We start from the raw sequence: 42364 nt of genomic DNA, 5'->3' as shown, positions 1-42364 counted from the left end.
AAGGTCTGCGCTTCGCCATCCGTGAAGGCGGCCGTACCGTCGGCGCCGGCGTCGTGGCAAAGATTCTCGACTAAGCAGTAATACTGGCGAGCGCGGCACCAACCGGCCGCGTTCGTCTGCCAGAGGGGTTGGCGGAATCGTCGACCCCGAAGTTGTTTTTAGGGGTATAGCTCAACTGGCAGAGCGTCGGTCTCCAAAACCGAAGGTTGGGGGTTCGATTCCCTCTGCCCCTGCCAAATCAATCAGCCGCGTCGCGAGAATGAATCGTGACGCGGCTTAGTCTCGTTTGCGAAACATGGCCAATCCCAATGTCGAAACCGTAGGCGCCTCGAGCGGCAAATGGCTGCTCGTCGTCGCGGCGCTCCTGGTGGTTGCGGGAGTGATCGGCTTCTACGTACTCGCGCAGCAGCCGTCGTACGTGCGTGGCGCGGCGCTGTTCGCCGGCCTCGCACTGGGCGTCGTCGTGGCGCTCGTGTCCGCTCCCGGCAAGGATTTCGTGGGGTTCGCCAAGGAATCGTATCGGGAAGTCAAAAAGGTCGTCTGGCCGACGCGCAAGGAAGCCGGTCAGATGACCGGGCTCGTGTTTGCCTTTGTAGTGATCATGGCGTTGTTCCTGTGGTCGGCCGACAAGCTCATCGAGTGGGTGATTTTCTCCCTCGTGCTGGGCTGGAAATAAGAGGTAGCACATGACGGATAACGCTCAGCAGGAAACCACGGCAGCCGAATCGCCTTCGTCGAAGAAGCGCTGGTATGTGGTGCACGCCTACTCCGGCATGGAAAAGAGCGTGCAGCGCGCGCTGCAGGAGCGCATCGAGCGCGCCGAGATGCAGGACAAGTTCGGTCGCATTCTGGTGCCCTCCGAGGAAGTAGTGGAAATCAAGGGTGGTCACAAGTCCGTGACCGAGCGCCGTTTCTTCCCGGGCTACGTGCTCGTGGAAATGGAAATGACCGACGAGACGTGGCACCTGGTGAAGAACACCAGCAAGGTCACCGGCTTCGTGGGTGGCGCGCGCAACCGCCCGAGTCCGATTTCGCAGCGCGAAGTCGACAAGATCATGACCCAGATGCAGGAAGGGGTCGAGAAGCCGCGTCCCAAGACGCTGTTCGAAGTGGGCGAAATGGTGCGTGTCAAGGACGGCCCGTTCACCGACTTCAACGGCAACGTCGAGGAAGTGAACTACGAGAAGTCGCGCCTGCGGGTCTCGGTCACGATCTTCGGTCGCGCAACGCCGGTCGAGCTCGAGTTCGGCCAGGTCGAGAAGGTTTAAGGAATTGACCGTCGCGGCGCGCGAGTGCCGGGGCGGACAGAGAGGGCAGGCCGAAAGGCCTGCCCGAAGAGGAGCGTGAGGTTGTGCCGACAGGCATGGCGATAGCGCGTTACGACTCAACAGGATCCGTTTTTCCAAGGAATCCGGATCTGGATTGGAGTAGAAATGGCCAAGAAGATTATTGGCTTTATCAAGCTGCAAATTCCGGCTGGTAAGGCAAATCCCTCCCCGCCCGTTGGTCCCGCACTGGGTCAGCGTGGTCTGAACATCATGGAGTTCTGCAAGGCGTTCAACGCCCAGACCCAAGGCATGGAGCCTGGTCTGCCGGTGCCGGTGGTGATTACCGCCTTCGCCGACAAGAGCTTCACCTTCGTGATGAAGTCGCCGCCCGCGACCGTGCTGATCAAGAAGGCAGCCGGCATCACCAAGGGTTCGCCGAAGCCCCATACCGACAAGGTTGGCAAGATCACCCGCGCCCAGGCTGAAGACATCGCCAAGGCCAAGAACGCTGACCTGACCGCCGCCGATCTGGACGCCGCCGTGCGTACTATCGCCGGTTCGGCTCGCTCGATGGGCATCACCGTGGAGGGTCTGTAAATGGCTAAGGTTTCCAAGCGCGTCGCCGCCAACAAGGCGAAGATCGAGCGTACCAAGTTCTACCCGATCGACGAGGCCCTGGGCCTGGTGAAGAGCTGCGCTTCGGCGAAGTTCGACGAGTCGATCGACGTGGCCGTGCAACTGGGCATCGACGCCAAGAAGTCGGACCAGGTCGTGCGTGGCTCCGTGGTGCTGCCTGCCGGCACCGGCAAGTCGGTGCGTGTGGCCGTGTTCGCCCAGGGCGAAAAGGCCGAGGCCGCCAAGGCTGCTGGCGCTGACATCGTCGGCATGGAAGACCTGGCCGAGCAAGTGAAGGCCGGTAACCTGAATTTCGACGTCGTGATCGCTTCGCCGGACACGATGCGTATCGTCGGTACGCTGGGCCAGATTCTCGGCCCGCGCGGCCTGATGCCGAACCCGAAGGTTGGCACCGTGACGCCCGACGTAGCCCAGGCTGTGAAGAACGCCAAGGCTGGTCAGGTGCAATTCCGTGTCGACAAGGCCGGTATCATCCACGCCACCATCGGCCGTCGTTCGTTCGAAGACACCGCGCTGAAGAGCAACCTGTCCGCGCTGCTGGACGCGCTGGTCAAGGCCAAGCCGGCCACCAGCAAGGGTGTGTACCTGCGCAAGATCGCCGTGTCGTCCACCATGGGCGTTGGCGTTCGCGTCGAACAGACCTCGCTGTCGGCCTAAGCCAGACGGCACTCACCTGACCGGTTCCCGATAACGCCGGCCAGGGCAGGAATAAAGGATCCCGGCATCGCCGGGGTCGGTTTCGGCGCCGAAGGGCGACGGAGCAAGGCTTTGGGCAGTGGTGCCCGCCAACGCGCAGCGGCAACGTAGCGCGACGGCAGGTACCGCTGGTTATCAAAGACCGCTGGTGTTCATGCCGCAGCAATCAGGCAGCGTGGACTTAATCGGTCGGCACATACGGGCATCGCCCGATGGCAGCCGCCCCGCCAGCGCAGATGGCGCACCCGAAGGGATTGATGAATCCGGGCCTGTCCCGGGTGATTCGGGCCAATCGGACGCCGTTCGTTTGGACTGATGCGATTGCAGAGGAGATTTCCCGCGCACCGCATCGTTTTGGAGCTTAACCGTGCCACTCAATATTGAAGATAAGAAGGCCGTCGTTGCTGAGGTTTCGGCGCAAGTCGCCAAGGCCCAGACCATCGTCGTGGCCGAATATCGCGGCATTGCGGTTGGCGATCTGACCAAGCTGCGTGCCAACGCTCGTCAGCAAGGCGTGTACCTGCGTGTTCTGAAGAACACGCTGGCTCGCCGTGCCGTCGAAGGTACGCCGTTTGCTGGCCTCGCAGAGCAAATGACCGGTCCGCTGATCTACGGGATTTCCGAAGATGCAGTGGCCTCGGCCAAGGTTCTGAACGACTTTGCCAAGACCAACGACAAGCTGGTCCTGCGCGCCGGGTCGTACGACGGCAAGGTGCTCGATGCTGCTGCCGTCAAGGCGCTGGCTTCGATCCCGGGCCGCGAAGAACTGATTGCTCAGCTGCTTGGCGTCATGCAGGCACCGGTGTCGGGCTTCGCCCGTCTGCTGGCCGCCCTGGCAGCCAAGAAGAGCGAAGGTGCTCCCGCGGAAGCGGAAGCCCCTGCTGCTTAAGCCGACGCAGGCCTCGCAAAGACAGATCGCATTACCGATACCGAATCACATCTAGTAGGAGTATTCCAAATGGCAATCACTAAAGACGACATCCTCGAAGCCGTAGGCTCGATGTCCGTGATGGAACTGAACGACCTGGTCAAGGCGTTCGAAGAGAAGTTTGGCGTGTCCGCCGCTGCTATGGCCGTGGCTGCTGCCCCGGGCGCTGGCGGTGCCGCCGCTGCTGAAGAGCAGACCGAATTCAACGTGATCCTGGCCGAAGTTGGCGCCAACAAGGTCGGCGTGATTAAGGCTGTTCGCGAAATCACCGGCCTGGGCCTGAAGGAAGCCAAGGATCTGGTTGACGGCGCTCCGAAGGCTGTCAAGGAAGGCGTGGACAAGGCTGCTGCTGCCGACGCCAAGAAGAAGCTGGAAGACGCAGGCGCAAAGGTCGACGTCAAGTAAGTGGTACCGCGCGTGCCCTCGTGGCACGCGGATGGGGCTGGCAAAGGGAAATCCCGGCGCCAGCCTTTTTGCGCTTCTGTGGGTGTGTTTGATTGGGCACCCGGCGGACCGAAGTATCGGTCAGGGCGCAAATAAAGTGATGTGTAGGCTGCTTGATGCGCGAAATCATTCGCTGCTTCAGCAGAAGCCAAACATCAGTGGCACACTAAGTGGTTGCTGATGTTTGTCTTCTGAACCGACTGCAGAAGACAAGTTTGGTCGGGTGTCCCCCGGGCGAGTACAGGCATTGCGCCGTGCAATGACCACACCGCCCGCAGCGTGCGGACACCGTCAGCCAGAGGTTGGTAGCGGCCAACCGCCAAATCCCCTCCCAGTCGCTGAACACCTCAGGTGCCGGCCAGGTCCAGCCTGCCCTGCGATGATTCGGAGATCCCATGGCGTACAGCTTCACCGAAAAGAAGCGCATTCGCAAATCCTTTGCGAAGCGCGCGACGGTTCATCAGGTTCCATTCCTGCTTGCCACCCAGATTGAATCCTACACCCAGTTCTTGCAAGCGGAAACGCCGACCGCGCGTCGCAAAACCGAGGGTCTGCAGGCCGCTTTCAGCGCGATTTTCCCAATCTCCTCCCATAACGGGCTCGCCCGTATGGAGTTTGTCTCGTATCACCTGTCCAACCCGCCGTTCGACGTCAAGGAGTGCCAGCAGCGTGGCCTGACGTTCCACTCGGCGCTGCGTGCCAAGGTTCGCCTGATCATCAACGATCGCGAGAACCCGGGCAAGGTCAAGGAAGTGAAGGAGCAGGAAGTCTACATGGGCGAAATTCCGCTCATGACGTCGACCGGTTCTTTCGTGATTAACGGCACCGAGCGTGTCATCGTTAGCCAGCTGCACCGTTCGCCGGGCGTGTTCTTCGAGCACGACAAGGGCAAGACGCACAGCTCGGGCAAGCTGCTGTTCTCGGCACGGATCATTCCGTACCGTGGCTCGTGGCTGGACTTCGAATTCGATCCGAAGGACATCCTGTATTTCCGTGTGGACCGCCGCCGCAAGATGCCGGTGACGATCCTGCTGAAGTCGATCGGCCTGACGCCGGAGCAAATCCTGGCGCACTTCTTTGTGTTCGACAACTTCACGCTGCAGGCGGAAGGCGCGCAGCTCGAATTCGTGCCCGAGCGTCTGCGTGGCGAGGTGGCGCGTTTCGACATCGCCGACAAGAACGGCCGCGTGGTCGTGGAGAAGGACAAGCGGATCAACGCCAAGCACATCCGTGACCTGGACTCCGCCGGCACCAAGCTGATCAGCGTGCCGGAAGACTACCTGCTCGGCCGCGTGCTGGCCAAGAACATCATCGACCCGGACACGGGCGAGGTGATTGCCAACGCCAACGACGAGCTGACCGAGACGCTGCTGGAAAACCTGCGCGAAGCGGGCGTCAAGCAGATCCAGACGCTGTACACGAACGACCTGGACCAGGGCCCGTACATGTCGCAGACGCTGCGCGTGGACGAGACCGCCGACCAGACCGCCGCGCGTATCGCGATCTACCGCATGATGCGCCCGGGCGAGCCGCCCACCGAGGAAGCCGTGGAAGCGCTGTTCCAGCGCCTGTTCTACAGCGAAGAGTCGTACGATCTGTCGCGCGTTGGCCGCATGAAGGTCAACAGCCGTCTGTCGCGCCCGAGCGGCGAGGGCAGCATGGTGCTGCAGGACGAGGACATCCTCGAGACGATCAAGATCCTGGTGAACCTGCGTAACGGCAAGGGCGAGGTCGATGACATCGATCACCTGGGCAATCGTCGCGTGCGTTGCGTGGGCGAACTGGCCGAGAACCAGTTCCGCGCTGGTCTGTCGCGCGTGGAGCGTGCCGTCAAGGAACGTCTGGGCCAGGCCGAGACCGAGAACCTGATGCCGCACGACCTGATCAACTCGAAGCCGATTTCGTCGGCGATTCGCGAGTTCTTCGGTTCGTCGCAGCTGTCGCAGTTCATGGACCAGACCAACCCGCTCTCGGAAATCACCCACAAGCGCCGTGTCTCCGCACTGGGCCCGGGTGGTCTGACGCGCGAGCGCGCCGGCTTTGAAGTTCGTGACGTGCACCCGACCCACTATGGCCGCGTGTGCCCGATCGAAACGCCGGAAGGCCCGAACATCGGCCTGATCAACTCGCTGGCACTGTACGCCCGCCTGAACGAATACGGCTTCCTGGAAACGCCGTACCGCAAGGTGGTGGACAGCAAGCTGACCGACCAGGTGGACTACCTGTCCGCCATCGAGGAAGGCAAGTACGTGGTGGCCCAGGCCAACGCGACCGTGGATGCCGATGGCAACCTGATCGATGAACTGGTATCGGCCCGCGAAGGCTCCGAGCGCGAAACGCGCATGGTGACCCCGGACCGCGTGCAGTACATCGACGTGGCGCCGTCGCAGATCGTGTCGGCCGCTGCCTCGCTGGTGCCGTTCCTGGAACACGATGACGCGAACCGTGCACTGATGGGCGCGAACATGCAGCGTCAGGCCGTGCCTTGCCTGCGTCCGGACAAGCCGCTCGTGGGTACCGGCATTGAACGTACCGTGGCCGTTGACTCGGGTACCGCCGTGCAGGCCATGCGTGGCGGCGTGGTGGACTACGTCGACGCGATGCGTATCGTGATCCGCGTGAACGACGAAGAAGCCGTTGCTGGCGAAGTCGGCGTGGACATCTACAACCTGATCAAGTACACGCGTTCCAACCAGAACACCAACATCAACCAGCGTCCGATGGTGAAGGTTGGCGATATCGTCGCGCGTAACGACGTGATCGCTGACGGCGCCTCGACCGACCTGGGCGAGTTGGCACTAGGCCAGAACATGCTGGTGGCGTTCATGCCGTGGAACGGCTACAACTTCGAAGATTCGATCCTGATCTCCGAACGCGTGGTGGCCGAAGACCGCTACACCTCGATCCATATCGAGGAACTGTCGGTCGTGGCCCGTGACACCAAGCTGGGACCGGAAGAAATCACACGCGACATCTCGAACCTCGCCGAAGCGCAACTCGCGCGTCTGGACGAGTCCGGCATCACCTACATCGGTGCCGAAGTCGAGGCTGGCGACGTGCTGGTGGGCAAGGTCACGCCGAAGGGCGAGACCCAGCTGACCCCGGAAGAGAAGCTGCTGCGCGCCATCTTCGGCGAGAAGGCTTCGGACGTGAAGGACACCTCGCTGCGCGTGCCGTCGGGCATGAGCGGCATCGTGATCGACGTCCAGGTCTTCACCCGCGAAGGCGTGACGCGCGACAAGCGTGCCCAGTCGATCATCGACGACGAACTGAAGCGCTACCGCCTGGACCTGAACGACCAGCTGCGTATCGTGGAAGGCGATGCATTCCAGCGTCTGGAGCGCCTGCTGCTCGACAAGACCGTCAACGGCGGTCCGAAGAAGCTGGCGAAGGGTGCGAAGCTGACGCGCGAGTACCTGGCCGACCTGGACAAATACCACTGGTTCGACATCCGTCCGGCCGACGAGGAAGTTGCCGCCCAGCTCGAGGCAGTGAAGGAAGCCATCGAGCAGAAGCGTCACGAGTTCGACCTGGCCTTCGAAGAGAAGCGCAAGAAGCTCACGCAGGGCGACGAACTGCCGCCGGGCGTGATCAAGATGGTCAAGGTGTACCTGGCCGTGAAGCGTCGCCTGCAGCCTGGCGACAAGATGGCCGGCCGTCACGGTAACAAGGGTGTGGTGTCGAAGATCGTGCCGATCGAAGACATGCCGTACATGGCGGACGGTACCCCGGCCGACATCGTGCTGAACCCGCTGGGCGTGCCGTCGCGGATGAACGTGGGCCAGATTCTGGAAACCCACCTGGGCTGGGCCGCGCGCGGTCTGGGCCAGCGCATCGGCGACATGCTCAAGGCGCAGACCAAGGCACAGGAGCTGCGCAAGCTGCTGGCCCAGGTCTACAACGAGAGCGGCAAGCCGGAAGACCTGGACAGCCTGACCGACGCCGAAGTGCTGGAACTGGCCACGAACCTGAAGAAGGGCGTGCCGTTCGCAACGCCGGTGTTCGATGGTGCGCATGAGGATGAAATCCGCCGCATGCTGGACCTGGCCTACCCGGACGAGATCGCCAAGGAGAAGGGCCTGACCCCGTCGAAGCAGCAGGTCACGCTGTACGACGGCCGCACCGGCGAAGCGTTCGAGCGTCCGGTCACGCTGGGTGTGATGCACATGCTGAAGCTGCACCACTTGGTCGATGACAAGATGCATGCGCGCTCGACGGGTCCGTACTCGCTCGTGACGCAGCAGCCGCTGGGCGGTAAGGCCCAGTTCGGTGGCCAGCGTTTCGGTGAGATGGAAGTGTGGGCACTGGAAGCCTACGGCGCGTCGTACGTGCTGCAGGAAATGCTGACGGTCAAGTCCGATGACGTGAACGGCCGTACCAAGGTGTACGAAAACATCGTCAAGGGCGAGCACTCGATCGACGCCGGCATGCCGGAATCGTTCAACGTGCTGGTGAAGGAAATCCGCTCGCTGGGTATCGACATCGACCTCGATCGTTACTGATCGGCGCGATGACGGCGTCCCGCTGCGGCGGGCGCCGGCCCGGTCGACCCGGAAGAGCAGGTTTCCCACAGGATGAATGCCGTGGCCCCGAACAGACTTCGGTGCCGCGGCGAAACAAGGAGTTGCAATGAAAGCATTGCTCGATCTCTTTAAGCAGGTTCAGCAGGAAGAGCAGTTCGACGCGATCAAGATCGGCCTCGCCTCGCCCGAGAAGATCCGTTCGTGGTCGTACGGTGAAGTGAAGAAGCCGGAAACGATCAACTACCGGACGTTCAAGCCGGAACGCGATGGCCTGTTCTGCGCCAAGATCTTTGGCCCGATCAAGGACTACGAGTGCCTGTGCGGCAAGTACAAGCGCCTGAAGCATCGTGGCGTGATCTGCGAGAAGTGCGGCGTGGAAGTCACGCTGGCCAAGGTGCGCCGCGAGCGCATGGGCCACATCGAACTGGCTGCGCCGACCGCGCACATCTGGTTCCTGAAGTCGCTGCCGTCGCGTCTGGGCATGGTCCTGGACATGACCCTGCGCGACATCGAACGCGTGCTGTACTTCGAGGCATTCGTGGTGCTGGAACCGGGCATGACCCCGCTCAAGAAGAGCCAGATCATGTCCGAGGACGACTACATCGCGAAGTGCGACGAGTACGGCGAGGGTGAATTCGTCGCCATGATGGGCGCCGAGGGCATCCGTGAATTGCTGCGCGGCATCGACATCGAGAAGCAGATCGAACAGATCCGCGCCGAGCTGCAGGCCACCGGTTCCGAAGCCAAGATCAAGAAGTTCGCCAAGCGCCTGAAGGTGCTCGAGGCGTTCCAGCGTTCGGGCATCAAGCCCGAGTGGATGATCCTGGAAGTGCTGCCGGTGCTGCCGCCGGAACTGCGTCCGCTGGTACCGCTGGATGGCGGCCGTTTCGCCACCTCGGACCTGAACGACCTGTATCGTCGCGTCATCAACCGTAACAACCGCCTGAAGCGCCTGCTGGAGCTGAAGGCGCCCGAGATCATCGTGCGCAACGAAAAGCGCATGCTGCAGGAAGCGGTGGATTCGCTGCTGGACAACGGCCGTCGCGGCAAGGCGATGACCGGCGCCAACAAGCGTCCGCTGAAGTCCCTGGCCGAGATGATCAAGGGCAAGGGCGGCCGTTTCCGTCAGAACCTGCTGGGCAAGCGCGTGGACTACTCGGGCCGTTCGGTCATCGTGGTGGGCCCGACGCTGAAGCTGCACCAGTGCGGCCTGCCCAAGCTGATGGCGCTCGAGCTGTTCAAGCCGTTCATCTTCCACAAGCTGGAAACGATGGGCATCGCCACCACGATCAAGGCGGCGAAGAAGGAAGTGGAAAGCCAGACGCCGGTGGTGTGGGACATCCTCGAAGAGGTGATCCGCGAGCACCCGGTGATGCTGAACCGTGCGCCGACGCTGCACCGCCTGGGTATCCAGGCGTTCGAGCCGGTGCTGATCGAAGGCAAGGCCATCCAGCTGCACCCGCTGGTCTGCGCGGCATTCAACGCCGACTTCGACGGTGACCAGATGGCTGTTCACGTGCCGCTGTCGCTGGAAGCGCAGATGGAAGCCCGCACGCTGATGCTGGCCTCCAACAACGTGCTGTTCCCGGCCAACGGCGATCCGTCGATCGTCCCGTCGCAAGACGTGGTGCTGGGTCTGTACTACACGACCCGCGACAAGATCAACGGCAAGGGTGAAGGCATGACGTTCGCTGACATCAGCGAAGTCATCCGCGCCTACGAGAACAAGGAAGTCGAACTCGCTTCGCGCGTGAATGTGCGGATCACCGAGTACGTGCTCGTCGACAAGGACGCCGTGGGCGATGCCCGCTTCGCGCCCAAGATCACGCTGCAGGCCACCACGGTCGGCCGCGCGATCCTGTCCGAGATCCTGCCGAAGGGCCTGCCGTTCTCGGTGCTGAACAAGCCGCTGAAGAAGAAGGAAATCTCGCGCCTGATCAACACCGCGTTCCGCAAGTGCGGTCTGCGCGAGACCGTGATCTTCGCCGACAAGCTGCTGCAGTCGGGCTTCCGCCTGGCCACGCGCGCCGGTATCTCGATCGCCATCGACGACATGCTGGTGCCGCCGCAGAAGGAGAAGATCATCTCCGACGCAGCTGCCAAGGTGAAGGAATACGACAAGCAGTACATGTCGGGTCTGGTGACGGACCAGGAGCGTTACAACAACGTCGTGGACATCTGGGGCGCCGCCGGCGACCAGGTGGGCAAGGCGATGATGGAGCAGCTCCAGCACGAAGACGTGGTCGACCGCGAAGGCAACACGGTCAAGCAGGAATCGTTCAACTCCATCTACATGATGGCCGACTCGGGCGCGCGGGGTTCCGCAGCGCAGATCCGCCAGCTGGCGGGCATGCGTGGCCTGATGGCCAAGCCGGATGGCTCGATCATTGAAACGCCGATTACGGCGAACTTCCGTGAAGGCCTGAACGTTCTGCAGTACTTCATCTCGACCCACGGTGCGCGTAAGGGCCTGGCCGATACGGCACTGAAGACCGCGAACTCGGGTTACCTGACCCGTCGTCTGGTCGACGTGACGCAGGATCTGGTCGTGGTGGAAGACGATTGCGGCACCACCAACGGCGTGGCCATGAAGGCCCTGGTCGAAGGCGGTGAAGTGATCGAAGCACTGCGCGACCGTATCCTCGGCCGCGTGACCGTGGCTGACGTGGTGAACCCGGAAACGCAGGAAACGGCGATCGAGACCGGCACGCTGCTGGACGAAGACCTGGTCGACCTGATCGACAACCTCGGCGTGGACGAAGTCAAGGTCCGCACCCCGCTGTCGTGCGACACGCGTTACGGCCTGTGCGGCAAGTGCTACGGCCGCGACCTGGGCCGCGGCGTGCTGGTGAACTCCGGCGAAGCGGTGGGCGTGATTGCCGCGCAGTCGATCGGTGAGCCGGGTACGCAGCTGACCATGCGGACGTTCCACATCGGTGGTGCGGCATCGCGTGCGGCAGTGGCCTCGAGCGTGGAAGCCAAGGCGACCGGTACGGTCCGCTTCACGGCGACCATGCGCTACGTGACGAACGCCAAGGGCGAACTGATCGTGATCTCGCGTTCGGGCGAGACGCTGATCACGGACGACCACGGCCGCGAGCGCGAGCGCCACAAGATCCCGTACGGCGCCACGCTGCTGGTGCAGGACGGCCAGGCCATCAAGGCTGGCACGCAGCTGGCCACGTGGGACGCGCTGACGCGCCCGATCGTGTCGGAATACACCGGCATGACGAAGTTCGAGAACGTCGAAGAGGGCGTGACCGTCGCCAAGCAGATGGACGAAGTCACCGGCCTGTCGACCCTCGTGGTGATCGATGCCAAGCGCCGTACGGCTGCCACCAAGGGCCTGCGCCCGCAGGTGAAGCTGCTCGACGCGAACGGCCAGGAAGTCAAGATTCCGGGCACGGACCACTCCGTGACCATCGGCTTCCAGGTTGGCGCGCTGATTACCGTGAAGGACGGCCAGCAGGTGCACGTGGGTGAAGTGCTCGCACGTATCCCGACCGAATCGCAGAAGACCCGCGACATTACCGGTGGTCTGCCGCGTGTGGCCGAGCTGTTCGAAGCGCGTTCGCCGAAGGACGCCGCCGTGCTGGCGGAAGTCACCGGTACCACGTCGTTCGGCAAGGACACCAAGGGCAAGCAGCGCCTGGTTATCACGGACCTGGACGGCAACGCCCACGAGTTCCTGATCGCCAAGGAAAAGCAGGTGCTGGTGCACGATGGCCAGGTGGTGAACAAGGGCGAAATGATCGTGGAAGGTCCGGCGGACCCGCACGACATCCTGCGCCTGAAGGGCATCGAGGAACTGGCGCACTACATCGTGGACGAAGTGCAGGACGTGTACCGTCTGCAGGGCGTGAAGATCAACGACAAGCACATCGAAGTGATTGTTCGTCAGATGCTGCGCCGCGTGCAGATCCAGGACGTGGGCGACACCCGCTTCATCCCGGGTGAGCAGGTGGAGCGCTCGGAGCTGCTGGACGAGAACGACCGCATGATTGCCGACGGCAAGCGTCCGGCCACGCACGAGAACCTGCTGCTGGGTATCACGAAGGCGTCGCTGTCCACGGACAGCTTCATCTCGGCGGCATCGTTCCAGGAAACGACGCGCGTGCTGACCGAGGCCGCGATCATGGGCAAGACCGACGACCTGCGTGGTCTGAAGGAAAACGTGATCGTGGGTCGTCTGATCCCCGCCGGTACCGGCCTGGCCTACCACCGTGCCCGCAAGGCACGCGAGGCGGCCGAGCGCGAACGCGCCCAGGCGATCTCGGACGAAGAGCAATCGCTCTTCATCGAGCCGCCCGTGGTGCAGGCGACCGAGGGCGACAGCGACGCGGTCTGATCACGATCGTTGCTGTACTGGAAGTGAAAAACCCGGCTTTCGAGCCGGGTTTTTTTTCGTCTGCGCGATCCGCAGCCATTGGCTGCTCACGACAGGGCCAGCACGGCGGCCTCCATGCCTTGGGGCAGATGCAGGGGCAGTACGGACAACGCGGGAGCGACGCGCCGGCACAGATTCGTCAATACCTCCCCGGGTCCTGATTCCACGATGTGCGTGACGCCGTCGGCCTCGAGGTGCCGAACCATTGCCGTCCAGCGCACCGGGGCAGTCAGTTGCGCCACCAGCGCCGGCTTGATCGACGCCTCCGTGGCGACTTCAAGGCTATTGCCGTGCAGCACGCGCAACGAAGGGGCCGCGATGCGGATGTCGTCCAGACACCGGGCGAGCGCTGCCGCCGCCGGCTGCATCAGCGAGCTATGGAACGGGCCACTGACTGGCAACACGAACACCATCTTTGCGCCGGCCTCCCGGGCGGCCACCTTGAGACGCTCGATGGCCGGCACATGACCGGCCACCACCACTTGCCCGGGCGCGTTGAAATTCACCGGCTCAAGTACGCCATCTCCGGCGCAGGCGGAACAGAGTCGTTCCACTGTCGGGTCATCGAGACCGATGACCGCTGCCATGCCCCCAATCCCGGGCGCCACCGCCGCCATCATCGCCAGCGCCCGTTGGCGCGCGATGTGCAGGGCATCCGGCAGCGCCAGGGCACCGGCGGCAACCAGCGCCGAAATCTCCCCAACACTGTGTCCGATCGCCCATGGCACGGCTACTGGAGACTGGGCCTGCCAGGTGCGATAGATCGCGATCGACGCCGCCACCACCAATGGCTGCGTGTTGACCGTGCGGGCGAGTTCCGCTGGATCGGCATGCTGGCTAAGGTGCCAGAGGTCCAGATCAAGCACATCCGAGGCTTCGTCGATCGTCTCGACGAACACACGCTCACCCCGCCACGCGGAAAGCATGCCGACGGATTGTGACCCCTGACCAGGAAACACGCAGGCGGGAACGATGCGAATCATTGCCGACGCCCCCTTAGCGCGCCGTCTCGACAGCATCGGTCGCTGCGAGCCAGCACCAGGCGGCCGCGCAGTGAAGGAGCCCGATAGCCAGAGATGCGAACGAGGATTGGATGTCGAACGTGGACAGGGGTTGCCGGAGCGCCCATCCCACTACGATGAGGCCGCCCCGCAGCGTATAGATTGCTGCAATACCGATCACCGCGATGCGCATCTGGGGGAGCGTCGGCAGCAACCCGGCAGCCGCCGCATAGTAGGCGGCAAAGACGAAGAACACCCCGGTGATGCCCGCTGTCAGCAATCCCGGCACCCAGGAGCCGCGCTCCGCCATGCCTGCGAGGGCCTCGCCGGCGCCGAAGGCACGGTACGCCTGCGGCCCTTTGGCGATGATGTAGATATGCAGGAAGGCGACAAGCGCGCTGCAAGCTGCGGCGGAAGTGGCGAGAATAGGCGTGATCATCATGGCCTCGGATAGGGTTGGGATCAAAAGCGTAGGGCTAAAAGTTGTGGGTCAGATTGACCTGCAACATGCTGTCGCGACACAGCGCCTCAAAAACGCTGTCGCCGTCGCAACTCGCCTTACGGGCTACCAGACGCAGCCGTGCGGATTTGCCGAACCGACGGCTGAACTCGAGTTTGTGCATCAGGATGCGGGTCGCACGGTCGTGCAGCACGCCGTATTGCAGTTCCGCATCACCGGACTCGTTGAGGCGAATACGCACGCCGGCGAAGGGGCCGTGTGTGAACGGCGTGAACGGCGCGCTGGCGTCGCGGTGGTCGCGCAGGTATTCGAACAGCAGTGAAAGGTCGCCGTCGGGCCTGGCGAATGTGTATTCCGCACCGACGATATAGGCACCGAAAGGCGCACCCTGCCCCCAACGAAAGATCGCCTCGCCCTTCCACAGCATGCTGCCAGCGGGCAACACACCGGTCAGCCCCAACTGTCGGATGCGCTGGTAGGCCGTCGTCAAGTCGGGGGCGATGGTGGGCTCGCGTGACAAGCCATCGAAGTAGTAGGCACCGACGTCGGCATCCGCGATGGTCCCCGACCAGCGTACGGCGATATCGTTGGTCTGCTGCCAGGGCGCCAGGCCGTGGGAGGGGGCCTCCGGTGCCAGCGGCCCCATGCGTTGCCGGCTTCGTAGGCCCAGTTGGGGGCGTGGCCGGAACCACGGCATCCAGTACACGGCGAGACGTCCGTACGCCGCGCTGAAGCGCGTGTAAGACAGCATCGGCTGGCCGAGCTTGGCCTCCAGATCGATGTCCGCGCGGGTATCGATCTGGTTGATGATGTTGACCGGATGGCGTGACTCCATCACGCTCCAGTCCAATGTCTCCATCCCGGCTTGCCAGAGGTTGTCGCCGCGCTCGGCACGGACGGTGGCTTCGCGAAAATCGAAGTAACGCATGTCCGGATCGGAAACGTCCAGGCGGACGTAAGGGGTCAGCCGGCCGGTGACGCCCGGGTACATGGGGTGTGTGACAACCCAGCCGAGATTGAGGACCAAGGCCGCGGCATGTTGGTGCTGTGCCTGAAATGCGGGGGGGCGATTGAACAGCCAGACTTCCGGACCGATACTCCCGCTTGTCTCGACGACTGGCATCGCGTGGCCAGTGCCCGCATGCCAGACGAGACACAGGGTAGCGAGCCAACGGACGCATCCCCGTTTAGCGAACATACTCCAGCCGCTGCGGCTCGAAATCCCGCTTGTCGACGCCGCCATCCCGGAACTTGTAGCCAGACATATTGATGCGGGTCGACTTGCCGGTCTGATGGTTCACCATGTTCATCCACCCTGGCTTCAGCAACTGCTGTCCGTAGGCGGCAAAGTCGCCGCTCTCGAGCGTCTTCTGCAAGGCCCCGCGACGGTCGTACAGTTCCGCCTTCAATGTCACGTACCGCTCGCGGTCGATCCACAGCACCTGCTTCGTATAGCCGGAGCCCTCGTAGCGGGGCGTGCGCTCGACCTTGAGGCACGGGGTCCCGCCGGTGTCTTCGTCGCCCAGATAGCGGTGGCTGAACTTGCGCGGCAACTGCGAGGTCAGGTCTTCGAATGAGAACTCGCTGCCCATGAACGAGCCCGACTTGCTGTCCGAGGCGATGCGCCGCGTGCGCTTCAGGGCCGGCAGGTATAGCCACTGATCGTCGGGTTTGTCGGCATGCGCAAAACTCAGGAAGGCCGTGTGCCGGATGTCGGCCGGAGACTCGAACAGCATCAGGTGCTTGTCACCGTCGCCGTCCGTCTCGAGCACGGCGCCACGCATCTTGCGCACGCTTTGCTGGCCATGCCGGTCACGCAGGATCATTTCCATATCCATGCGATAGCTGCTGAACCCGCGTTCGCGCGCGTACATCTCCGCGACGATGGCTTCGCCGCGGGTGGCGTCTTCCGCCGCCGCAGCCACGGGCGATACCGCGATCAGACAGAACACAAGCGCCACAAGGCGCATCCGGAGCTTCATCATGTCAAATGCCTTTCAACGGTTGGGAGTGGGGGGCGGAAGCCGGCTTCGGGGTGTCCCGGTCGATGGCAAATAGCAATGGCGGCAGCAGCACAAGGTCCACGATGGCGGCAATCGCGATCGTCAACACGGACATGATTCCCATGTCGGCGTTCAGGTCGAAGTGCGAGAAGATCAGCACGCCGAAGCCGGCCACCAGTACCGAGGTGGTGAACAGCACCGCCATGCCGGAAATGCTGTACGCGTTCTCCACCGCGGCCCGGGGCGACAGACCCAGCACCGTGCGGGCCCGGTGGTACTTGAAGACGCTGTGAATCGTGTCGTCGACGATGATCCCGTAGGTCAGCACCCCCACCACCGCCACCGACAGGCCGACTTGCCCGACGAACGCTCCCCAAAGCCCGAAAGCCATCAAGGACGGCAGGACGTTCGGAAGCAGGCTGGCGAAGCCCAGTCGGACACTGCGCAACACCAGCCCGATGACGACGGAAACGAGCAGGATCTGCAGCACATACCCCTGCAGCGTACCGGCGACATTCATCTCGCCGATATGCGAGAACATGATGGACGGCCCAGCGCCAGACGCCTGCATGCCGGCCGGCAGGTTTGCGCGCATCCACGCCTGCACGCGCTGGTCGAAGGCCACCAATGCCGTGGACGTGATGTCGCGCAGGACCACGGTCAGCTTGCTGGCCGAGCGGTCGATCCGAATCTGATCGTTCAGATCCAGCCCCGGTGGCAGGGACAGCTCGTACACGAGTAATACCTGGGCCGCCGCCATGTCATCATCAGGCACGCGATATGCGGTCGGCGCATCGCCATGCAGCGTGCGGTGAACGCGCTTGACCACGTCGGCGAGCGAACTGACCTGGAAGACTTCGGGCTGCGCGCGTAGCCAGTCGGCAAACCTGTCCAGATCCCGCAGGTACGCGGCCGAACCTACCGTACCCCCGGCACCTGACGGCACCGCGTAGTACACGGTATGGACGCCGGACAGATGCGACTGGATGAAGTCCGTATCGCGGCGGAACTCGACGGCCGGACTGAAATAGTCGACGAAATTGTCCTCGAGTTGATTGCGCGTGACGAACCAGGCGGCAGCGAGGTTGAGCAGCGCCACCCCGATGAACACCGGCTTTCGCCACGCCACCAGGGCGCCCGCCATGCGGCCGATGGCATGCCCCTGCCGCAGCATCCGCTGCTGCCCGGAGATCGGCAGCACGGCCAGGCACGCCGGGAGGAACGACGCTGACAACAGCAGCACCACGATGGCACCAATGCCCAGCATCACGCCGAAGTTGGCGACCGGTGGAACGTCCGACAGGCACATGCTGAAGAAGCCGAGCGCGTCCGTGCCACAGGCCACCAGCATGATGGGGGCGTTTGCTGCCACGGCATCCCGTACGGCCTCATGCCGTGACGCGCCGGCCCCCATCCGCCGGATCGTGTAGACGATTACGTGCAAGCAGTTCGCGACGGCGATGGTGGTGAGGATGGTCGGCGTGGAGACGGAGATGGCCGTGAGCTTGACGCCAAACCAGCCGACCATGCCGAGCGCGGCGAAGATCGCCAACGTCATCGTCAGCAACGCAGCCGCCACGCCGCACGCACTGCGCAACGCCACGAACATGACGACGAGAATCAGCGCGTACATCAGTGGCGTCAGCGTGGCCAGGTCGGCCTTCGCTTCCTCGTCGAAGGCGTTGTCGAGCAATATGCCGCCCGTGGCCATAACGCGGATATCGGGGTCCAGCGCGCGCGCCTGGTCCATCAGGGCGCGCAGTGCATGCACGGCCTCCGGCAAGGTTGTCTCCGTTGGCGCGGGGAGCGTGAAGCTGATACTGATTCCCGCCACGGACCCATCGGGCGAGACCAACCGCTTTACCAATAGCGGCTCGCTGAGTGCGATGGCGCGGATGGCTGCGATCGCTTCGGGTGTCTGGCCCGTCCCCGGCTGGTATAGGGGGCGCACCCGGAGGTCATCGTCGTGGGCTTCGGCATGCTGATGGTTCGTGAGACTGTCCACGCGTCGCACATGGGGCAGCCGCCATGCCAGTTCGGTGAAGCGCGCCATTGCGTCCAGCGCGCGAGGCGTAAACACCGTCCCGTCTCGGGGGACAAAGGCCACCAGCGCCTGGTTGTCGTCTGCATAAGCGTCTTGCAGTGCCTGATTGGCGAGCAGTTGCGGATCGTCCGAACGGAAGAAATCGCGATAGTCACTGCTGAAGGCGATGCGCTCGAGTCCCGCACTGGCCGCCACGCAAAGTAGCACCGTCGCGACGATCACCATCCATCGCCGCCTGACCAGCCATGCCGCATAGCGTATGGCCAAGGCGTGATGGGACGCGTCCGGGTCGCGCAGGCGGGGTTCAGTCGACGAAGAAGCCATCGCGTTTCATCTCGGTGAGTGATTGGCGGAACGCCTCGCAGACCTGTTCCAGATCGGCGGGCATGTGGGCGTCGCTCAGGGCGAGGAAGTGCAGCTCCGGCATATAGACGCCATGCGTGCGCATGTAATAGGCCAGTGCGATGCTGGCCTTGTAGTCGCTGCCGCCCTGGATCTCGCGATAGAAGCGCGTTTCCCGATGCGAAAAGCTCACCGTGAAGATCGAGCGCATGGATTTGATGCGGGCCGGCACTTGCAGGGCGCGGGCGATGCTTGTCAGCTGCTCAAGCAGCCATTCACTCTTCGCATGCAGCGTCTGATAGACCTCGGGATGGTCGTGGAGATATGTCAGCATCGCGGCGCCAGACGCGGCGCTCAATGAGTTGCCGCTCATGGTGCCGCCCAGGAAGACCCGCGTCTCGTAGTCGCGGAAGGGGTCGGCAGTACTGCGGGCGATCTCCATCAGCTTCCGGCTCCCCACCACGGCGCCGCACGGCATGCCGCCGCCAATGATCTTGCCCAGTACCGTCAGGTCCGGTGTGACGTTCGCCAGGGTTTGGGCGCCGCCGTAGCAGACGCGGAAGCCGCTCACGACCTCATCGAACACCAGCGGGATGTCGAGCTCGGAGCAGGCCGCACGCAATTGCTGGAGGAATTCGGTGTCGAGCCTCCCCACGGAAAACGGCAGGGGTTCGAGAATGACGCAGTCGATTTCCTCGGCACGCTCGCGCAGCACGCGCAGGCTTTCTGGATGGCCGTACTGGAGGACAACGGTGTTGTTCACCGTTTCGTCCGGGGTGCCGGGACAGCCTGCCACCGGCTCGGGCCGCTCTACCGGCCCGCGTTGCTGAAACCACGAGCTGACCATGGCCTGGTCGGAGAAGCCGTGGTACTGGCCCTCGCATTTCGCCACCTTTCCCCGTTGCCGGTAGGCGCGGCAAATGCGCAGCGCCTGGATGACGGCCTCCGTTCCCGAATTCGAGAGGCAGGCGTAACCGCTACCCGGGAACGCATCCACCAGCAGCCGGGTAAGTTCAACCTCCGACGGGTTGCCGACAGCGTTCAGGCAACCGTCCGCCACGGCCGCCTGCTGTGCGGCGACAATTGCCGGATGCGCGTAGCCGAGGATGTGCGGCCCGTAGCCACCGGTCAGATCGATATAGCGATTGCCGTCGACGTCTTCGATCTGGCATCCCTGGGCCCGGCGCGCGAACATCGGATAGGTGCAGGGAAAGAAGTAGCGGTTCATGTGGATGGACGCGATCATGAATCGCTGCGCGTCGTCACGCATCGCCAGTGTCTTTGGCGTTGCCCGGTGGAAGTGGCCGTCGAAGCGCTGGCGCACATCGTCATTCATGTAGGGCGAGTATTTGTCCGAGAACCGTCGGGAATTGGCCCAGACGTCGATGTCCGGATCGATCTGCTTGCCGAAGCCCTCGCAGGTGGTCAACGTCAATTCGACCTTGGTGAAGTTCGGGGTGTAGTTGGCACCGTGGCGGCGCAGTGCCTGGCTGATGTCCCAGAAGAACTCGTCGGTCTTCCACTGATCCGCGATCTCGTAGAAGTGCCGCAGGATCACCGCCTTGACGTCCTCGAAGAGCTGGCGATGGTCACGCACAGCCTCCTTGTCTACGACGAAGTGACTCAGGAAGCGGGTGGTGGCGAGGTCCCATTCATGCCGGATCGACGCGAAGAAGAACGACGCCAATCCCCATTTCTCTGCCTCCGTCACGTAGACCGTGATGCCGAAGTCGAGAAAGATGATCTTGCCGTCCGCCGTGAAACGCACGTTGCCGGGATGGGGGTCGCCATGGGCGACGCCATGCATGTAGAGCATGGTGTAGATCGCATCCTGGAAGCGGCGCGCCAGTTGCGCCCGGGGGATGCCCACTCGTTCGAAGTCCCGGCCCGGAATGCCCTCCATATATTCCATGGTCAGCACGCTCCGGCGGGTCAGTTCGGTGTGCACCCGCGGGATGATGACAAAGGGGTGATTGGCGAAATTCCGCGCGAGCGCCGTCATGTTGCGCGCCTCCACCTCCATGTCGACCTGTGGCAGCAGTAACTCGCGCAACTCGGCCACACGTACCGGCATGTTGAAATGGCGCAACGAGGGCACCATGGCATGTGCCAGCGCCGCGAGCCGGGCAATCGATCGCAGGCTCTTGCGCAGGCGGCGCGAGACGCCAGGCTTGACCAGCTTCACCGCCGCGCGCTCGCCACCCTCGAGCCGCACTTCATGGACTTGCGCAATGGACGCGCTGGCAAGCGGAACATAGTTGAAGGATTCGAAGACGGATTCATACCCGCTGCCGAACGCCTCGGCGAGGAGCTTTCGAACGGCCGGCTCGTCAGCTGCCGGGACATCGTCCTGCAGTCGTTGCAGCGCGGCGATGGTGTCAGGCCCGAACAGGTCGGAGCGGGTCGAGAGGATCTGCCCGATCTTGATGTACAGCGGGCCCGAGGCGATGCAGAAGCGGGCGATGCACTCGCCAAGCAGGCTGGCCCGGTCGGCGGGAGGGCGGCGTGCGGCGCGAAGCCGGTACGAGGCGGCGAACCAGGCCATCGAAGGCAGCAGGGTCATGGCGTAGAGCATGGTCGGGCTCCGATCTAGTAGATGAACGTCGAGGATGCGAATGACATGCCGGCGCTGCCGATCCAGAATCCGATCCGGTCGCCGCGTGCCAGCGACCCATCGCCCGCGTGCAGGGCAATGGCGGCGGGAATGGAGCACGCGCCCACGTTGCCGTAGTCCGGAAAAATGTGGCGGATGCAGTGCCCGAACCCGGCCTCGTCCGCCCAGCCCTGGAATGCGGGGACAGAGCCGCCGGTATGCGGAAAAAGCAGGCGGATGCTGTCGCGATAGGGCGCAAGCAGTTTCAGCGAGTCCGTCATGTGCTGGCTATAGCCGAAGACCAGCGAGCTGAAGGAGGTGAAGGCACCAAGGCCATTGAGGCCGATGCGCTCGCTGGGCCGGGCGCGCCCGAGGTGGCCCGGCAGCGGAATGGTGCAGAGATCGACGCCCCGCTTCGTCGACAGGTAGTGAAAGACCCAGGGTTGTTCTGTATCGGCGCGCAGCAGCGTGGCGGTTGCCCCGTCCCCCCCGCAGTAAGCGGAGAAACAGTGCGCGATGTCGCGCAGGGAACCCAGCGTGAAGTTGCTGGGATACGAGACGCCGCCAGGTACGTAGTACGACTCGGCATTGACGATTAGTGCGGTGCGGTAACGTCCGGACAGGAAATGGCTCTGCGCCACGTCGCACGCGCGCGTCCACGCCATGCAGGCGTCGACGATGTCGAAGCAGTCCACGCTGTCCATGCCCAGCGCGTCCGCAACGAAGTACGCATCGCCGGGCTCGATGAAGCCCCGGGTGTTGCCCGCGTAGATCAGCAGATCCACGTCATCCGGGCCGCAGCCGGCCTGCGCCATCGCCTGTTCGGCGGCGCGGACCATGTGGTCCAGCGGCCGCTCGCCCTCGTCGAACCAGTAGCGCGTCTTCACCTGCGTCTCATTGAGCTTCCAGCGGATGTAGGTAAGCGCGTGCTCGACGTTGCCGTCGAATCCGGGTGTGCTGTGACGGCGGATCTCATCCAGCACGGCCTCGTTGTCCATCCTGCGGGATGCCGGAAGAAAGGAAATGCCATCGATGCGCATGGTTGGGGCCTCCTGGTGAACGCGGTCGGGAAAAGGGGGTCATGCCGGCGCGTGACGTGGGTCGATCATCGCGACCAGACTGCCGACGCGAATCACCGGCGTGGGGCCAATACGGACCTCACCACCGAACACCACCGCATTGGGCAGTAGCCGGTCTATCCGGGCGTCCAGCGTCAGCACGGAGTCGAAGGGCACGTCGTGGATCAGTTCGATGCCGGTCATGGCGCCGAGTACCACCTCCCTCGGTGCCCCGCCGGCCTGGCCAAGGAAGAAGAGCGCGATGCCGGCTTGCCCGAGGGATTCGATAGCCAACCCCGCCGGGTACACGGCCGGTGCCTGTGCGGCGAACAGCGGTGATTGGCGGGTAGCGAGTTTGCACGCGCAGATCTGGGCGCCGGCGGTGTAGCTCTGGACCGCATCGACCAACAGGAAGGGGTAGCGATGCGGCAGCAGTGCCGCGACCTGGCGGTGTGTCAGGACCGGTGGCGCCTGAGACGGCGCCACGGCAGGATGTTCGATGGCGGCACACGGCGCGCCACAGGCGAAGCTGGCCCGCGCACAAGGCTTGCCGCGAACACTCGCCGTGGCTGCCAGGGAGAGTCCGTCCGGCCCGGACGTCCGGACAGTTGCCTCGAGGTTGACGACGTCACCGGGCAGGAGCGCGTCGAGGTACTGCACCCGCGCCACCGTCCGGACGCGCATGGGGTGCCCCGCCGTGCGCGTGGCGAGGCGTTCCGCCAGGGCGAGCAACTGGTCCAGCAGCAGGACGCCGGGATAGATCGGGGCACCGGGATAGTGCCCCAGCGCGAAAAGGTCCGTGCCGCTGACCAGCAGCGCTTCGCCCAGTGTGGCGGAAGGGGAGGAGGGTGGCATCGTCACCAGTACCAGACGTTGTTGAAGTGATGAATGAGGGTCGGCATGTCCGCCTCGTCGACGGACTCGACGCCATCGATGAGGTCCGCAGGAGAAAGACGCAGGCGGTGCAGGTCGGGTCGCCATGCGTACACCGGGACGTTGGCGGCGACCAACGCGGCGACGCCGGACTCGTGGTGGGAAAGTCCGTCTATCGTCAGGCCGCCCAACGTCAGCAACGGCGCCGGCTGGTCGCGTCGCGCGAACAACACGGTATCGGCCTTGAGCAGGAGGGCATGGTCGGCCCCCATCTGCCGCATGACCCGGCTCAGCCAGACGATGTGCCCGTACTGCTCCTCCAGACTGCCGCGATAGGCTTGCTCGACAATGGCGAGTGAACTGCGGGAGCGGCGCCTGCCCCGGCCGGCGGTTGCCGTCATGACTTGACTCCGAGGACCATCGCGCTGTCTGCAGCGCTGAGGTAGTGCTGGAAGCTGAAGGGAATCTTCACCATCGCCTCGGGGATCTGCTGGGTGTTGCCGCGCTCTTCCATGCAATAGCGGCATACCAGCCACTCGAGCTGGTCGCCGTAGCGACGCTTCAGCGCCTGGACCAATGTGGCGGTTGTCGTGCCCGCCGGTGCGTCCGGCGCGAAGAGGTCCGGTGGGCGGCACAGCGAGATCTGCGACAGCCCGGTTGCGTGGCCGCAGTTCCACACAGTGACGTGACGGCCCTGCCGCAAGGCCGCATCCACCATCCGGAACAGGGAGGTCACGGTCTCGGACCGGAACGGTGTGCCCATCATGCCGAAGAAGACGGAGCCCGGCGCGGCGTCCGGGGGGAGAGATGCGGTCATGTCAGGAGTGCCAGATGGTCTTGGTCGACGGCTCGCAGATAGCGCGCACGAGGGTGTCTGCATCGATGACGGTGGCAACGCCATGGCTGACCGTCGCCGCCACGCCGCGCAGGGCCAGCGAGACATCGTCCACTGTGATGCGCAATTGCCCGCCATGCCGGCGTCCGAGTGTGCGGATCGTGTCCGGGTCCTGCTGCAGCCAGGTCGCGCCGTCCTGCATCAGGTGCAACTGCACCGAATCGCCGGCTTTCAGCAGCGCCTCGGCCAGGCGGATGCACTCGGTGCCGCCGGGGTTTGCGGGGGAGTGCGTCTCGATGAGCAGGACGGTAACGGTAGGGGTTGCTTCCATGACGAATGCTCCTAGCCGCAGCCGCCGGCATGGTCGAGGATTGCCGGCGGCGGGCTGTCGTCGCTGCTCAACGGGTCGGACAGATCGATGGCAGGCATGCCTGTGGCGGCGGCCATGAAGTCCCGGAGGCGATCGACGCCCCAGAACTTCTCCCTGCCGACGGTGAAGAACGGCACGCCGAACACGCCCGTGTGGATGCAGTCCTGCAGCCGGGTCAGTCCGACCTCCCGGACGGCTGCATCCGTGTGGGCCGACGAGAGCGCGTTGGGGTCCAGCCCCAGCGCACTGCCCAGTCGTGCGATGACGTCGGGATCGCAGATGTCCGCGCCTTCCTGCCAGCGCGCCAGCGTGACCCGCTCGAGGAAGGCCAGCCCCTGCCCATGCATGTCGGCGACGATCCATGCGAGGTGCGGCACCTCCCAGCGCGGCGCGCGATCCAGTGGCCACACTGGCCGGAGCCCGCGCCGCGCCGCAAGGCGCCGCACATCGGCGAGGATGTAGAGATGCTTCTCGCGCGACATCGGGTGATACAGGAACGTGCTGCCGACCATGCTCAGTTGCGCCTGGTAGTCCGCGTCCGGCTCCCAGAAAGGCACCAGTTGGACGGCGGCGAGAAGATCGGGCCGTGTCTGCCTGAGATCGTGCAAGGCCAGCCACGAGTAGGGGCTGCGCAGCGAGAAATAGAAGACGGGATGTGCTGCCTGCATGCCGCCTCCTTCAGTCCGCGCGCTGCCTGCCGCGCAGGGCGGCCGAGACCTCGGCGTCGAAGGTCACGAGCGACCAGTCACGGCGGTTCTCGACCACCGCGTAGCCGTGGGTGATCAGGCCAGTCGCCGTATGAACCAGTCCGCCATGCCGTTCGACATAGCAGTCCATGCGCGACCGATAGGTGGTGTCCTTGAAAATATCCTCGACGGTGAAGACGGTGTGGATGGTCTCCTCCATCATCGCTTCGTCGAGGATCTGGAGGCTCGCCTGCGGTACGACGGGAATCCACTTCTTGTTCTCCAGCAATGTGCGGATGGAGATTCCACGCTCGGCGACAAAGAGATCCAGCACCTCCTCCATCAGTCTCAGGTAGCCCGAATGCTGGAGGCGATCGTTGAAGTGGCAGTAGAAATAGGGCACCCGCCATTGCCAGACGAAGCGGTTGCCTTCATCGGCAGCCAGCGCGCGACGCACGTCCAGCGGCGGGTTACCGGCCTGGCGCGCCGTGTCCAGGCCGGCATCGGGAATGGAGCGCTGCGGCCCTCGCCGGATCCGGGTACAGGTGTATGGCGCGAGGCGCGGCTCCCCGCTGGCTGGCTGTGGGGTTACGACGCTGTCGTCCAGGCGGAACAGCACGTCCACGTAACCGGTGACGGCCTTCAATGGTTTGCCGTCGCGCGGCACCGTCAGTGTCACGGCGACGCGCAGCACCCCGTCCGGTGCCTTCGGCGACGGCACGACCTCGATATCTACCGTATCGTCAATGTGAAGCGCATGGAGGATCCGTACGCTCGAATCGACGATCTCGAGACAGAGACCTTTCTGCTCATAGAGTTCGCGCGGTCCGAAGCCGTGCGCGCGGAAATGATCGACAACGGCTTCCTCGATGCAATACATGACGTGCTTGAAGCCGATCCAGGTGCAGATGTTGCAGCCTTCGAAGCGGGGCCGGACCCTGGTGTGGGTGCGGTCGAAGCCAGTCGTGTCGGAGTGATGCAAGGTCATGGCGTGGATTCCGTGGAGTGGAAGGAAGGGGTGGCGCCAGCACAAGCCTGGCGAGGCGTGGCCGGCATTGGATCGCCGCGCACCTGCAGGAACTGCGCGATGGCGCCGACAGCGTCGTGCCGGAGATCGTTCAGCAGAAAATGGCCGGCATCGCGAAAGACACGGAGCCGGCCTGCCGGCAGGGTGTCGACCATCGCGCGGACGTCGGGCAATCGCGCAAACTGGTCATCGCCGCCGGCCAACACGAGAAGTGGCTGGCGCACCTCGTGCAGGGGAAGGAAGGGCATCCCGGCGTACAGGCGCCAGAATTCGGTCCAGACGTAGCAACCGAAGTGCTCGCAGGCAGTGCGTGTCATGCGCTGCAGGACGTCCGGCGCCAGCGGGCGCGCGGTGCGGGCGCGGATGCTCTGTTGGACAAAATCCGGGAATGCGTTGACGTGCTGCTGGAACAGGGACCAGGTCACCTCCCGGTGTAACGCCTTGTAGAACGGCGAGACCAGCGCGGCGGGTGCGGTGGCCCCGGGTGTGGCCGGGTGCTGGGCAAGCAGCGTCAGCACGGTGTTGGCGCCGAAAGAGTGGGCAATCCAGACGTCCGGGCACAGTTGAAAGCGCTCAAGCGCAGCGGATAGCCACCGCTCGGGTGGCAGCACCCGGCCCCAGAGGCCAGACTGCAACCCGTTCCAGGGCAGGTCCAGCACGACGCACCGATGCGTGGCGGCCAGGCGCGGCAGCAGCGGTTCCCAGACGCTGCCTGCTTCCATCATCCCGTGGACCAGCACGGCCAGCGGGGCGCCGACGGGCCCGCACACCCGCGCCTGAAGCGTGTAGCCGCCCAGTGATGCCAGCAGCGTCGTCATTGCCCGACGCCGCCCGCTTCAACGACGATGGCTCCGGCGCGGCGGTCCCCCCAGCTGCCACCGCCGAGGACGACCGCCCCGCAAGCCGACTCCGGCTCCGCGGCGCGTGCCTGTTCGCAATGATGGATCAGCGCATACAGCGTGCTGGCCCCATAGGCCGGGCCGGACAGTATGCCGAGATCGCGCTGCGCGCCCTCGCGCTGATGGAGTGCGGTGACCGCGTGGGCGGCAAAGCTGTCGCCGGCGACGTAACAAGGCTTGCTCGCATGATCGGTCAGCAGGGCGTCTAGGGCGGGCGAACGTGCCGCATCGGCATGGCAATAGGCGTAGCCGGCCAGGGCACCATGGTGGCGTGCGCCACGGGCGTTGGCATCATCGGTCCGCTCGAGCACCAAGGCACCTGCGCCTTCCAGCAAGGCGGGCAGCCCGCCGCCTTCGGCAAGCCGGCGGCCGGCCAGCAGGCTGCGCGCCGCCGGGCCATCCACTTCCACCGCGACAACCAGCATGCGCCGGGCGCGGCCGTTGCGGATGGCATTGGCGGCCAGCACGATGGCATCGAGCGACGACGAAGCCCCGGTACAGACGGTGAGGTTGAGCGCACGCAGTCCGAAGCGAATGGCGATAGCGGCCGAGACGACATTGCTGGAGGCGTTGGGTAGATCCATTGCGCTGGTGGCATTGACGTGCTGGCGATGGATGGTCTCCGCTGCCTGGCAGACCGTATCCAGATTGCACGTGTTGGTAGCGACCACCACACCGAACCCGTCATCGTGCAAGGACACGGTGTCCGCCTTCACGAAGCCGGCGTCGGCCAGCGCCTTGGATGCTGCGCAGAGGGCCAGCAACGTGGAGCGCTCCTTGTAGCGAAGCCCCTTCTTGCCCAGCAGTCGCTCGGGCGTGAAATGCGGCGCGGCGGGACCGGCCAGCAACCCCTCCGCGAGGCTGTCGTGGGTGGAGAAGGCCGGGATCTCCCAGCCATGACCCGAGATGAGGATGGCCTGCGTGCGGGGATTCATGATTCGCACTCCAGGATGGCCACGGCATTGACGCCGCCGAAGCCGAACGCATTCACCTGGGCCAGCCGCGCATTGACCGGGGTGGCCTCGTTGACGATATTCATCGCGCGCGCCTCCGGCATCAGGTGCTCGAGCCCGACGGTGGGCGGCAGCATGCCGCACTCGATGGCTTCGATCGCCGTGACCACGCCAACCAGCCCCGACGCCCCCGAGGTATGCCCAGTCATCGATTTCATCGCACAGATGCGTGGATGCGAGACGTGTTGCCGCATCACGCGTTGCATGGCCTCGGCCTCGGCTTTGTCGTTGAGCGGCGTACCGGTGCCGTGGGCCATGATGATGTCGATGTCCTCCGGCGCCAGGCCGGCGCGTTGGTAGGCATCCTCGATGGCACGGGCGATGCCCGCCGGATCTGGGGCCGTCTCGTGCGCCGCATCGCAACTCGTGCCGACGGCCCGCAACGTTGCCAGCACCGGCGCGCCGCGCGCGTTGGCGCTCGCGCGGGATTCCAGCACGACGGCGGCGGCGCCATCGCCCATCAGCACGCCGCGCCGGTCTCGATCGAATGGCCGGACTGCGTCGGGGTGCGAGGGATTCACGCGATCCAGCAAGCCGAACATGCTCTTCGTGATGGTGTCGCAGCCACCGACGATCGCGAAGTCGAAGGCGCCATCGCGCAGGAAGTCCTCGGCAACCGCGAGTGCGAAGCTGGAGGCGGAGCAGGCATTGGCGAGCGTGATGACCGGAAAACTGGTGTGCAGCCTTCGGTTCAGTGCGCGCTCGAAATGCAACTGGTCGATCGTCATCGGCGTGCCGACCGTCCAGAACAGTTCCAGCGTGCGTAGCTCCCGCAGGCCGGTTCCCACCACGACGACGCAACGCGCGTCCGGCGGCAGTGCGGCCTCCTGCACGGCGGCCTGTACCGCATCGCAGAGCAGTTCGGTGGCGCGCAGCGCCCGGTCGATGCCGCCGGGGCGGTCGTCAATCTCATAGGCGTTGCGCACGTTGAAATGGTCGGCGGTAAATGCTTGCAGGCGCTTGCGGCCGGAGTGCCCTGAGCACAGGCTCTCGAAACACGTGCATTTGTCTTCGCCGAGGCTGGTCTTCATGGCCGAGCCGGTGATCGCATATGTCATGGAAGTTCCTTAGCCGCAGGCGCGCGGCGCACGATGAGGCAGCCCGCGTGCCCGTCGTCGGTGGTGGCCAGGACCATGCCCGCCGCACCGGCGGGGGCCTGTTCGAGACAGGCAAGCAGATGGCAGAGCGCGAGCGCGAAGGTGGCGCTGTAGGTGTCGCCGAACCGATCGACGAGCGCCGCCTGGTGGACGGTCATGCTGGCGCCGGGCAGCCGCGCGATGGCGCGCCGTTCGATGTCGGCAATGCGAGGCTCGGCCGCGCCGCACAGGCAACAAGCGACCACCTCGGACGCATCGAGGCCGGCTTGCGTCAGGGCTTCGCCGATGCAGGCCAGTGCGCCCTCCACCGCGTGGTCCAGCGCCAGATCACCGGCCGGGCCGTCGACGGGTTCGCTGTAGCGCCCGTAACGCAAGGCCAGGATGGCCACCCCTTCATGCTGCGGCGTGGTGCGCTCGAGCGAGAACATCGCGCAGCCTTCGCCCAGGGGCACGGCTTGCCGCTTGCCCAGCTGGATCAGGCCGCGATGTGCCCAGGCCGTCTGCACGCAAAGCTCCTCGACGGCACCTGTCAGAAGCCGGTCCGCATAGCCCCGGCGCAGCATCTGCGAGGCGTACTGCAGCGCGAGCAGTCCGGACAGCCGCCCTCCCGAGATGGTTGCGTTCACCGCGCGCGCCTTGAAGCGAATGGCGCACTGTCCCGCCGCGCAGTTCATCACGATGTTCGGGAAGTGGGCGGGATTGACCAGGAATGGCCGCTCCTGGACCAGCGAGTCGCGCGTGAAATCGCTGGTGCTGCGGATACTGCCGGTACTGGTGCCCAGCACGAATCCGGTCCGTTCGGCTTGCTCCCCTTCATAAGGCGGCTGGTCGCCATGCAGCAGGCGCGCCGTGCAAAGCGCGAGCGCCGTGGTGCGGTCGATGGAACGGGTTCCCTTGGCGCCAATCAGTGCGGAGACGTCGAAGTGCGCCGGGCGATAGGCGACGTCCTGCGGATACGGGTCGGTCGATTGCGGCAGTTCAGTCACCGGGGGTGCCGTTGGGTCGGCCGTGCGCAACGCATCCGCCCCCACCCCCAGGGCCGATATCGCCTGCCAGCCAACAATCGAGATGCCATGTGCGGTCATGCGCTGCTCCTCATTGGGGGTACCTCGCGTACACGGTGATGGCGTTGTTGCCGCCGAAGGCAAAGCCGTTGTTCTGCACCACGCGCAGGTCGGCGGCGCGCGAGTGGTTGGGTACGCAATCGAGTGGGCAGCGGGGGTCCGTCTCACCATGGTTGATGGTCGGCGGCAGGAATCCGTCCCGGACGGCCACCGCGCAGGCGATGCTGGCCAGTGCGCTGGCGGCGCCCATGGTGTGTCCGATCATCGACTTGATGGAGGAAACAGGCGGCTTGGTGGCGCCGAACACCTCGGCGATGGCACCGGATTCCGTGATGTCGTTGGCGATGGTGCCGGTGCCGTGGGCGCAGATGTACTGGATCTGCGCCGCGCTGACGCCCGCGTTACGGTGTGCGAGCCGGATGCAGCGCACGATGCTGTCCCGATTCGGCGCCACCATGTGGTCCGCGTCGCAGGTCAGTCCGTAGCCCAGGACCTCGGCGTAGATCCGCGCGCCACGGGCCAGGGCGCTGTCGAGCGACTCGAGCAGAAGCAGACCGGCCCCTTCGCCCGTCAGGATGCCCTTGCGGTCCTTGTCGAATGGCTGGCAGACCTGCGGCGCGATGGTGCCCAGCCGGTAGAAGCCGGCGAATGTCTTGCGGCATACCGAGTCCGCGCCGCCGCACAGCATGGCGTCCGCATCGCCGAGCCCGATGCAGTCATAGGCATAGCCGATGGCGTAGTTGCCGGCCGAGCATGCCGTGGGGAGGGTGATGGCTCCGCCGCGCAAGCCCAGCGCGCGCGCCACCGCGAATGAGATGTGGTGCGAAGGCACCTGCTGGAGCAACGCGGGGTCAATGCCGGCATAGCCATGGCGTACCGCCTGCTCGGTGAGCTGGTCGATCACCTGCGATTCGCCGTCGGTCGTCCCGATGGACACGCCGCAGCGGGCCTGCTTGAGTCGGGTTGTATCGATCCCGCTGTCACGTATCGCCATGCCGGCCGCCGCGACCGCGAACTGTGCACTGCGGCCCAGTGTGCTCGGATCGATCCCGGCGATCCAGGTGGCGGGGTCGAAATTCCGGACTTCGCATCCGCGATGGCTGGCGAAGCCCGACGTGTCGAAGGAGCGAATCTCGGACACGCCGCACGCCCCGGCACGGAGCGCGTCGGTGAACGCCTTCACGCCAAGACCTATGCTGCTCACGGCACCAATGCCGGTCACGACGACACGTCGCATGATGATGGCTCCGGTGCGTGACTCAGGACTTGACCGAGGCGGCTTCATCCACCACCTGGCAGACGCCCTCCAGGTTCACCATGCGGGCCAGCCCGTCCTGCGAGATGGTCACGCCGAAAGCCTTCTCCAGGCTGGCGAGGATTTCGATGGCGCGCAGCGAATCCGCGTCATGGTCTTCCTTGAAGCGGCTGGTCATGGTCATGTCGGCCGGCTCGATCTCAAGGATTTCGGAAACGATCTGCTTGATGGCGGCGATGCGGTCGGGGGAAGTCATGATGGATGTGCTCCTTCTTGGGTGGAAAGCGGTCAGCATTGGGAAACAAATGCCATGTAGCGGTGCTCGTGTATGGCGACGAGGATGAAGGGGTGGACGTCACGCAGCGTCGGCAGGGCGCACAGCAGGGGTGCCAGGGCGCCTGCGTCGTCGCACGTGAGGATGTCTGGGGGCGGAAGGCCTTTGGGCCAGCTGAGCGGCGTGCGGGCCGGGACAACAAGCCGCGTCGGTCCGGGAAACCCGGAGGCGGCGCGCGTCAGCGCGTGGACCAGCCGCTGCGGCAGTTGTCCGGGCGTCTCGACCCGGCCCCAACCGAGGGGCCGCAGGCAATGACCGTTCTCCGTCGCGCGCCTGCCCAGCCGGAGCGCGACGGCGCCCGGCAGGATGGCTGCGCCGGCCCCCTCGGGGATCGCCTCTTCGGCGGCAATGACCAGCGATTGGTCGGCACGACCGGCCTGGATCGCCTGGATGCCCAGCATCAGGGCTTCGAAGCCGGCCAGGAACGGCGACGTGACGGTGCTGCATAGCGCGCGGGCCTGACAGTCGATGGCGACGTGGGCGGCGGCAATATTGGCCGAGATATTGGGTGCGCTGACGGTGCTGACGGCATCCAGTCCGCCGTGGGCCACGGCCTGATCGAACAGGTGCCGGACTGAGACATCCGCGACACTTGTACCGAAACAAAGCGCGAGCCGCTCAGGGGCGACGCCGCCATCCGTGCATGGATCGGGACACCGGCGCGCCGCGGCCAGCGCGTAGCGCGTGGTGTCGTTGAGGTAGCGGTGCCGCGTACCCGGCAGCCACAGGGCCGGATCGAACCAGTCCGGGTCGACGATCGCAAGCGTGCCAGGCGAGCACGGGAGAAGATCTTCCCCGATGCCGGGCGCCACGGCCGCGCAGGTCAGGAGATTGACGGCGCTCATGGCGTCCCTTCCTGCAAGACCAGGGACACGTTGTTCCCACCGAATCCACAGGCATTGATGAGTGCCCGAAGCGGCCGTCTTGCCCGCAGTGGCGTTTCACGGCTGGGCAGCCGGATGCGCGTGGCCGGATCAGGGCGCTCGCAGTAGCCTGCCGGCACCTTCCGATGTGCCAGTGCAAGCGCCGCCGCGAGCAGGGAGAACAGGCCGGACGCGCCTGCGGTGTGTCCGATATGCGCCTTGACGGACAGCACCGGCGGCATGACGACGCTTGGGCCAAGCACTGCCGCCAGAATGTTGCCTTCGATGCGGTCGTTGGGGGGCGTGCCGGTGCCGTGTGGCACGATGACGTCGATGCCGTCGGGGCCGACATTCGCATCGCGCAGCGCCTCACGCAAGGCCCGGGAGATGTCCCGGCCGCCGGGTTCGGGGGCGGTCGGGTGGAAGGCGTCGCAGCTCACGCCGATGCCTCGGATGCGTCCGGCGGATCCGGCGTGCGCGGCAGCTTCGCTGTCGGCCACGAGTACCAGCGCGGCGGCGCCTTCGCCCAGCACGGTGCCCAGGCGGCGGACGTCGAAGGGCATGCACCCCTGCGGATCGAGCGCCGTCATGCGTTGAAAGCCCGATTGGGTGACGTGGGAAAGCAGGTCGGCGCCGATCACGATCATCGCGTCGGCCATGCCGGCCCGGATGATGTCCACCGCATGGACCAGGGCATGAAGGCCGGCCGAGCAGGCGTTGGCGGCGACGAAAGCCGGTCCGGACACCTGGATGGGCAGCACGTGGGGCAGCGTGTCGATGGCGCGGTACGGGTGGCTCGTGGCATACGGCGCCACGGCGTCTTCTAGGCGGTGCCGTTCGGCACGGCGGCTGTCCCCGGCCGCCGTGCCAAGCACGAGACCGGTGTGCAGGGTGTCGAGTGCATGGCCGCGTCTGCGGGCGTCATCGAGGGCTTGCAGGGCAACATCTGCGATCAGGCTGTCGAAGTCGGCATGCACATGAGAGGCCGACGCGGGCAGGCAATGCCCATGGCGCCACGTCCGTCCATCGGTACTCCGCGGGACGATGGCGTTCGGTGATGGCGCCTCGGGTGCGCGTTGCAGGGCACGCCAGAAGGCTTCGACATCCGGACCTGCGGCGGAGCAGGCGCCGAATCCGGCCAGCAGGACATCGCGCCGCTGTGTCATCGCTGGCCTCCAGCGGCGCCGAGTGTCGTCGCGCCAATGGAGAAGGCCATCAGATCGTCGAACAGGGCGACAGTGCGTCCCCCGACGCTGGTCTGTCCCGCCAGGTGGGCCACGTTGCGCCCACATTCCAGGAGATGGACGTCGTGGCGAAGCTGGTCCCCCGGCAGGGCCCGGCCAAGCAGATGGATGCCGCGAAACTCGCCGAACACGGTCAGCGAAGCGGCGCCGCCAGCGTCCGCAAAGAAGCCGCGCCGGGATAGCAGCAGCCCCGCGCCCTGGGCGAAGGACTCCACCAGCAGCGCCAACGGATATGCCAGTTGCGCCTCGTCCATGCCGCGATGCGCGGCGCTGAAGCAAGGCTCATTGAGCGTGATGTTCTTGTAGGCGACTGCGCGAGCAGTGCCATCCAGCGCCACACGATCGACCAGCCGCATGGGATGACCATGCGGTAGCACCTTGAGGGCGACGGTCGGATCGCGCGGCAATTCCGCCGCGGATACTTCCGGGGCGCCTGCATGGCGTGGCACCGGGCCAGTGCCGAGGATGCCGTGCGCCACCGCGCCACCAGGCTTGGTAAAGCGGATCTGCACCGCATCGAGGTCATCCCAGGCGACCTGCAATGTGCAGGTGTCCCCCGGCAGGACCGGGTTCTGGAAGCGCAGGCGCGTCACACTGGTGACGCGGCGCCCCGTCTGGCCGCTCTGCGCGAGCGCATGGTTGGCGGCATGCTGCGCCATCTCCAGCAGGAATGCCCCGGGCAGGATGGGGTACGTCGGAAAGTGGCCCTGAAAGCTGTCGTCGTCGTCCGCAAAACGCCAGTCGAATTCCCATTCGCGGAGGCCGGGCCGGCGACAGTCCGAAAAGCCCCGGACGCTGCGGGCCATGATGAGAGGCGGGAGGATGTCGTCCACGATATCGCCCTGGCGCCTTAGAGGACGAGCCCGCCGTCGATCTGAAAGACCTGGCCCGTGACGTAGGCCGCGTCGGCGGAGGCCAGGAAGCGGACCAACGCCGCGACTTCCTCGGGCTTGCCAAAGCGGCGCAGCGGCACGCGGGCCAGTGCGGCCGACGCGACGCTGTCGGAAAGGCCTGCCGTCATGTCGGATTCGATGAAACCCGGCGCCACGGCATTGACGCGCACGCCGTAGGGCGCAACCTCCTTGGCCAGCGCCCGGGTGAAGCCGATCATGCCGGCCTTCGATGCCGAATAGTTGGTCTGGGTAGCGTTACCGTAGACGCCCGCAATGGACGCCACGTTGATGATGACGCCGGTGCGCCGCTTCATGAAGTGGAAGGCGGCGGACCGGCTCAAGTGGAAGGTACCGGTGAGATTGGTGTCGATGACCGCGGCCCATGCATCGGGGCGCATTGTCGCCAGCGGCGCATCGCGGGTGATGCCGGCGTTGTTCACCAGCACGTCGACCTGGCCGAGATGTTCGATGGTCTCGGCAAAGAAGCGCTCGCAGGCGCCCGCGTCGGCAACGTTGCATTGCAGGGCCAGCGAGGGGATGCCTGCGGCGCGCAGCTGGGCGAGTGTCTCGAGGCCGGCATCGCCTGATGCGTGATGGCAGTAGGAGATTGCGTAGCCAGCGTCGGCCAGTGCCAGGCATATCGCCCGGCCGATCCCGCGTGAGCCGCCGCTGACCAGTGCAACCGGGCGCTGCGGCGATGCAATCGATGTCATCTGCCATTCCTCGCAATGTCGATGGCGCATTGCAACAGACATGGCGAAGTGCAGTAACTACCAAATCTGATAGGCGCGTGGGCTACGTTTGCGCCAAGTCAACTCACCCGTTGAGCCACCCCTGCAAGGCAGCGCACACGGCCGCTGCCGTCTTGTTCCTGGCCTGCAGCTTGAGCATCGCATTGCGAATGTGGAAATTGACGGTGTTGCCGGAGACCATCAGCAATGCGGCGATTTCCGACGAGGTCTTGCCCTGGGCAGTCAGTTTCAGGACTTCGAGCTCGCGCTCGGTCAGGGGCGACTGTCCTTGCCCGGTGGGGCGCGCCATGCGTTGCTGGTCCAGCACGAGATGAACCACGAAGGCGAACCAGCGCATGCGAATTTCGCGACGGCCAAGCTTGCCGTTGACCGGCGGGGTCGGCGACGGGGCGGAGGATAGGGGCCCACCGCGCATGGCCAGGGTGAAGTCCTCCTCCGACAGACCGTGGCACAGGCCCAGCAGCCTTGCCTCGCTCCACAGCTGGCTCGCCGAGAATGTCATGCTGCGGTTCCCCATATCGAAGCCGAGCATCGCGGCGGTCGTCTCGATGCTCTCGAGTACTTCACGCTCCGATGCTGCCGGCTTGCTGATGCGTTTGAGTCGATCCTGCCAATTGCCCATTGCATCGCCCCTTGTTGAGAGTCTGGCAATGCCCATGGAACTCTGCAACCGTCGAGAACGCAATCGCCGTTATCCGAAATAGCGATCTCGGCAGCATCGACGCCGAGCCCGGGCGCCTTAGTGGTAAGGTTACGGCTTTCCCGAATTCCGCTGTCCATGTCGCGCGCACTGGCGATCCTCAAAGAAGTCTTCGGCTACCACGCCTTTCGCGGCCGGCAGGCAGAGATCATCGACCATGTGGCCGAGGGCGGCGATTGCCTGGTGCTCATGCCCACGGGCGGCGGGAAGTCGCTCTGCTACCAGATTCCGGCGCTGCTGCGCCAGCAGGCGGGGCAGGGTGTCGGTATCGTCGTCTCGCCGCTGATCGCGCTGATGCAGGACCAGGTGGCTGCGCTGACCGAGGCCGGTGTGCGCGCAGCGGTGCTCAACTCCACACTGACCAGCAGCGAGGCCTCCGCCGTGGAGCGCGATCTGCTCGCGGGGCGGCTGGAAATCCTCTATGTGGCGCCCGAACGGCTGATGACGCCGCGCTTCCTCGACCTGCTCGAACGCACCCGCGTCGGGCTGTTCGCGATCGACGAGGCGCATTGTGTGTCGCAATGGGGCCACGACTTCCGGCCCGAGTACATTCAGCTGTCGGTGCTGCACGAGCGGTTCCCGCAGGTGCCGCGTATTGCACTCACCGCCACGGCCGATACGCTCACGCGCGATGAAATCGTCGAGCGGCTGGCGCTGGACGACGCGCGCGTGTTCATCTCCAGCTTCGACCGGCCGAACATCCGCTATCGCATCGTCGAGAAGGACAACGCGCGCAACCAGCTGCTCGCCTTCATCAAGGCCGAGCACATGAACGGCGACGGCGGGCACGACAGCGGCATCGTGTATTGCCTGTCGCGCAAGAAGGTCGAGGACACCGCCGCCTGGCTGGCCGGCCACGGCATCCAGGCGCTGGGGTATCACGCCGGCATGGATGCCCAGGTGCGGCAGCATCACCAGGCGCGCTTCCGCGAGGAAGAGGGCATCGTGATGGTGGCGACGATTGCCTTCGGCATGGGTATCGACAAGCCGGACGTCCGGTTCGTCGCCCACCTGGACCTGCCCAAGAGCATGGAAGGCTATTACCAGGAAACCGGCCGCGCCGGCCGCGATGGCCTGCCCGCCAACGCGTGGATGGCCTACGGCCTGGGCGACGTGGTGCAGCAGAAGCGGATGATCGACGAGTCCGAGGCGGACGACGCCCACAAGCGCGTGTCGTCCTCCAAGCTCGACGCCCTGCTGGGTTTGTGCGAGACGGCGGGTTGCCGGCGCGTGCGCATACTGGCGTACTTCGACGAAAATGCCGAGCCGTGTGGCAATTGCGACACTTGTCTTGAGCCGCCGGCGACCTGGGACGGCACGCGCGAGGCCCAGATGGCCCTGTCCTGCGTCTATCGCACGGCCCAGGCAAGCCGCGTCCACTTCGGCGCGACTCATCTGATCGACATCCTGCGCGGCAACGCCAACGAGAAGATCCGGCAGTGGGGCCATGACAAGGTCTCGACCTTCGGCATCGGCAAGGACCGATCGGTGTCGGAGTGGCATGCGATCTTCCGCCAGCTGATCGCCCACGGGCTGCTGGTGATCGACCACGGTGGCCATGGCGCGCTGCTGCTGGGCGAATCCGCCCGGGCGGTGCTCAAGGGCGAGCAGCCCATTACGCTGCGCCGGCAGGTCAACAAGCCAGCCAAGTCCGGCGACCGTGCCGCGCGTGGCACGCGTACCGACCACACTGCCACGATGGATCCCGACGCGCTCGCGCATTGGGAAGCGCTGCGCCGCTGGCGCACGGCCGCGGCGCGCGAGCACGGCGTGCCGGCCTACGTCATTTTCCACGACGCAACCCTGGCCGAACTGGCGCGCAGCGCGCCCGAATCGCTCGACGAACTGGCCGAAGTGCCCGGTATCGGTGCATCGAAGCTCGAACGCTACGGCGAGGAAATCCTCGAGACACTGCGCGCGGTCCGAGTCTGACCGGGGCGCCCGCCCCAAGCGTATACAGGGCGGGTATACCACTTGACCATTGTCAACACCCCTGCTAGGATGCCAGATTCGAGTTTTTGGCTTTGGATTTCGCTCGTCCGTCGGACGCGCGCCCGTGGAGTGATCCTTGCGGCGCAGCCCGGCAGGATAGCCAAGCGGGATCCGGGCGAGCTCGCGCTCTTTGGCAAGTCTGTCACTTCACAGCCCTTCCTTTTGAGCGCCCGCTCTCCATTCCCGTCCGAAACCCGTAGTTGCCCCTCAGGCCGAGTTCATTGATATGGAGCCGGCGGAGGGGTGTTTTTGTAAAACCAAGCTGGATTGAACAATGCCAACTATCAACCAACTGGTTCGCAAGCCGCGTGTCTCTGAAGTCGTCAAGAGCAAGAGCCCTGCGCTTGAGAACTGCCCGCAGCGTCGCGGCGTGTGCACCCGTGTGTACACCACGACGCCGAAGAAGCCGAACTCGGCACTGCGTAAGGTCGCCAAGGTGCGCCTGACCAACGGTTTCGAGGTCATCTCGTACATCGGCGGTGAAGGCCACAACCTGCAGGAACACTCGGTCGTGCTGATCCGCGGCGGCCGTGTGAAGGATCTGCCGGGTGTGCGTTACCACATCGTCCGTGGCTCGCTCGACTTGCAAGGCGTGAAGGACCGCAAGCAAGCTCGTTCGAAGTACGGCGCGAAGCGTCCGAAGGCTGCCTGATCGTTTTCAGGGCACCTGGGCAAGCGATTGCCCGCAGCAGCAACAAGAAGATGGCCTGTGGCGCGAGTCATGGTGCTGTCACCAGGCGGCGGTACAACGGAGAGTTATGCGCCGTGCCGTCGAGTAAGTGGTCACCCGGCGAATTTGCCATGCAGGCAAGCTAGTTGGTGGCCGGAGAGCCGCGATAAGTGACGCGCTCTCAACTGAATCTAAAGGAAAGAAGATGCCACGTCGTCGTGAAGTCCCCAAGCGGGAAGTTCTGCCTGATCCGAAGTTCGGCAACGTTGAAGTTGCCAAGTTCATGAACGTGCTGATGCTGGACGGCAAGAAGTCGGTTGCCGAACGCATTGTGTACGGCGCGTTCGACCAGATCGAAAAGAAGGCAGGCAAGGCCCCCATCGAAGTGTTTTCCGTTGCCATCAACAACGTGAAGCCGGTGGTGGAAGTGAAGAGCCGTCGCGTGGGCGGCGCCAACTATCAGGTTCCGGTCGAAGTCCGTCCGTCGCGTCGTTTGGCATTGGCGATGCGTTGGCTGCGCGAGGCCGCGAAGAAACGCAGCGAGAAGTCGATGGCGCTGCGCCTGGCAGGTGAGCTGCTGGAAGCATCGGAAGGCCGTGGCGGCGCGATGAAGAAGCGCGACGAAGTGCACCGCATGGCCGAAGCCAACAAGGCGTTCTCGCACTTCCGCTTCTAAAGCGAGCGAGACACGTTGTTGGTTGCCGGGCGGGCTGTGTTGCTACACATCTCGCCCGTTTGTGTTAGGGGCGCGGGCGATGAGATGCCGGCGCCTCACGGACGAATAGAGGATTAAAGTGGCTCGTAAGACTCCCATTGAGCGCTACCGCAATATCGGTATTTCGGCTCACATTGACGCGGGTAAAACCACCACGACCGAGCGGATCCTGTTCTACACCGGTGTGAACCACAAGATCGGTGAAGTGCACGATGGCGCGGCCACCATGGACTGGATGGAGCAGGAGCAGGAGCGTGGCATCACGATCACCTCCGCTGCCACCACCGCCTTCTGGAAGGGCATGGCCGGGAACTATCCCGAGCATCGCTTCAACATCATCGACACCCCGGGCCACGTGGACTTCACCATCGAGGTGGAGCGCTCCATGCGCGTGCTGGACGGTGCCTGCATGGTCTACTGCGCAGTGGGTGGCGTGCAGCCCCAGTCGGAAACCGTGTGGCGCCAGGCCAACAAGTACGGCGTGCCGCGTCTGGCCTTCGTGAACAAGATGGACCGTACCGGCGCCAACTTCTTCAAGGTCTACGACCAGCTGAAGAACCGCCTGAAGGCCAACCCGGTGCCCGTCGTGGTGCCAATCGGCGCTGAAGACGGCTTCCAGGGCGTCGTCGATCTGCTGGAAATGAAGGCGATCATTTGGGACGAAGCCAGCCAGGGCGTGAAGTTCGAGTACCAGGACATCCCGGCCGAACTGCAAGCCACTGCTGAAGAATGGCGCGAGAAGATGGTCGAGTCCGCCGCCGAAGCCAGCGAAGAGCTGATGGAAAAGTACCTGGGCGGCGAAGAGCTGACCCGTGCCGAGATCGTCAAGGCGCTGCGTGACCGTACCATCGCCTGCGAAATCCAGCCGATGCTGTGCGGCACCGCGTTCAAGAACAAGGGCGTGCAGCGTATGCTCGACGCCGTGATCGACTTCCTGCCGTCGCCGGTGGATATTCCGCCGGTTACGGGCGTGGACGAACGCGACGACGAGAAGAAGCTCGAGCGCAAGGCTGACGACAGCGAGAAGTTCTCGGCGCTGGCGTTCAAGATCATGACCGACCCGTTCGTTGGCCAGCTGATCTTCTTCCGCGTGTACTCGGGCAAGATCAATTCGGGCGACACCGTGTACAACCCGGTGAAGCAGAAGAAGGAGCGTCTGGGCCGTATTCTGCAGATGCACGCCAACCAGCGCGAAGAAATCAAGGAAGTGCTGGCCGGCGACATCGCCGCTGCGGTGGGCCTGAAGGACGCCACCACGGGCGATACGCTGTGCGATCCGGCTGCCCCGATCGTGCTCGAGCGCATGGTGTTCCCGGAGCCGGTGATCTCGCAGGCCGTTGAGCCGAAGACCAAGGCTGACCAGGAAAAGATGGGCATCGCCCTGAACCGCCTGGCCGCTGAAGATCCGTCGTTCCGCGTGCGCACCGATGAGGAATCGGGTCAGACCATCATTTCGGGCATGGGCGAGCTCCACCTCGAAATTCTGGTCGACCGCATGAAGCGCGAATTCGGCGTGGAAGCCAACATCGGCGCGCCGCAGGTGGCCTACCGCGAGACCATTCGCAAGAAGGCCGAAGACGTCGAAGGCAAGTTCGTCAAGCAGTCGGGCGGCCGCGGCCAGTACGGTCACGCTGTGATTACGCTGGAACCGCAAGAGCCGGGCAAGGGCTTCGAGTTCATCGACGCCATCAAGGGCGGCGTGATTCCTCGCGAATACATTCCGGCGGTTGAAAAGGGTATCGTCGACACGCTGTCGGCCGGTATTCTGGCTGGCTTCCCGGTGGTGGACGTGAAGGTCACGCTGACGTTTGGTTCGTACCACGATGTGGACTCGAACGAAAACGCGTTCCGCATGGCCGGCTCGATGGCTTTCAAGGAAGCCATGCGCAAGGCCAGCCCGGTTCTGCTCGAGCCGATGATGGCCGTGGAAGTGGAAACGCCGGAAGACTACACGGGTACGGTGATGGGCGACTTGTCGTCCCGCCGCGGCATCGTGCAGGGCATGGACGACATGGTGGGTGGTGGCAAGATCATCAAGGCCGAAGTCCCGCTGTCGGAAATGTTCGGTTATTCCACGTCGCTGCGCTCGGCCACGCAAGGCCGCGCCACGTACACCATGGAATTCAAGCATTACGCCGAGGCACCCAAGAACATCGCCGAAGCCGTGATCACGGCCAAGGGCAAGTAATTGGAAGTTTGCCGCCGCGCCTGCCGGTGCGGCGGCGCGATGAAACAACAAGACTGCATTCCATTAGGAGCTGAAAAATGGCAAAGGAAAAGTTCGAGCGGACCAAGCCGCACGTGAACGTAGGTACGATTGGTCACGTTGACCACGGCAAGACGACGCTGACGGCAGCAATCGCCACGGTGCTGGCTGCGAAGTTTGGCGGCGCAGCCAAGAAGTACGACGAAATCGACGCAGCGCCGGAAGAGAAGGCACGCGGCATTACCATCAACACCGCACACGTGGAATACGAGACGGCCAACCGCCACTACGCCCACGTTGACTGCCCGGGCCACGCTGACTATGTGAAGAACATGATCACGGGCGCTGCGCAGATGGACGGCGCGATCCTGGTGTGCTCGGCCGCTGACGGCCCGATGCCGCAGACGCGCGAGCACATCCTGCTGGCCCGTCAGGTTGGCGTGCCTTACATCATCGTGTTCCTGAACAAGTGCGACATGGTGGACGACGCCGA

At 64.6% G+C, this 42364-nt stretch carries 37 protein-coding genes, 1 tRNA gene and 1 pseudogene; 15 read left to right on the top strand and 24 right to left on the bottom strand.

Annotated features, from left to right (window positions below):
* From SB751_RS27530 to rpoC, 10 genes and pseudogenes are all read left to right on the top strand, one after another.
* Nucleotides 1-74 (top strand): annotated as a pseudogene (locus SB751_RS27530) (elongation factor Tu); the annotation flags it as partial.
* 86 nt (nucleotides 75-160) lie between these two features.
* Nucleotides 161-236: transfer RNA gene (locus SB751_RS27525), tRNA-Trp, on the top strand.
* A 59-nt stretch (nucleotides 237-295) separates the two neighbouring features.
* Entirely contained in the window at nucleotides 296-676 is a 381-nt protein-coding gene (gene secE / locus SB751_RS27520) for a preprotein translocase subunit SecE (protein WP_144200259.1), read from the top strand.
* 10 nt (nucleotides 677-686) lie between these two features.
* Nucleotides 687-1268: a transcription termination/antitermination protein NusG gene (nusG, locus tag SB751_RS27515; protein ID WP_017511590.1), complete on the top strand. Its 582-nt coding sequence runs from the start codon at nucleotides 687-689 to the stop codon at nucleotides 1266-1268.
* A 165-nt stretch (nucleotides 1269-1433) separates the two neighbouring features.
* On the top strand, nucleotides 1434-1865 hold the full coding sequence (gene rplK, locus SB751_RS27510; RefSeq protein WP_144200261.1) for a 50S ribosomal protein L11: 432 nt from the start codon (nucleotides 1434-1436) through the stop codon (nucleotides 1863-1865).
* Nucleotides 1866-2561: a 50S ribosomal protein L1 gene (rplA, locus tag SB751_RS27505; protein WP_092301708.1), complete on the top strand. Its 696-nt coding sequence runs from the start codon at nucleotides 1866-1868 to the stop codon at nucleotides 2559-2561. It begins immediately after the preceding gene.
* A gap of 406 nt (nucleotides 2562-2967) precedes the next feature.
* Complete coding sequence (gene rplJ / locus SB751_RS27500) at nucleotides 2968-3489, top strand: 50S ribosomal protein L10 (RefSeq protein ID WP_144200263.1); 522 nt, start codon at nucleotides 2968-2970, stop codon at nucleotides 3487-3489.
* 69 nt (nucleotides 3490-3558) lie between these two features.
* The gene (gene rplL, locus SB751_RS27495; RefSeq protein ID WP_092301713.1) at nucleotides 3559-3933 is read left to right on the top strand and encodes a 50S ribosomal protein L7/L12; all 375 of its coding nucleotides are present in this window, start codon (nucleotides 3559-3561) and stop codon (nucleotides 3931-3933) included.
* Nucleotides 3934-4367: 434 nt separating this feature from the next.
* Nucleotides 4368-8474 (top strand): DNA-directed RNA polymerase subunit beta, encoded by a 4107-nt coding sequence (gene rpoB / locus SB751_RS27490; RefSeq protein ID WP_144200265.1) that lies wholly within the window; start codon nucleotides 4368-4370, stop codon nucleotides 8472-8474.
* 127 nt (nucleotides 8475-8601) lie between these two features.
* A complete protein-coding gene (rpoC, locus tag SB751_RS27485) occupies nucleotides 8602-12843 on the top strand; it encodes a DNA-directed RNA polymerase subunit beta' (protein ID WP_144200267.1) in 4242 nt (1413 codons plus the stop codon).
* Nucleotides 12844-12929: 86 nt separating this feature from the next.
* On the opposite strand, the gene fabD is transcribed toward rpoC, so the two are convergent.
* The 24 genes from fabD to SB751_RS27365 all read right to left on the bottom strand — a co-directional run bounded on the left by fabD (nucleotide 12930) and on the right by SB751_RS27365 (nucleotide 36246).
* A complete protein-coding gene (gene fabD, locus SB751_RS27480; RefSeq protein WP_186296923.1) occupies nucleotides 12930-13865 on the bottom strand; it encodes an ACP S-malonyltransferase in 936 nt (311 codons plus the stop codon).
* Nucleotides 13866-13878: 13 nt separating this feature from the next.
* Entirely contained in the window at nucleotides 13879-14325 is a 447-nt protein-coding gene (locus SB751_RS27475; protein ID WP_144200271.1) for a hypothetical protein, read from the bottom strand.
* A 34-nt stretch (nucleotides 14326-14359) separates the two neighbouring features.
* Nucleotides 14360-15466 carry a hypothetical protein gene (locus SB751_RS27470; protein ID WP_144200273.1) on the bottom strand — a complete coding sequence of 369 codons (1107 nt, stop codon included), beginning with the start codon at nucleotides 15464-15466 and terminating at the stop codon, nucleotides 14360-14362.
* 64 nt (nucleotides 15467-15530) lie between these two features.
* Entirely contained in the window at nucleotides 15531-16328 is a 798-nt protein-coding gene (locus SB751_RS27465; protein ID WP_410748755.1) for an outer membrane lipoprotein-sorting protein, read from the bottom strand.
* 1 nt (nucleotide 16329) lies between these two features.
* Nucleotides 16330-18615, bottom strand: coding sequence for an efflux RND transporter permease subunit (locus SB751_RS27460; RefSeq protein WP_410748754.1), 2286 nt, complete (start codon nucleotides 18613-18615; stop codon nucleotides 16330-16332).
* A 79-nt stretch (nucleotides 18616-18694) separates the two neighbouring features.
* On the bottom strand, nucleotides 18695-21307 hold the full coding sequence (locus SB751_RS27455; RefSeq protein WP_250024826.1) for an aminotransferase class III-fold pyridoxal phosphate-dependent enzyme: 2613 nt from the start codon (nucleotides 21305-21307) through the stop codon (nucleotides 18695-18697).
* Between the two features lie 14 nt (nucleotides 21308-21321).
* On the bottom strand, nucleotides 21322-22365 hold the full coding sequence (locus tag SB751_RS27450) for a hypothetical protein (RefSeq protein ID WP_092301734.1): 1044 nt from the start codon (nucleotides 22363-22365) through the stop codon (nucleotides 21322-21324).
* Between the two features lie 39 nt (nucleotides 22366-22404).
* Entirely contained in the window at nucleotides 22405-23238 is an 834-nt protein-coding gene (locus SB751_RS27445) for a beta-hydroxyacyl-ACP dehydratase (protein WP_211942910.1), read from the bottom strand.
* 2 nt (nucleotides 23239-23240) lie between these two features.
* Entirely contained in the window at nucleotides 23241-23657 is a 417-nt protein-coding gene (locus SB751_RS27440) for a hypothetical protein (RefSeq protein ID WP_092301740.1), read from the bottom strand.
* The gene (locus SB751_RS27435) at nucleotides 23654-24073 is read right to left on the bottom strand and encodes a hypothetical protein (RefSeq protein WP_250024825.1); all 420 of its coding nucleotides are present in this window, start codon (nucleotides 24071-24073) and stop codon (nucleotides 23654-23656) included. The genes SB751_RS27440 and SB751_RS27435 overlap by 4 nt, the downstream gene beginning before the upstream one ends.
* Nucleotide 24074: 1 nt before the next feature.
* Nucleotides 24075-24422: a DsrE family protein gene (locus SB751_RS27430; protein WP_144200283.1), complete on the bottom strand. Its 348-nt coding sequence runs from the start codon at nucleotides 24420-24422 to the stop codon at nucleotides 24075-24077.
* Between the two features lie 11 nt (nucleotides 24423-24433).
* Nucleotides 24434-25129 (bottom strand): 2-hydroxychromene-2-carboxylate isomerase, encoded by a 696-nt coding sequence (locus SB751_RS27425; protein ID WP_144200285.1) that lies wholly within the window; start codon nucleotides 25127-25129, stop codon nucleotides 24434-24436.
* Nucleotides 25130-25139: 10 nt separating this feature from the next.
* Nucleotides 25140-26135, bottom strand: coding sequence for a hypothetical protein (locus SB751_RS27420; protein WP_211942908.1), 996 nt, complete (start codon nucleotides 26133-26135; stop codon nucleotides 25140-25142).
* Nucleotides 26132-26992 carry an alpha/beta fold hydrolase gene (locus tag SB751_RS27415; protein WP_211942907.1) on the bottom strand — a complete coding sequence of 287 codons (861 nt, stop codon included), beginning with the start codon at nucleotides 26990-26992 and terminating at the stop codon, nucleotides 26132-26134. The genes SB751_RS27420 and SB751_RS27415 overlap by 4 nt, the downstream gene beginning before the upstream one ends.
* Complete coding sequence (locus SB751_RS27410; RefSeq protein ID WP_250024824.1) at nucleotides 26989-28008, bottom strand: beta-ketoacyl synthase N-terminal-like domain-containing protein; 1020 nt, start codon at nucleotides 28006-28008, stop codon at nucleotides 26989-26991. The genes SB751_RS27415 and SB751_RS27410 overlap by 4 nt, the downstream gene beginning before the upstream one ends.
* On the bottom strand, nucleotides 28005-29144 hold the full coding sequence (locus tag SB751_RS27405) for a beta-ketoacyl-[acyl-carrier-protein] synthase family protein (protein ID WP_211942905.1): 1140 nt from the start codon (nucleotides 29142-29144) through the stop codon (nucleotides 28005-28007). The genes SB751_RS27410 and SB751_RS27405 overlap by 4 nt, the downstream gene beginning before the upstream one ends.
* Nucleotides 29141-30268, bottom strand: coding sequence for a beta-ketoacyl synthase N-terminal-like domain-containing protein (locus tag SB751_RS27400; protein ID WP_410748753.1), 1128 nt, complete (start codon nucleotides 30266-30268; stop codon nucleotides 29141-29143). Before SB751_RS27400 ends, SB751_RS27405 begins: the two co-directional genes overlap by 4 nt.
* A gap of 10 nt (nucleotides 30269-30278) precedes the next feature.
* Entirely contained in the window at nucleotides 30279-31484 is a 1206-nt protein-coding gene (locus tag SB751_RS27395) for a beta-ketoacyl-[acyl-carrier-protein] synthase family protein (RefSeq protein WP_186296924.1), read from the bottom strand.
* A 22-nt stretch (nucleotides 31485-31506) separates the two neighbouring features.
* Nucleotides 31507-31758 (bottom strand): acyl carrier protein, encoded by a 252-nt coding sequence (locus tag SB751_RS27390; RefSeq protein ID WP_144200304.1) that lies wholly within the window; start codon nucleotides 31756-31758, stop codon nucleotides 31507-31509.
* 32 nt (nucleotides 31759-31790) lie between these two features.
* Nucleotides 31791-32681: a beta-ketoacyl synthase N-terminal-like domain-containing protein gene (locus SB751_RS27385; RefSeq protein ID WP_144200306.1), complete on the bottom strand. Its 891-nt coding sequence runs from the start codon at nucleotides 32679-32681 to the stop codon at nucleotides 31791-31793.
* Nucleotides 32678-33865, bottom strand: coding sequence for a beta-ketoacyl synthase N-terminal-like domain-containing protein (locus SB751_RS27380; protein WP_186296925.1), 1188 nt, complete (start codon nucleotides 33863-33865; stop codon nucleotides 32678-32680). The genes SB751_RS27385 and SB751_RS27380 overlap by 4 nt, the downstream gene beginning before the upstream one ends.
* The gene (locus SB751_RS27375) at nucleotides 33862-34776 is read right to left on the bottom strand and encodes a hypothetical protein (RefSeq protein WP_144200310.1); all 915 of its coding nucleotides are present in this window, start codon (nucleotides 34774-34776) and stop codon (nucleotides 33862-33864) included. The genes SB751_RS27380 and SB751_RS27375 overlap by 4 nt, the downstream gene beginning before the upstream one ends.
* Nucleotides 34777-34793: 17 nt before the next feature.
* On the bottom strand, nucleotides 34794-35549 hold the full coding sequence (gene fabG / locus SB751_RS27370) for a 3-oxoacyl-[acyl-carrier-protein] reductase (protein WP_144200312.1): 756 nt from the start codon (nucleotides 35547-35549) through the stop codon (nucleotides 34794-34796).
* Between the two features lie 103 nt (nucleotides 35550-35652).
* Nucleotides 35653-36246 (bottom strand): helix-turn-helix transcriptional regulator, encoded by a 594-nt coding sequence (locus SB751_RS27365; RefSeq protein ID WP_144200314.1) that lies wholly within the window; start codon nucleotides 36244-36246, stop codon nucleotides 35653-35655.
* A 120-nt stretch (nucleotides 36247-36366) separates the two neighbouring features.
* On the opposite strand from SB751_RS27365, the gene recQ reads away from it, so the two are divergent.
* The 5 genes from recQ to SB751_RS27340 all read left to right on the top strand — a co-directional run.
* On the top strand, nucleotides 36367-38220 hold the full coding sequence (recQ, locus tag SB751_RS27360; RefSeq protein WP_144200316.1) for a DNA helicase RecQ: 1854 nt from the start codon (nucleotides 36367-36369) through the stop codon (nucleotides 38218-38220).
* 334 nt (nucleotides 38221-38554) lie between these two features.
* On the top strand, nucleotides 38555-38932 hold the full coding sequence (rpsL, locus tag SB751_RS27355; protein ID WP_010810460.1) for a 30S ribosomal protein S12: 378 nt from the start codon (nucleotides 38555-38557) through the stop codon (nucleotides 38930-38932).
* A 223-nt stretch (nucleotides 38933-39155) separates the two neighbouring features.
* The gene (rpsG, locus tag SB751_RS27350) at nucleotides 39156-39626 is read left to right on the top strand and encodes a 30S ribosomal protein S7 (RefSeq protein ID WP_092301786.1); all 471 of its coding nucleotides are present in this window, start codon (nucleotides 39156-39158) and stop codon (nucleotides 39624-39626) included.
* 118 nt (nucleotides 39627-39744) lie between these two features.
* Nucleotides 39745-41853: an elongation factor G gene (gene fusA, locus SB751_RS27345; RefSeq protein WP_144200319.1), complete on the top strand. Its 2109-nt coding sequence runs from the start codon at nucleotides 39745-39747 to the stop codon at nucleotides 41851-41853.
* A gap of 77 nt (nucleotides 41854-41930) precedes the next feature.
* On the top strand, nucleotides 41931-42364 hold a 434-nt coding region (locus tag SB751_RS27340; protein WP_410748752.1), incomplete at its 3' end, for a GTP-binding protein.

This window comes from Cupriavidus sp. SIMBA_020 (genome assembly GCF_046535395.1).
GTDB classification, from domain to species: Bacteria; Pseudomonadota; Gammaproteobacteria; order Burkholderiales; family Burkholderiaceae; genus Cupriavidus; species Cupriavidus campinensis.
The sequence above is the reverse complement of the archived record's forward strand: the minus strand, read 5'-3'. Positions and strand labels throughout refer to the sequence as shown.

Excerpts from the sequence above, each read along its gene's own strand:
- secE (WP_144200259.1), top strand. The coding sequence starts at position 296 with ATGGCCAATCCCAATGTCGAAACCGTAGGCGCCTCGAGCGGCAAATGG.
- nusG (WP_017511590.1), top strand. The coding sequence starts at position 687 with ATGACGGATAACGCTCAGCAGGAAACCACGGCAGCCGAATCGCCTTCG.
- rplK (WP_144200261.1), top strand. The coding sequence starts at position 1,434 with ATGGCCAAGAAGATTATTGGCTTTATCAAGCTGCAAATTCCGGCTGGT.
- rplA (WP_092301708.1), top strand. The coding sequence starts at position 1,866 with ATGGCTAAGGTTTCCAAGCGCGTCGCCGCCAACAAGGCGAAGATCGAG.
- rplL (WP_092301713.1), top strand. The coding sequence starts at position 3,559 with ATGGCAATCACTAAAGACGACATCCTCGAAGCCGTAGGCTCGATGTCC.
- rpoB (WP_144200265.1), top strand. The coding sequence starts at position 4,368 with ATGGCGTACAGCTTCACCGAAAAGAAGCGCATTCGCAAATCCTTTGCG.
- rpoC (WP_144200267.1), top strand. The coding sequence starts at position 8,602 with ATGAAAGCATTGCTCGATCTCTTTAAGCAGGTTCAGCAGGAAGAGCAG.
- fabD (WP_186296923.1), bottom strand. The coding sequence starts at position 13,865 with ATGATTCGCATCGTTCCCGCCTGCGTGTTTCCTGGTCAGGGGTCACAA.
- SB751_RS27475 (WP_144200271.1), bottom strand. The coding sequence starts at position 14,325 with ATGATGATCACGCCTATTCTCGCCACTTCCGCCGCAGCTTGCAGCGCG.
- SB751_RS27470 (WP_144200273.1), bottom strand. The coding sequence starts at position 15,466 with ATGCCAGTCGTCGAGACAAGCGGGAGTATCGGTCCGGAAGTCTGGCTG.
- SB751_RS27465 (WP_410748755.1), bottom strand. The coding sequence starts at position 16,328 with ATGATGAAGCTCCGGATGCGCCTTGTGGCGCTTGTGTTCTGTCTGATC.
- SB751_RS27460 (WP_410748754.1), bottom strand. The coding sequence starts at position 18,615 with ATGGTGATCGTCGCGACGGTGCTACTTTGCGTGGCGGCCAGTGCGGGA.
- SB751_RS27455 (WP_250024826.1), bottom strand. The coding sequence starts at position 21,307 with ATGCTCTACGCCATGACCCTGCTGCCTTCGATGGCCTGGTTCGCCGCC.
- SB751_RS27450 (WP_092301734.1), bottom strand. The coding sequence starts at position 22,365 with ATGCGCATCGATGGCATTTCCTTTCTTCCGGCATCCCGCAGGATGGAC.
- SB751_RS27445 (WP_211942910.1), bottom strand. The coding sequence starts at position 23,238 with ATGCCACCCTCCTCCCCTTCCGCCACACTGGGCGAAGCGCTGCTGGTC.
- SB751_RS27440 (WP_092301740.1), bottom strand. The coding sequence starts at position 23,657 with ATGACGGCAACCGCCGGCCGGGGCAGGCGCCGCTCCCGCAGTTCACTC.
- SB751_RS27435 (WP_250024825.1), bottom strand. The coding sequence starts at position 24,073 with ATGACCGCATCTCTCCCCCCGGACGCCGCGCCGGGCTCCGTCTTCTTC.
- SB751_RS27430 (WP_144200283.1), bottom strand. The coding sequence starts at position 24,422 with ATGGAAGCAACCCCTACCGTTACCGTCCTGCTCATCGAGACGCACTCC.
- SB751_RS27425 (WP_144200285.1), bottom strand. The coding sequence starts at position 25,129 with ATGCAGGCAGCACATCCCGTCTTCTATTTCTCGCTGCGCAGCCCCTAC.
- SB751_RS27420 (WP_211942908.1), bottom strand. The coding sequence starts at position 26,135 with ATGACCTTGCATCACTCCGACACGACTGGCTTCGACCGCACCCACACC.
- SB751_RS27415 (WP_211942907.1), bottom strand. The coding sequence starts at position 26,992 with ATGACGACGCTGCTGGCATCACTGGGCGGCTACACGCTTCAGGCGCGG.
- SB751_RS27410 (WP_250024824.1), bottom strand. The coding sequence starts at position 28,008 with ATGAATCCCCGCACGCAGGCCATCCTCATCTCGGGTCATGGCTGGGAG.
- SB751_RS27405 (WP_211942905.1), bottom strand. The coding sequence starts at position 29,144 with ATGACATATGCGATCACCGGCTCGGCCATGAAGACCAGCCTCGGCGAA.
- SB751_RS27400 (WP_410748753.1), bottom strand. The coding sequence starts at position 30,268 with ATGACCGCACATGGCATCTCGATTGTTGGCTGGCAGGCGATATCGGCC.
- SB751_RS27395 (WP_186296924.1), bottom strand. The coding sequence starts at position 31,484 with ATGCGACGTGTCGTCGTGACCGGCATTGGTGCCGTGAGCAGCATAGGT.
- SB751_RS27390 (WP_144200304.1), bottom strand. The coding sequence starts at position 31,758 with ATGACTTCCCCCGACCGCATCGCCGCCATCAAGCAGATCGTTTCCGAA.
- SB751_RS27385 (WP_144200306.1), bottom strand. The coding sequence starts at position 32,681 with ATGAGCGCCGTCAATCTCCTGACCTGCGCGGCCGTGGCGCCCGGCATC.
- SB751_RS27380 (WP_186296925.1), bottom strand. The coding sequence starts at position 33,865 with ATGACACAGCGGCGCGATGTCCTGCTGGCCGGATTCGGCGCCTGCTCC.
- fabG (WP_144200312.1), bottom strand. The coding sequence starts at position 35,549 with ATGACATCGATTGCATCGCCGCAGCGCCCGGTTGCACTGGTCAGCGGC.
- SB751_RS27365 (WP_144200314.1), bottom strand. The coding sequence starts at position 36,246 with ATGGGCATTGCCAGACTCTCAACAAGGGGCGATGCAATGGGCAATTGG.
- recQ (WP_144200316.1), top strand. The coding sequence starts at position 36,367 with ATGTCGCGCGCACTGGCGATCCTCAAAGAAGTCTTCGGCTACCACGCC.
- rpsL (WP_010810460.1), top strand. The coding sequence starts at position 38,555 with ATGCCAACTATCAACCAACTGGTTCGCAAGCCGCGTGTCTCTGAAGTC.
- rpsG (WP_092301786.1), top strand. The coding sequence starts at position 39,156 with ATGCCACGTCGTCGTGAAGTCCCCAAGCGGGAAGTTCTGCCTGATCCG.